General features: G+C 61.5%; 46 protein-coding genes and 1 pseudogene (1 of these 47 running past the window's edge). 22 read left to right on the top strand and 25 right to left on the bottom strand.

The genetic code is table 11. The features are described 5' to 3' along the window. The 7 genes from MOV75_RS01200 to phaC form a co-directional block, all read left to right on the top strand. A protein-coding gene (locus tag MOV75_RS01200) for an NADP-dependent malic enzyme (protein WP_246917126.1) crosses the window boundary here: on the top strand, positions 1-528 show its final stretch. 1,749 nt of this gene lie to the left of the window's left edge; the window shows 528 of its 2,277 coding nt (coding positions 1,750-2,277); the start codon falls outside the window, past its left edge; its stop codon occupies positions 526-528. Between the two features lie 50 nt (positions 529-578). Continuing rightward, the gene (locus tag MOV75_RS01195; protein WP_246917123.1) at positions 579-1,901 is read left to right on the top strand and encodes an NAD(P)/FAD-dependent oxidoreductase; all 1,323 of its coding nucleotides are present in this window, start codon (positions 579-581) and stop codon (positions 1,899-1,901) included. Between the two features lie 44 nt (positions 1,902-1,945). Beyond that, on the top strand, positions 1,946-3,337 hold the full coding sequence (locus MOV75_RS01190) for a cytochrome ubiquinol oxidase subunit I (protein ID WP_246917120.1): 1,392 nt from the start codon (positions 1,946-1,948) through the stop codon (positions 3,335-3,337). Continuing rightward, entirely contained in the window at positions 3,334-4,338 is a 1,005-nt protein-coding gene (locus MOV75_RS01185; protein ID WP_247004563.1) for a cytochrome d ubiquinol oxidase subunit II, read from the top strand. The genes MOV75_RS01190 and MOV75_RS01185 overlap by 4 nt, the downstream gene beginning before the upstream one ends. A gap of 187 nt (positions 4,339-4,525) precedes the next feature. Beyond that, positions 4,526-6,226, top strand: coding sequence for an ATP-binding protein (locus MOV75_RS01180; protein ID WP_309486768.1), 1,701 nt, complete (start codon positions 4,526-4,528; stop codon positions 6,224-6,226). After that, on the top strand, positions 6,216-7,586 hold the full coding sequence (locus tag MOV75_RS01175) for a sigma-54 dependent transcriptional regulator (protein ID WP_246917115.1): 1,371 nt from the start codon (positions 6,216-6,218) through the stop codon (positions 7,584-7,586). The genes MOV75_RS01180 and MOV75_RS01175 overlap by 11 nt, the downstream gene beginning before the upstream one ends. A gap of 153 nt (positions 7,587-7,739) precedes the next feature. After that, on the top strand, positions 7,740-9,458 hold the full coding sequence (gene phaC / locus MOV75_RS01170; protein ID WP_246917112.1) for a class I poly(R)-hydroxyalkanoic acid synthase: 1,719 nt from the start codon (positions 7,740-7,742) through the stop codon (positions 9,456-9,458). Between the two features lie 696 nt (positions 9,459-10,154). On the opposite strand, the gene MOV75_RS01165 is transcribed toward phaC, so the two are convergent. Both MOV75_RS01165 and MOV75_RS01160 read right to left on the bottom strand, forming a co-directional pair. Continuing rightward, positions 10,155-11,609, bottom strand: coding sequence for a short-chain fatty acid transporter (locus tag MOV75_RS01165; protein WP_246917109.1), 1,455 nt, complete (start codon positions 11,607-11,609; stop codon positions 10,155-10,157). Between the two features lie 49 nt (positions 11,610-11,658). After that, the gene (locus MOV75_RS01160) at positions 11,659-15,063 is read right to left on the bottom strand and encodes a molybdopterin-dependent oxidoreductase (protein WP_258719575.1); all 3,405 of its coding nucleotides are present in this window, start codon (positions 15,061-15,063) and stop codon (positions 11,659-11,661) included. Positions 15,064-15,233: 170 nt separating this feature from the next. Here MOV75_RS01160 and MOV75_RS01155 point away from each other — a divergent pair, with 170 nt between their 5' ends. Further along, positions 15,234-15,917, top strand: coding sequence for a GntR family transcriptional regulator (locus MOV75_RS01155; protein ID WP_246917103.1), 684 nt, complete (start codon positions 15,234-15,236; stop codon positions 15,915-15,917). 96 nt (positions 15,918-16,013) lie between these two features. Here the strand turns inward: MOV75_RS01155 and MOV75_RS01150 are convergent, their stop codons facing one another. The 3 genes from MOV75_RS01150 to MOV75_RS01140 are packed head-to-tail and all read right to left on the bottom strand — an operon-like array spanning position 16,014 to position 20,250. Further along, the gene (locus MOV75_RS01150; protein ID WP_247004570.1) at positions 16,014-17,237 is read right to left on the bottom strand and encodes a pyridoxal phosphate-dependent aminotransferase; all 1,224 of its coding nucleotides are present in this window, start codon (positions 17,235-17,237) and stop codon (positions 16,014-16,016) included. 17 nt (positions 17,238-17,254) lie between these two features. Next, complete coding sequence (locus tag MOV75_RS01145) at positions 17,255-18,817, bottom strand: aldehyde dehydrogenase family protein (protein WP_246917100.1); 1,563 nt, start codon at positions 18,815-18,817, stop codon at positions 17,255-17,257. Between the two features lie 35 nt (positions 18,818-18,852). Beyond that, a complete protein-coding gene (locus MOV75_RS01140) occupies positions 18,853-20,250 on the bottom strand; it encodes a VOC family protein (protein WP_246917097.1) in 1,398 nt (465 codons plus the stop codon). A gap of 148 nt (positions 20,251-20,398) precedes the next feature. On the opposite strand from MOV75_RS01140, the gene MOV75_RS01135 reads away from it, so the two are divergent. From MOV75_RS01135 to MOV75_RS01095, 9 genes are all read left to right on the top strand, one after another. Next, a complete protein-coding gene (locus MOV75_RS01135) occupies positions 20,399-21,301 on the top strand; it encodes a LysR family transcriptional regulator (protein ID WP_246917094.1) in 903 nt (300 codons plus the stop codon). An 81-nt stretch (positions 21,302-21,382) separates the two neighbouring features. After that, the gene (locus tag MOV75_RS01130) at positions 21,383-21,823 is read left to right on the top strand and encodes an Lrp/AsnC family transcriptional regulator (protein WP_246917091.1); all 441 of its coding nucleotides are present in this window, start codon (positions 21,383-21,385) and stop codon (positions 21,821-21,823) included. 188 nt (positions 21,824-22,011) lie between these two features. Continuing rightward, positions 22,012-23,793, top strand: coding sequence for a thiamine pyrophosphate-binding protein (locus MOV75_RS01125; RefSeq protein WP_247004559.1), 1,782 nt, complete (start codon positions 22,012-22,014; stop codon positions 23,791-23,793). 11 nt (positions 23,794-23,804) lie between these two features. After that, complete coding sequence (locus tag MOV75_RS01120; protein ID WP_246917086.1) at positions 23,805-24,965, top strand: saccharopine dehydrogenase family protein; 1,161 nt, start codon at positions 23,805-23,807, stop codon at positions 24,963-24,965. 78 nt (positions 24,966-25,043) lie between these two features. Further along, positions 25,044-25,898 carry a transporter substrate-binding domain-containing protein gene (locus MOV75_RS01115; protein ID WP_246917083.1) on the top strand — a complete coding sequence of 285 codons (855 nt, stop codon included), beginning with the start codon at positions 25,044-25,046 and terminating at the stop codon, positions 25,896-25,898. Positions 25,899-25,983: 85 nt separating this feature from the next. Further along, complete coding sequence (locus MOV75_RS01110; protein WP_258719480.1) at positions 25,984-26,697, top strand: aspartate/glutamate racemase family protein; 714 nt, start codon at positions 25,984-25,986, stop codon at positions 26,695-26,697. A 5-nt stretch (positions 26,698-26,702) separates the two neighbouring features. Further along, positions 26,703-27,362 carry an amino acid ABC transporter permease gene (locus MOV75_RS01105; protein WP_246917077.1) on the top strand — a complete coding sequence of 220 codons (660 nt, stop codon included), beginning with the start codon at positions 26,703-26,705 and terminating at the stop codon, positions 27,360-27,362. A 36-nt stretch (positions 27,363-27,398) separates the two neighbouring features. After that, positions 27,399-28,190, top strand: coding sequence for an amino acid ABC transporter ATP-binding protein (locus tag MOV75_RS01100; RefSeq protein WP_309486920.1), 792 nt, complete (start codon positions 27,399-27,401; stop codon positions 28,188-28,190). A 27-nt stretch (positions 28,191-28,217) separates the two neighbouring features. Then, entirely contained in the window at positions 28,218-29,513 is a 1,296-nt protein-coding gene (locus tag MOV75_RS01095) for an FAD-binding oxidoreductase (protein ID WP_246917074.1), read from the top strand. A gap of 119 nt (positions 29,514-29,632) precedes the next feature. On the opposite strand, the gene MOV75_RS01090 is transcribed toward MOV75_RS01095, so the two are convergent. The 7 genes from MOV75_RS01090 to MOV75_RS01060 form a co-directional block, all read right to left on the bottom strand. Further along, the gene (locus MOV75_RS01090; RefSeq protein WP_247004558.1) at positions 29,633-29,878 is read right to left on the bottom strand and encodes a hypothetical protein; all 246 of its coding nucleotides are present in this window, start codon (positions 29,876-29,878) and stop codon (positions 29,633-29,635) included. Between the two features lie 263 nt (positions 29,879-30,141). Next, entirely contained in the window at positions 30,142-31,356 is a 1,215-nt protein-coding gene (locus MOV75_RS01085; protein WP_247004556.1) for a M20 family metallopeptidase, read from the bottom strand. A 19-nt stretch (positions 31,357-31,375) separates the two neighbouring features. Further along, positions 31,376-32,950, bottom strand: coding sequence for an ABC transporter ATP-binding protein (locus MOV75_RS01080; RefSeq protein ID WP_247004554.1), 1,575 nt, complete (start codon positions 32,948-32,950; stop codon positions 31,376-31,378). Next, positions 32,947-33,777 (bottom strand): ABC transporter permease, encoded by an 831-nt coding sequence (locus MOV75_RS01075; protein WP_247004552.1) that lies wholly within the window; start codon positions 33,775-33,777, stop codon positions 32,947-32,949. The genes MOV75_RS01080 and MOV75_RS01075 overlap by 4 nt, the downstream gene beginning before the upstream one ends. Beyond that, complete coding sequence (locus tag MOV75_RS01070) at positions 33,770-34,717, bottom strand: ABC transporter permease (RefSeq protein WP_247004550.1); 948 nt, start codon at positions 34,715-34,717, stop codon at positions 33,770-33,772. The genes MOV75_RS01075 and MOV75_RS01070 overlap by 8 nt, the downstream gene beginning before the upstream one ends. A 14-nt stretch (positions 34,718-34,731) precedes the next feature. After that, complete coding sequence (locus tag MOV75_RS01065) at positions 34,732-36,279, bottom strand: ABC transporter substrate-binding protein (protein ID WP_247004547.1); 1,548 nt, start codon at positions 36,277-36,279, stop codon at positions 34,732-34,734. A gap of 17 nt (positions 36,280-36,296) precedes the next feature. After that, positions 36,297-37,601 (bottom strand): M20 family metallopeptidase, encoded by a 1,305-nt coding sequence (locus MOV75_RS01060; protein ID WP_247004545.1) that lies wholly within the window; start codon positions 37,599-37,601, stop codon positions 36,297-36,299. An 81-nt stretch (positions 37,602-37,682) separates the two neighbouring features. Between MOV75_RS01060 and MOV75_RS01055 the strand changes: the two genes are divergently transcribed. Next, positions 37,683-38,444 (top strand): GntR family transcriptional regulator, encoded by a 762-nt coding sequence (locus tag MOV75_RS01055; protein WP_246917048.1) that lies wholly within the window; start codon positions 37,683-37,685, stop codon positions 38,442-38,444. Positions 38,445-38,652: 208 nt separating this feature from the next. On the opposite strand, the gene MOV75_RS01050 is transcribed toward MOV75_RS01055, so the two are convergent. The 7 genes from MOV75_RS01050 to MOV75_RS01025 form a co-directional block, all read right to left on the bottom strand. After that, a complete protein-coding gene (locus MOV75_RS01050) occupies positions 38,653-39,582 on the bottom strand; it encodes an enoyl-CoA hydratase-related protein (protein ID WP_246917045.1) in 930 nt (309 codons plus the stop codon). 150 nt (positions 39,583-39,732) lie between these two features. Beyond that, entirely contained in the window at positions 39,733-40,755 is a 1,023-nt protein-coding gene (locus MOV75_RS01045; RefSeq protein WP_246917041.1) for a fumarylacetoacetate hydrolase family protein, read from the bottom strand. 327 nt (positions 40,756-41,082) lie between these two features. Next, a complete protein-coding gene (locus MOV75_RS01040; RefSeq protein WP_246917038.1) occupies positions 41,083-42,327 on the bottom strand; it encodes an alpha-hydroxy-acid oxidizing protein in 1,245 nt (414 codons plus the stop codon). Positions 42,328-42,329: 2 nt separating this feature from the next. Continuing rightward, positions 42,330-42,464, bottom strand: a complete 135-nt coding sequence (locus MOV75_RS42395) for a hypothetical protein (protein ID WP_258719479.1) — start codon at positions 42,462-42,464, stop codon at positions 42,330-42,332. An 813-nt stretch (positions 42,465-43,277) separates the two neighbouring features. Then, a complete protein-coding gene (locus MOV75_RS01035) occupies positions 43,278-44,837 on the bottom strand; it encodes an acyl-CoA carboxylase subunit beta (RefSeq protein WP_247004537.1) in 1,560 nt (519 codons plus the stop codon). Between the two features lie 14 nt (positions 44,838-44,851). Beyond that, complete coding sequence (locus MOV75_RS01030) at positions 44,852-45,151, bottom strand: acetyl-CoA carboxylase biotin carboxyl carrier protein subunit (RefSeq protein WP_246917032.1); 300 nt, start codon at positions 45,149-45,151, stop codon at positions 44,852-44,854. A gap of 52 nt (positions 45,152-45,203) precedes the next feature. Continuing rightward, a complete protein-coding gene (locus MOV75_RS01025; protein ID WP_246917029.1) occupies positions 45,204-46,529 on the bottom strand; it encodes a 4Fe-4S binding protein in 1,326 nt (441 codons plus the stop codon). A 569-nt stretch (positions 46,530-47,098) separates the two neighbouring features. Here MOV75_RS01025 and MOV75_RS01020 point away from each other — a divergent pair. Next, positions 47,099-47,374: pseudogene (locus tag MOV75_RS01020) on the top strand (acyl-CoA dehydrogenase family protein); the annotation flags it as partial. A gap of 327 nt (positions 47,375-47,701) precedes the next feature. Here the strand turns inward: MOV75_RS01020 and MOV75_RS01015 are convergent. Then, positions 47,702-48,685: a tripartite tricarboxylate transporter substrate binding protein gene (locus MOV75_RS01015; RefSeq protein ID WP_246917026.1), complete on the bottom strand. Its 984-nt coding sequence runs from the start codon at positions 48,683-48,685 to the stop codon at positions 47,702-47,704. A gap of 27 nt (positions 48,686-48,712) precedes the next feature. Continuing rightward, positions 48,713-49,810 (bottom strand): mandelate racemase/muconate lactonizing enzyme family protein, encoded by a 1,098-nt coding sequence (locus MOV75_RS01010; RefSeq protein ID WP_246917023.1) that lies wholly within the window; start codon positions 49,808-49,810, stop codon positions 48,713-48,715. Positions 49,811-49,951: 141 nt separating this feature from the next. On the opposite strand from MOV75_RS01010, the gene MOV75_RS01005 reads away from it, so the two are divergent. Then, entirely contained in the window at positions 49,952-50,899 is a 948-nt protein-coding gene (locus tag MOV75_RS01005) for a LysR substrate-binding domain-containing protein (protein WP_246917020.1), read from the top strand. Between the two features lie 505 nt (positions 50,900-51,404). Here MOV75_RS01005 and MOV75_RS01000 read toward each other — a convergent pair. Next, positions 51,405-52,310: a helix-turn-helix domain-containing protein gene (locus MOV75_RS01000; protein ID WP_246917016.1), complete on the bottom strand. Its 906-nt coding sequence runs from the start codon at positions 52,308-52,310 to the stop codon at positions 51,405-51,407. Between the two features lie 181 nt (positions 52,311-52,491). Between MOV75_RS01000 and MOV75_RS00995 the strand changes: the two genes are divergently transcribed. Then, entirely contained in the window at positions 52,492-52,998 is a 507-nt protein-coding gene (locus tag MOV75_RS00995; RefSeq protein ID WP_246917013.1) for a hypothetical protein, read from the top strand. A gap of 121 nt (positions 52,999-53,119) precedes the next feature. Here the strand turns inward: MOV75_RS00995 and MOV75_RS00990 are convergent, their stop codons facing one another. Further along, entirely contained in the window at positions 53,120-54,601 is a 1,482-nt protein-coding gene (locus tag MOV75_RS00990; protein WP_246917010.1) for an NCS1 family nucleobase:cation symporter-1, read from the bottom strand. A 353-nt stretch (positions 54,602-54,954) separates the two neighbouring features. Beyond that, complete coding sequence (locus MOV75_RS00985) at positions 54,955-55,668, bottom strand: TetR/AcrR family transcriptional regulator (protein WP_246917008.1); 714 nt, start codon at positions 55,666-55,668, stop codon at positions 54,955-54,957. 410 nt (positions 55,669-56,078) lie between these two features. Here MOV75_RS00985 and MOV75_RS00980 point away from each other — a divergent pair, with 410 nt between their 5' ends. Continuing rightward, positions 56,079-56,966: an RNA polymerase sigma factor gene (locus tag MOV75_RS00980; RefSeq protein ID WP_246917006.1), complete on the top strand. Its 888-nt coding sequence runs from the start codon at positions 56,079-56,081 to the stop codon at positions 56,964-56,966. Here the strand turns inward: MOV75_RS00980 and MOV75_RS00975 are convergent. After that, the coding region (locus tag MOV75_RS00975; protein ID WP_246917003.1) for an AMP-binding protein at positions 56,963-57,671 on the bottom strand (709 nt) is incomplete at its 5' end. The two genes, MOV75_RS00980 and MOV75_RS00975, sit on opposite strands and share 4 nt — an antisense overlap.

Genomic DNA, 57,671 nt, shown 5'->3' with positions numbered 1-57,671 from the left:
ATGCTCATCCTCCCGCAGCATCAGCTGTTCATTTGCGACACCCACTGCAATCTCAATCCGACCGCCGAACAGGTCGCCGACATCGCATTGATGGCGGCAGCGGAGGTCAGCAGATTTGGCATTACGCCGCGGGTGGCGTTGCTGTCGCATTCGAGCTTCGGGAGCTCCGCGGTCCCGGAAGCTCACAAGATGCGGGAGGCGCGGGCGATCATCCTCGAGCGATCCCCCGATCTGGCGGTCGAAGGCGAGATGCGCGGCGACGCCGCACTGTCGCCATCGGTGCTGCACCACGAGTTTCCCGATTCCGGATTCGAGGGGCCGGCGAATGTCCTGGTGATGCCGAATCTCGACGCCGCCAATATCTCCTACAATTTGTTGCGGATGGCGGCGGGGCAGGGACTGACGGTCGGCGGAATCCTGCTCGGCGCGGCGAAGCCGGCCCACATTCTCACGCCGTCGTCCACCGTGCGGCGAATTGTGAATATGGCGGCTGTCGCGGTCGCGGACGCCGTCTCCGAGAGGGCTTGATCGGCAGGATGCGTTTGCGCGGGTTGTGAACTCGATCGGTCGAGGCCATCATGAGTAAGCCGCAGTTGGGAAAATCCCGAATCGTGATTGTCGGAGGCGGAGCCGGCGGATTGGAGCTGGCGACCCGCCTTGGCGACAAATACGGCCGCAAGGGCAAGTTCGAGATCACGTTGATCGAGCGCAGCCGCACCCACGTGTGGAAGCCGAAGCTGCACGAGATTGCCGCCGGCAGCATGGATATTTCAGCGCACGAGGTCGACTATCTCGCGCAATCCTACTGGCACGGCTTCCGCTACCGGATCGGGGAGATGATCGGGATCGATCGGGATCGCCGCCAGGTGCTGGTGGCGCCCTATCTCGACACCGAAGGCCGCGAGGTCACCCCGAAGCGGACCTTCAATTATGACGTCCTTGTCGTTGCCGTCGGAAGCCAGAACAACGATTTTGGCACTGCCGGCGTCGTTGATCATGCCATTAAGCTGGAATCGCAGCTCGATGCGCGGCGGTTTCACGAGCGCATGGTCAATGCCTGCATCCGCGCCCATGCCCAGGCGTCGCCCTTGGGAATTCATCAGTTGAAGGTCGCCATCATCGGTGCCGGTGCGACCGGTGTCGAACTTGCCGCCGAACTGCACAGGACGACGCGGGAAGTGGTGGCGTACGGCCTCGACCAGGTCGATCCCCAAAAGGACATCAGGATCACTCTGATCGAGGCCGCTGATCGGGTGCTTCCTGCGCTGCCCGAACGGGTTTCGGAAGAGACCGAGAAGCTGCTTGCGAGGCTCGGGGTCAACGTGCTGGTCGGCGCCAAGGTCTCCGAAGTCCGTCCCGATCGCGTGAGCCTGACGGATGGCCGGACGATCCCCGCCGAGCTGATCGTCTGGGCGGCGGGCGTCAAGGCGCCAGATTTCCTGAAGGATATCGCCGGACTCGAGAGCAACCGGATCAATCAGCTCGTCGTCCGGCCGACGCTTCAAACAACACGCGACGACGCCATCTTCGCCATCGGCGACTGCTCGGCCTGCCCCTGGGGCGAGCGCGGCAACGTACCGCCGCGCGCGCAGGCGGCTCACCAGCAGGCCTCGCATCTCTATTCGCAAATTCCGCGCTTTCTGCGGGGCGAGCCGCTCAGGGAGTATCGTTACAGGGATTTCGGGTCCCTGGTGTCGCTCGGCGAATTCAGCACGGTCGGCTCGATGATGGGAGCACTGGTGGGCGGCAGCCTCGTGTTCGAAGGCATTTTCGCTAGGATGATGTACCTGTCGCTCTACAAGATGCACGAACATGCGCTGCATGGTGCGGTCAAGGTTGCACTCGACACACTCGCGCGGCTGATTACCCGGCGCACTGAACCGCATGTGAAGCTGCATTGATGGATACTTGATTTAGGCGAGGGCGTGAACCGGGAGGAATGTTGATGGACGCCGTGTTCCTTGCGCGCATACAGTTCGCCGCCAACATCACGTTCCATATCCTGTTTCCGTCGATCTCGATCGCTCTGGGCTGGGTGCTGCTGTTCTTCAGGTTCAAGTACCTGCGTGCGACCGATCCGCAAGAGAAGATCGACTGGCTTCTCGCCTACCGCCTGTGGACCAAGGTGTTCGCCCTGACATTCGCGCTCGGCGTCGTCAGCGGTGTCACCATGAGCTTCCAGTTCGGCACGAACTGGCCCGGCTACATGGAGCGCGTCGGGAATATTGCCGGGCCGCTGCTCGGCTATGAGGTGCTGACCGCATTCTTCCTGGAAGCGGGCTTTCTCGGTGTCATGCTGTTTGGCCACCGCCGGGTCGGCGAGATCGTGCACCTGGGGGCCACCGTCCTCGTCGCGTTCGGTACGTTGATGAGCGCATTCTGGATCCTTGCCCTCAATTCATGGATGCAGACGCCGGCGGGATACGAGATCGTCAATGGTCAGTTTCACGCGCGTAGCTGGCTGGAGATCATCTTCAATCCGTCTTTCCCGTATCGTTTGGTTCATATGGTGCTTGCGTCCGCGCTGACTTGTGCGTTCCTGCTGATCGGGATCAGCGCCTGGCAACTCCTCAAGGGCGTAGCTGTGGCCAGTGCGTCCCGTGTGCTGCGGACCGGGATCGTCCTCGCTGCCCTGGTCGCGCCGGCGCAGATGGTGGCGGGCGATTTTCACGGGCTCAATACGCTGAAGCATCAGCCGCAGAAGATCGCGGCCGTCGAAGGCATCTGGGAAACGACGCGCGGCGCGCCGCTGCTGCTGTTCGCGATCCCGGACGATGCGGCGAGAACGAACCGCTTCGAGGTGGCGGTGCCGAAGCTCGCAAGTCTGATCCTCCGGCACGATCCGGACGGAGAGCTCAAGGGACTGAATGAGTTTCGCTCGGCCCATCCGCCGGTCCTGCCGCTGTTCTGGTCATTTCGGATCATGGTCGGGACCGGAATCTTGATGCTCTTGGTCAGCTGGATCGGCCTTTGGCAACACTGGCGCGACGGCTGGGATTTCGTCCGGATGCCGCGGCCGATGCTCAGGATATTCGCCGGGATGACCTTTGCTGGCTGGGTTGCGACCATTGCCGGATGGTACGTCACCGAGATCGGGCGCCAACCCTTCATCGTTTCCGGCCTCATTCGAACTGCCGACGTCGCCTCGCGGGTGCCGTCATCGAGCATTGCCGTGACACTCGCCATCTATGCTGCGGTCTATCTGGCGTTGCTCGTCGCCTATGTCGGCGTGCTCAAATTCATGTCGGAAACAGCCGAAAAGAAGATGGACGGAATCATGCGGGTGAATCCGGCAGGTGAGCGGCAGCCATATCAGCGCCATGGAGAATTCGCATGACTTCGATGTCGTTCGACGAACTGCTCCCGCTGATCTTCATCGGGCTGATGGGATTGTCGCTGCTCATCTATGTCGTGAGCGACGGGTACGATCTCGGGGTCGGCATGCTGATGCACAGGGCGACACCCAAGGAGCGGGATACCATGGTCGCATCCATTGGCCCGTTCTGGGATGCCAACGAAACGTGGCTGGTCCTTGGCGTCGGCCTTCTCCTGGTTGCGTTCCCCAAGGCGCACGGGCTGGTCCTATCGGAATTGTACCTGCCGACCGCGCTCATGCTGGTCGGTCTGATTTTGCGCGGCGCGGCCTTTGATTTCAGGGTCAAGGCCAAGGCCGGTCGCAAGACGATGTGGGACCATCTGTTCATCGCAGGATCGATGCTTGCCTCCATCTGTCAGGGGTGGATGCTCGGCCGCTATATCAGCGGCTTCGGCGAGGGCTGGAACTATCCGATCTTTGCCGGCGCCATTGCGGTCGCGCTGCCGATGGCCTACGCGCTGCTCGGCGCTACATGGCTGGTGATGAAGACGGATGGTCCGCTGCAGGACAAGGCGATCGCGTGGAGCAAGATCGCCTGGCCGCCCATGGTCCTCGGCCTGATCCTGATTTCGATGGCAACGCCCTGGATCAGCGAGACCGTCCGCGTGCGATGGTTCACCTTGCCGGCGATCATTGCTGTGGCATCGATCCCGATCACTGCAGGGATCGCGCTCGTGGCGGTGCGCGTCCTGCTCGGTTCGCCCGCCGTGCGCGGCGGCCTGTGCTGGCTGCCATTCGCGCTGCTTGTGCTGGTCTTCCTCCTGAGCTTCCTTGGCCTGAGCTACAGCATCTACCCCTTCGTGGTAATCGACAGGCTTACGGTCTGGGAGGCCGCCAGCAGCCCCGACTCGCTCAAGGTCATCCTGATCGGGGTTTGCGTCACGCTCCCTGTCATCATCGCTTATACCGGATTTTCCTATCGCGTATTTCGGGGCAAGACCATAGAGTTAGACTATGCGTGAGGGGTCGTCAGCGGTGGCCGACGCGCCTCGGTTTGTGCTGGTTCACACGATGACGGAGCTTCCAACCCTGGTGAACTTCAAGAGGAGCCCCCAAATCAGGTCGATGGAATGGGGCTCCTTGCGTTGGCTTGTTCGCGGAACAGCTGCGCTGGCGCTGGTCGCTGCCGCTTCGTGGCTCGGATATGCCGTGGCCTTTCAGCGCGGACTGGACCATTTGCATGTTGCCGCTCAGCAGCGACTTGCGGTGGAGGCAGCCCGGCTCGACGGTCACCTCTCCAGGTTTGAATATTTGCCGTCGTTGCTTGAGACGTCCCCGAGCGTGTTTCGGTTGCTCGGCGATCCCGCTGATGCCGCGCTGCAGCAATCGGTCAGCCTGTATTTGAAGTCGATCAATCTGCTTGCCGGGGCTGACAACCTCTACGTCCTGAGCACCTCGGGCGAAGCGTTGGCCGCGGCCGATTTCGAGGACGCGGGCACACCGGTTGGCCGAAATCTGTCGTATCGCCCGTATGTGAGCGAGGCTCTCGCGAGCGGCCGAGGCGCGTTCTTCGGTGTCGGTATCACCAGCGCGCGCGCCGGTTACTATCTCTCCTATGCGTTGAAGGATGGCGGGGTCACGAAAGGTATCGCCGCCGCGAAGGTCAATCTGGATTCGTTCGAGCGCGGGTGGCGTGATATTGCAGGCGACATTCTTCTCGTCGACGAACGTGGGGTCACGATACTCGCCTCCCGCGACGAATGGCGCTATCGCCCGATGGCGGTGCTGTCGCCTGGAACGCGCGACGACATTGCTCGGTCGAGACCGTACGGGAATCACGACCTGACGCCGCTCGGGTGGACCGTGCTGGCTCAATCCGAGGGCGTTGCCTCACGCATCATCAGCGAGCGCGGAACCGCCTATACCGTCAGCGAGTTTCCGATCAATCGTGGCTTCTGGAAACTCGTCCTTCTGGATGACGAGGCGCCGACCCGACAGACCGCTCTGATCATCGGCGCGTTGTCGGGCCTCGCTTCCGTGGTTGCCTTGCTGGCGCTTGGCCTCGTGGTTCAGCGCCGGAGAGCGATCAGGCAGAGGCTAGCCAACCAGGCGGCGCTGCAGGCGGCGAACGACATGCTCGAGAGCAGGGTGCAGGAACGTACCTCCGAGCTGCGGGCCGCGCAGGATGAATTGGTTCATGCCGGCAAGCTGGCTGCCCTCGGCCAGATGTCCGCCGGGATCGTGCATGAATTGAATCAGCCCTTGGCGGCGCTGCAGACTGCGGCCGACAATGCGGTGTTGCTGGTCGATCGCGGGTCGATCGGCGATGCCCGCGGAAACCTCACACGGATTGGCGAACTGGTGCGGCGGCTCGGACGCCTGACCGGGCAGCTGCGGGTTTTCGCATACAAGTCGAGCAGCCCGCTTGACGCCGTCTCTGTCGAACATGCCGTGGCTGAATCGCTCAAGATACTCGCCGCGCGTGTCAAGGAGGGCGGTGTTGCAGTCGAAACGGATGTCGACGCTGACCTCAGCGTCGTTGCCGATCAGACGCGGCTTGAGCAGCTGTTCTGCAACGTTCTGGCCAATGCATTGGATGCTGTGGAGAGCGTCGAGCAGAAGTCGATCGTGATCCGGGCGACGCGCGATGAGGGGCAGGCCGCACGCTGCCGCATTGCCATCAGCAACACTGGTCCCGCGATCGCATCCGATGTTCTCCAACGGATGTTCGAACCTTTCGTGACGACCAAGCCCGCGGGCAAGGGCCTCGGCCTTGGCCTGATGCTGTCCAACCACATCGCGCGTTCCTTTGGCGGCGAATTGCGGGGACGAAATCTTCCGGGCGGTGCCGAATTTGTCGTGATCCTTCCGATGGCCGAGATTACAGAGGCGGTTTCGCATGGGCGATGAGCAATCGATTGGCGTAATCTACGTCGAGGACGACGAGGATGTCCGCATCGGCGGCATTCAGGCACTCGAACTTGCCGGGCTGTCGGTCTCGGGATTTGCTTCGGTTGAGGCCGCCAACGTATCAGTGCGATCCGACATGCCTTTTGTCGTGGTCTGCGACGTCCGTTTGCGCGGCAAGAGCGGCCTGGAATGGCAATCCGATCTGCGCAGGCTGGATCAGGATCTGCCGGTCATCCTGATCACCGGCCATGGCGATATTTCCATGGCCGTGCAGGCGATGCGGAACGGCGCCTACGACTTCATCGAGAAGCCCTGCTCCTCGGAGCAGCTGATCTCGGTGGTACGCCGGGCGGTGGAAAAGCGGCGCCTTACCTTGGAAGTGCGCTCATTGCGATCCGCGTTGGCGGACCGCCAGGGAATCGAGGCCAGCCTGCTCGGCCGATCCCCGCAGATCCAGGAAGTACGCCGGCTCGTATCCACATTGGCCGCGACCAATGTCGACGTCACCATCTATGGCGAGACCGGAACCGGCAAGGATGTCGTCGCGCGTTGCTTGCACAATCACAGCGGCCGCCGCGCCGGGAATTATGTCGCGGTAAATTGCGGAGGCCTGCCTGAGTCGCTGGTCGAGAGCGAGCTGTTCGGCCACGAAGTTGGGGCATTCACCGGCGCCACCCGCCAGCGTATTGGCAAGATCGAGTATGCAAATGGCGGAACGCTGTTTCTCGACGAAATCGAGAGCATGCCGCCGAGCGTGCAGGTGAAATTGCTTCGGTCACTGCAGGACCGGTCGATCGAGCGCGTCGGAACCAACAAGCCGATTTCAGTGGACTGTCGCGTGGTGGCGGCAAGCAAGACAAATTTGCTCGAGCTGAGCGAAAAGAAGCTGTTTCGCGCAGATCTCTATTATCGTCTCGGCGTGGCGTTCATCGAGCTGCCGCCGCTTCGGGAGCGGCGCGAAGATATCCCGCTGCTGTTCGAGCACTTCACTCTGGATGCCGCCCGACGGTTCGAGCGGGATGCGCCGATACTGGGCGAGCAGACGATGTCGGCGTTGCTTTCTTATTCGTGGCCGGGGAACGTGCGTGAGCTTCGCAACGTCGCTGACCGTTTTGTGCTTGGTGTGCTCGATGGCAAGGCCATCAACAAGTCCGGGTTCGGCACGTTGGACCTGTCGTTGCCTCGACAACTCGAAAATATCGAGCGATCGATCATCGAGGATGCGCTGCGGCGCAAGCAGGGCGACGTGCAGGCAACCGCTGCGCTATTGGGCATCCCGAAGCAAACCCTGTACGACAAGATCAAGCGTCTTGCCGTGAACGTTGACGGAATCCGCGAAGGCGCGATCGTTCGCCCCTGAATCTGACGAAGGCGAGTAACACCGTGACGCCGCTGGGCGGCGCCGTGCTGCCGGACATGGCATGCTCACGGCGTACGAGAATGAAGGGCTGAAAGAAGAAGCTGCAACAGGAAACGCAACACTGCACCCTATTTGCTGAGTGAGGGATAGCTGATGAATCGGCCATTCAATATGCCGGACGAGTTTGTCGACGGATTCATGAAGGCAGGAGCGAGCCTGTGGCGGTCGCTGGGGTTGGCGGAGAATGGCGAATGTGACGGCGCGGCGGCCAGCTCACCTCTGGGTTCGTCGAGGCGCATCGCCGAATTGCAGGCCGACTATCTGAAAGGTTTGTACCAACTTTCGGAACACATCATCAAATCGGCAGCAGGCGGGCAGAGTGAAGGGGGCGTCGAAACCCCGCGCGGCGACCGCCGGTTCAATGGCACCGAATGGCGGGAGAATTCGCTCTACAGCATATTAAAGCAATACTACCTGCTGAACGCGCGCTATTGCACCGACTTCGTCGAAGCGCTGGATATGGACGAGAAGGAAAAGCACCGCCTGCGCTTCTTCACCCGTCAGTTCGTCGAGGCGATGAGTCCGACGAATTTTATCGCCACCAATCCTGACGTGATCAAGCTCGCGACCGATACCGAGGGTCAAAGCCTCAAGGCGGGCCTTGACAATTTGATGGCGGATCTGGGCAAGGGCAACCTGACGATCACGGACGAGAGCGCGTTCGAGGTCGGCAAGGACGTCGCCACTTCGAAGGGCGCGGTCGTGTTCGAAAACGACCTGTTTCAGCTGATTCAATATGAGCCCGCGACGGCAGAGGTGGCCGCGCGACCTCTGCTGATCGTCCCGCCGTGTATCAACAAGTTTTATATCCTTGACCTTCAGCCGGCCAATTCCTTTGTCCGCTTTGCGATTGAGCATGGCCTGACGGTCTTCATGGTGTCGTGGCGCAATCCGGATGAGTCTTGCGGCCATATCCGATGGGATGACTACGTCGAGCAGGGTGCGATGCGCGGCATTGAGATTGCTCAATCGATCTCGGGTGCCGACAAGGTCAATGTCGTCGGCTGGTGCGTCGGGGGAACCATCCTGTCGTCGGCGCTTGCGATTTTGCGGGCGCGCGGCGATGAGTCGGTTGCCAGCGTCACATTGCTGACGACGATGCTCGATTTCCGCGAGCCGGGCGATCTCGGCGTGTTTGTGGACGAAGAGAGCGTGCGGCAGCGGGAACATGCGATCGGCAATGGCGGCATCTATCGCGGCGCCGAACTCGGCTTCGTCTTCCAGACCCTCCGTTCGAGAGAGCTGATATGGCCGAATGTGATCAACAATTATCTGAAAGGTAAGCCGCCCGAGCGCTTCGACCTTCTGTTCTGGAACGCCGACGTCACCAATCTGCCGGGGCCGATGTATTGCTGGTACATCAGGAACATGTACCTGGAAAATAACCTTCGGCAGCCGAACAAGTTGACAATGTGCGGTACGCCAGTGGATCTCGGGCGGGTCGACCTGCCTGCCTATGTTCTGGCGGCCGTCGAAGATCACATCGTGCCCTGGCGATCCGCCTATCGGACCACGGGCCTGTTCGGCGGCCGCACTCGCTTCGTCCTGGGAGCGAGCGGGCACATTGCCGGCGTGATTAATCCCGCCTCCAAGAACAAGAGAAGCTATTGGGTATCGGCCGATTCCTGGGATGAACCGGCAAAATGGCTAGCAGGCGCCGAAGAAAAGCCGGGCAGTTGGTGGAACGACTGGATCGGCTGGCTCAAGCCGCAGGCGGAAAAGAAGCTGCCGGCCCGCACGCAACTCGGCAGCAACCTTCATCCTCCGGGCGAGTCTGCACCCGGTCGATATGTGAAGGTGAGGGTGGGCTGAAGAGTGAGCCGCAAAACAAGGAAAATTGGAGCGCCCGACACGATTTGAGCGCGTGATCGTTGCCGTCGGAGTCAGCGCCAAGCGACTAACTCAAATAGCAATTTGAGACGGTTGCAGGTCCTACGATTTGGGCCCATTTGCCGCTTCTCAAGTCGTTCGAGCACAGGCTCGCTGCTTGATTTCCTTTGACGACGCTCCCCTGCACTAGCTCAAATTGGCCCATGGTGGATTGGAGCAAGAGTTCAATCGTTTCAATTGCTTGAGGGGCGGTGTGTGCACGACGTGTGCACCGGGAGATCAAAAGAGATCGCGACAGCCAGCGTAAGCAAGGTTCTCTGAAACGGTAGATCAGTCTTGGAAAGCGTCACTTCTTCGCTGCGCATTTGTGTACCTGCGCCCGCGACCTGGCGCATCCATACGCACCAACTAACTCTTCAGCGGGTCCCGGGTTCGAGGCCTGGTGCGCCTACCACTCCTTGCAAGGACTACCGCGGTTTCGCATCAGAACGGACCTTTTAGTTGGGAGGTGCTCTGAACTTGCCTGAGAACCAGACTTAGGATACCTGGGCGCGCAAACCGGACAATCCGGAACAAGATTCGTAACGATTTGAAGCTCAAGTCGTTTCGGACTTGAGCGCGATTCGGGATGTCGGCGGTGGGGTCCCGACATCCCGGATTTTCAGGTCCGATGTCCGGTCAAGGCAGAATTGGTGGATGGTAGGTGAAAGTCGCCATCAAGATCGCAGCCAGGATCATGACGATCGGAAAGTGCACGAAGAATTGCACGGACGTGTAGCCGATCAAGTCCTTTGACTTCAAACCAAGCACGCCAAGCAATGGCAACATCCAGAATGGGTTGATGAAGTTCGGCAGCGTCTCGGCGATGTTGTAGACCATAGTGGTCCAGCCCAGATGAGCCCCGACTTCGTTGGCCGCCTTCATGATGTAGGGCGCCTCGATCATCCATTTGCCGCCGGCCGACGGGATGAAGAAGCCAAGCGTCGCGGAATAGATCCCGATCAGGAACGAGAACACGGTCGAGTTGACCGAGACGTTGGCGAACCAGTGAGCGACGGTATCGGACAGCGTCAGCCCGCTGGCATTCGGCACCTTGGTCAGCATGTGGGCGATGCCGGCATAGAACGGAAACTGTAACAGCAGGCCGGAGATGCTCGGCGTTCCCTTGGAAAAAGCCTCGAGCAGGCTGCGGGGACGCCAGTGCAGGAGAATGCCAAGCACCAGAAACACGAAGTTATAGGTGTTCAGGCCTGACAGTGTGATCAGCGGATTGCCGGATTGGAAGGTCTGCCAGAGCCAGCCCGACGCCAGTGCGACGGTCAGAATGGTCAGAACGGGGCTGAACTCGAGAAAGTCACCCGGCCGGGTCGGCTTTTTTGGCTCGATCCGGTCGTCGTCGAGAGACACGCCGAGATCCTCTGCGGTTCTGGTCAGCGCCTCATTTGGTACCGTCAGGTAGCAGACCGCCGCGGACAGTGCGGTCACGACGATGATCGTCACCAGGTTTTGCCACGTCAGGATCGTCTCGGAGAAGCTGATGACGCCGGTGATCGGCATCAGCGAACTCGGAATGCTTGCCGCGTTGGCCTGAAGCTGGGCGACCGATGAGGTGATGCCGAGCGTGAAGCCACAGCCGAGGCCGAGATATCCGGCCGCACCGGCTGCGCGATAGTCGAGCTTGATGTCCTTGCGCCGTGCGATCTCGCGGACCAGCAGGCCCGAAAAAATCAGGCTCAGGCTCCAGTTCAGCAACGACGCGGCAATGCTGAGCACGCCCACGAAGACCACGGCGCCGCGCGCCGTCGAGGGTACGTTGGCCAGCCGTCGCATGAGGGCCGAGACAGGTGGCGACATCGCGACCACATAGCCGGCGACCGCGGCCAGCGCCAACTGCATCGTGAAGGGAATGAGATTCCAGAAGCCGTCGCCAAAGGCGCGGCTGACTGCGAGCGGCGAGCCGCCATGCGCGATGGTGCCGAGCGCGATCACCACCACGGCCACCAGAACGAACACATAAGCATCGGGGAACCAGCGCTCGGCGAAGCTGACCATGTGCTGCGAGAATCTTGCAAGCACGTTGTCCTGTGTCGGCGTCTCATCCAGGAAGATGGCTTTATCCGTCGTGTCGGTCATTGCGGCCCCCATAGTCGCGTTGGTGTTGCGTTCGTTTTGTCACTGCCGGTCAGAGTGCAAGCGTGAGTTCCGAGAGCGGAACGGATTGGCAAGTCAGGCACTGGTCGGGCGCGCTGTTGCCGCCGCCGACCTGTGCGACATCGCCATCGACGACGCGCATGAGGCAGCTCTCGCACTGGCCGACACGGCAGCCGCTGGGCAGGGACAGACCGGCTGCTTGGGCCGCATCGAGAAGGGTCCCGAGCTGCGGCGTCCAGGTGAAGCTCTTGCCGCTATCGGCGATGTGGACGGTTTGCGGCTTCAGTGTGCGCGGCACGACCGGCGGCGAGGTGAAAGCTTCCGAGAAGACGTCGAAGCGCGGGACGCCCCGTTCGATCAGTCGGGCTATCATCGACGTCGTGAAGTCCGGCGAACCGCAGAGATAGGCGAGGGGCCTTTGTGGCAGCAACGGATCAATCGCCGACAGGTCCAGCCGCCCCGTGTAGTCGTAATCCCCGGGACAACGATCTTTTGCGCGCGGCACCGAATACGCCGTGACGAGATCGAGCTCTGGTAGCAGGTCTGCGAGCTCTCGCAACCGACCGGCAAATGCATGTTCGTCGCCATTGCGGCAACCATAGAGCAGCAGCACTCGGGCGACGCGTTCGGCGGGCTGCAGTCTCGCCAGGGCTTCGAGATGACCGACAAACGGCGTGATGCCGATTCCGGCGGCAAGAAAAATTAGCGGCCGGCGTCCTTGCAGCGGCGGCGTGAAAATGCCCTTCGGCGCCTCGATCCGAACATCATCGCCGACCGCCAGACGATGAACGTGATCGGAAAGGTGAACCGTATCGTTGGCGAGTCCTGAAGCGCGGGCCCGGCGCTTGCTGACCGCGATCGACAGAACATCGCGGCCGTTATGGCCGGTCAGCGAATAGGCGCGGGCAACATCGAGTCCCGGCAGGCTCAGCAGGACGTGCTGTCCGGGGCGGAATGCGGGAATCGCGCCGCCGTCGCGCGGCAAAAGCTCGAGCGCGACAACGTCGTCGGTCTCGCGATGAACGGCCGAGACCGCGAAGTCGCGCTTGCCGGTCCAGTGGCCGCGGCTCGCGGTCTCATCCTTGCGAATGTCGCAACTCGTAGCGCGGAGTGGCACCGAGCCGCTCACGGGATCGCGGGTCGCGTCGCTGAGCGCATCATTCATATTGGAGGTCGGCAATCCTGCAGGCTGGATCGCGTCGCGTCCGAGCGGCGGACAATCCTCCCACCAGCCGAACTCGGCGACGGCTACGCGATCGTCGAGCGCCTCGTTCAGCCGCACGCGTAGCCGGACCTCTCCGGCCGAGGTTTTGACGATCGCCCAGTCACCGTCCCTGAGGCCGCGCGCGGCTGCGAGCGTTGGGTTGATCTCGATCGCCGGATCGGGCGTCTTCTTGCGAAGGGAGGCGACGTGACGATGCGAAGAGTGGACAAACCAGCCGCTCTTGGCCGTCGTGAGCACCAGTGGAAACCGGCTGTCGGCGTGGTCGGCGAGCGGACTTTCGGCAGGCTCGATGTGCCCCGGCAACGGCGCATAGCCATGTTCGAGCATCAGTTCCGAATAGATCTCGACGCGACGGGTGGCGGTGGTAAAGCCGGCAATTGTACCGTCCGGCTGCACCAGCGTGTATTTCTCATGCTCAAGGAGCTGAGGGAAACGCATGCCCAGGGGATGGCGGCGCAATTCGTCGACCGTCACGCCGAGCGGCGCGAGCTGATAATTCCAGCCCGCGCGGATGTCGCCGCCGAAGAATTGATCGGCAAGGCCCAGCCTGACCGCAAGCTCGATGGCAATTTCATAGTCCGCCTTGGAAGCGCCGAGCGGCGGCAACGCCTGCGCACGGAACTGGACCGTCTCGACGGCTTCCTGGGTGATTTCGAAGCCGATCTTCAGAGCGTCCCGTTCCCACGGCATGTTGGCCGGCAGCACGATGTCGGCATTCTCCGCCGTCGGATTCATGAACATGTCGACGTGGACGTGGAAGTCGAGCGCGCGCAGCGCCTCACGATTGCGCGACGAGTGCCCCTGCGAGACGATGAAATTGGTACCGAAGCTCATCAGCGCCCGTACCTGGTAGGGTTCGCCGGTCAGGACCGCGCGGCTGAAGTCCCGAGCCGTGATCCATCCCCGGCTCGGCGGGCCGAGCGGCAATTCGCCGAGACCGAGCGCCTTGGCCCTTTGCCCCGGCGGCAACAAGGAATAATCGTTGACAGTGCGTGTCGGAGGAGGCGCCGGCCAAACATTGCCGCCGGGCCGGTCACAAGCACCGGTGAGTGCATAGAGCGTTGCAATCGCCCGCTCGATCATCGTCGCATTGGTGTGCTGGCCCACGCCGGTCCAGGAATGATACGCGAGCCGCGGGCGGTTCTCGAACAGTTGGTAGAAGTTCGCGAGTTTGACCTCGTCGAGCCAAGTCAGTTCGGCGACGCGGGCGGGCGTGTAGGGAGCGGCTTCGGCAGTCAACAGACGGAAGGCGGTCGCGGCGGCAATCACACGTCCATCCCGCGCACTGAGTGTTGCACCGCCATCCAACTCGCAGGAGGCGGGGTCGAGCGCCGCGAGGCCTGGATTGAAGGCGCGTGCCGCTCCGGACCGATCCAGCACGACGAAGTTGTCGTCTGATTGATGGGCCCAGAGTTCACTCGCGCGAACGAAGCGGCCCGTGTCGGTGTCGATCAGCAGCGGCCCGTTGGTCCAGCGCGTTGCAAAGTCCGCGTCGTATGAGTTCGTGGTGATGAGGTGCCGGATTGCGCCCATCGCCAGCGCGCCGTCCGCACCCGGACGGATACGCATCCAGATATCGGCTTGCTGCCCGGAGCCGTTCGGTTTGGGATCGACCACCGCAACCCGCGCCCCGCGCCGCCGTGCGTCTGCGACGCGCGTTGCCTGGGCAAGCCAGGTGCGGGCCGGATTATGTCCCCACAGCACGATGGCGTCGGCCCGGTCATAGTCGGGAACGCCGATGCCGCGTCCGAAAGTCAGAGCATGGGCATAGTCCTTGTGCCAGCCGCAGACTTCGACCGCGTAGATCAGGTTGGGGCTGCCGAAGCACCGAATGAAGCGCTCGACCCATTCGAAGCTGTCGACCATTGGCGTGCCGCTCGGCGTGGTGACGGCAAAGGCCACCGCTTCGGCTCCAGATGTTTTGCGAATGTCGCCGAGCTTGTTGGCGATGTCTTCCAGCGCCTCATCCCAGGAAATTTCGATCCAGCCGGGATCGGCCGCATCCCTGGGCGCGGTCCGGCGAAGCGGTTTCGTCAGGCGGCGCGGACTGTGCACCATCTCGGGCGCGGCCCGACCCTTCGCGCACAATGCTCCGCCGGTCGGATGTCCGGGCAGGGTTTTGACTGCAATCAGCCGGCCATTTTCGACGACCATGGTCGACCCGCATCGGGATCGGCAAAGCGTGCAATAGCCGGGTACGCGCTGCGCCATAGGGGTGCCACACCGTCCGAAGGTTCGATAGTAGTGCGTTACAGTAAAGCGTTACATAGCATTGTCCCTGCCGTATTCTTCGTCAAGCCTATTTATTGTGCCGCGACCAAACCTGACTATTGTGCCGCGGACGGACCGGATGATTCCGGAGCCGACCAAGCGGGAACGGGATGGATCAGAATTTAAGGGAGCAGGTGCTGCAGCAGGTGCGCGCCGAGATTATCTCCGGGCAGAGCATGCCGGGATCGATGTATTCCGTGCCGACACTGGCGGCGAGCCTGGGTGTATCGACGACACCGGTCAGGGAAGCGCTGCTCGAATTGGCGCGCAGCGGGCTGATCGAGCCGATGCGCAATCGCGGCTTCAAGGTGGTCGAGCCGACCTTGACCGAACTGCGCAACCTGTTCGATCTCCGCGAGGTGCTGGAGCTCCATGCGGCGGCGATCGTTGCGCGTAAGCCCAAGAAAAATCTCAAGCAGCTTGTCCGTTTTGCCGATGAGGTTGCCCGCGCAGTCAAGATGGAGGACATCGGCCTCTATCTCGAAGCCGATCGAAGCTTTCACCAATTGCTGACGGCAGCGGCGGACAATGCGCGCCTGACCGAAATGGTGATGGGATTGCGCGACCAGATGCGGCTCTACGGTATCAAGTCGCGTGCAGGTCTTGCCCGCCAGAATGAATCCGCCGCGGAGCACTATCAGATCGTCGAGCTCGCAATGGCCGGCGAGGAAGAGGCCCTTGCCAATCTTCTCAGGCGCCACATCAGGGCGTGGGAGCCAATCTTCGTCGAGGCGCTATCGCGGATGACGAATCCGCGCGAGCCGATCGTCGCTAATCGCGATCATGGCCGGTAATTACCGGCCAAAATCGAAGCAGATCCAAGGTTTCCTGGGATGTTGGTGATCGCAATGAAGTGGCGCGGGTGAGGCCTTAGCGTCGTCTTCGCGCTTTTACGAAAGTCCCGCAGTTGCGTATGCGATGCGCTGGCACGCATCTTGGAGTTCGGTGGCGGAGGTCGCGTAGGAAATCCTGAAATAGGGTGAGAGGCCGAACGCCGAACCCGGAACGACTGCGACGCCCGCCGCGCGCAGGAGATACTCGGCGAAGTCTTTGTCGCTCCCCAGCGTTTGCCCCTCAGGAGTGATTTTGCCCATCACGCCGGCGCAGCTCGCAAACGTGTAGAAGGCGCCCTTGGGCACGCGACAGGTGATGCCTTGGATCCCGTTCAACGCGCCGACGACAAGATCGCGCCGTTCTTGAAACGACCGGCAGCAATCGCGGACGAAATCCTGCGGGCCATTCAGCGCCTCGATGGCGGCGGCCTGACTGACCGACGAGGGGCAGGAGGTCGACTGGCTCTGGACCACGGCCATGGCCCGGATCAGAGCGCTAGGTCCGCCGCCATAGCCGATGCGCCAGCCGGTCATGGCGTAGGCCTTCGAAACGCCGTTGACGGTCAGCGTCCGGTTGCGCAGGGCCGGCTCGATTGCCGCCGGCGTGGCGAAGCGAAAGCCGTCATAGACGATATGCTCGTAAATATCGTCCACCATCAGCCAGACGTGCGGATGCTCGAGGAGTACGTCGAGGATCGGTCGGTAAGCGGCCTCTGAATAGGCCGCGCCGGACGGATTTGACGGCGAGTTCAGCATGACCCATCGCGTGCGAGGCGTGATGGCGCGTTCAAGATCGTCAGTCGAAAGCCGAAAGCCATTGGCTTCGGAACATGGCACCAGCACCGGCGTGCCGCCGGCGATTGCGACGATGTCGGCATATGTCACCCAGAACGGCGTTGGGATGATGACCTCGTCGCCAGGGTTGATGGTGGCCATCATGGCGTTGAAAAGCACCTGCTTGGCGCCGGCTGACACGGTGATCTCGTCCTGCGCGAATTCGAGCCCGTTATCGCGCTTGAACTTTGCGCGAATAGCGGCCTTGAGTTCAGGCGCGCCGTCCAAAGCGGTGTATTTGGTCGCGCCGGCGCGCATCGCGCGCTCGGCTGCATCCTTGATGGAGTCCGGCGTATCGAAGTCAGGCTCGCCCGCACCGAGGATGATAACGTCCCGGCCCTGGCGCTTCATCTCCGCCGCGAGTCCGCTGATCTTCAGGATCTCCGACACGCCAATCGACGAAAGGCGGTCGGAGACGCGGAATTGCGTCGAGCTGTGGAAGGGCACGTTCATGCATCTTTTCTTTATGCCACGTCGAACTTGACGCCCTGGGCGAGCGGCAATGTGCGGCCAAAATTGATCGTATTGGTCGCGCGGCGCATGTAAGCCTTCCAGGCATCCGAGCCCGACTCGCGTCCACCGCCGGTTTCCTTCTCGCCTCCGAAAGCGCCGCCGATTTCGGCGCCGGATGGGCCGATGTTGACGTTGGCGATGCCGCAATCCGATCCACGCACGGACAGGAAAGCTTCGGCTTCGCGCAGGTCATTGGTGAAGATCGAGGACGAGAGTCCCTGCGGGACTGAATTGTGCAGGTCGAGCACCGCATCGAAATCGCGATATTTGATCACATAGAGAATGGGGGCAAAGGTCTCGTGCACAACGGGACCGACTTGTTCTGCGATCTCGACCAGCGCCGGGCGGACATAGTAGGCCTCATCGGCGCCGTCGCAGAGGATCCGCTCACCGCCGAACACCGTGCCGCCCTCAGCCCGCGCCTCGCTCAGCGCTTTCTGCATCGAGGTGAACGCTGCCGCGTCGATCAGCGGACCGACCAGGGTGCCGTCCTCGAGCGGGTTGCCGATGGTCACGGACTCATAGGCGCGCTTCAGACGCGGCAGAAACGTCTCGTAGACGCTTTCGTGAACGAAGAGCCGCCGCATTGTGGTGCAGCGCTGACCCGCCGTGCCCATGGCGGCGAACGCGACTCCGCGCAGCGTCAGGTCGAGGTCCGCCGTTGGCGCGACGATTGCGGCGTTGTTGCCGCCCAGCTCAAGGATCGCGCGCGCAAAACGCTTTGCGAGCCGCGGTCCGACGGTACGTCCCATCGCCGTCGAGCCGGTCGCCGACACCAGAGGGACCTTGACGTGATCCACGAGGACTTCACCGATGTCGCGGCTACCGAAGAGAACGGTTGAAAGCGCATCCGGCGCCGTGCCGCCTTCCGCCTTGAAGCGCTCCAGCGCGCGATCGAACAGCGCTTCCGTCGCAAGCGCCGTCAGCGGTGTTTTCTCGGACGGCTTCCAGACGATGCTGTTGCCGCAAATCAGCGCCAGCGCCGCGTTCCATGCCCATACTGCGACGGGAAAGTTGAACGCCGAGATGATCCCGGTAACGCCGAGCGGATGCCAGCTTTCCATCATCCGGTGCTCGCTGCGCTCGGTTGCGATGGTCAGGCCATAGAGCTGGCGCGACAGACCCACTGCGAAGTCGCAGATATCGATCATCTCCTGAACCTCGCCAAGGCCCTCGGAGGCAATCTTGCCGGCCTCGATCGATACGAGCCTGCCGAGCGCGTGCTTGTTGGTACGCAGCTCCTCGCCAAGGAGGCGGACGAGTTCACCGCGCTTCGGGGCGGGGACAAGCCGCCATTCGAGGAAGGCCGCATGTGCCTTGTCGATTGCTGCCTGCGCGTCAGCGGCACCGATCTCGTTGACGTGGCCCGTGATCTCGCCGGTGATCGGCGATCGTGCAATCAGCTTGCCGCCGGTGTAGAGGCCGCGCTTGACGCCGAGTGTGCTCAGGAGGGCGTCCGCCTCGCCCGCCAGGGATTTGATGGCGCGCGTTGAAATCTGGGTTGTGTTCGTCATGGCGGTTTCTCTTAAATGGTTGAAAGGCGGTTCGATCAGGCCATCGCCCGGCGTGCGAGGCGAGGTGACCCGAGCTGGACCAAAGCTTGCTCCAGGGAATCCCTTTCCGTCTCCGCGTACAGCTTCATTTCATCGTGAACCTCGGCACCGAGTGCGGTTTCGAACGCAACCTGGTTGGAACGCGCGGCGTAGTTCTGCCGCTGGTCGGTGCCGAGATTCGACTGGAAGATGCCAGCCGCGCTGACAGGGAGGAAATCCTCGTAGACGATCGGATCGTAGCGCAGAATACCTGCCGCCACCAAATCATCGACGCTGGATGGCGGAGCATGCCTCTTGCATGCCTCAATGCCTGCGGGCGTCGCCGAATAACGGAAGAAGGCAAGCCCTTGCGACCGAAGCTCCGACCAATCGTCCGGAAACACCTTGAAGCGCTCGGTCAGTTCTGTGTCGTAGTCGCGCGCGGTTGCGCCTGCCTGCCGCACGGAGACGAGCAATTGGTCGTAGAGCTTGCGGCCCTTGGGCGTGAGGGCGACACCGCGCTGCTCGATCTCGCCGAAGCGGGCCGTATGCGTCCCGTTTACCTCGGTGGCGGCTGCCTGCCTGAAGAGGATCGGCTCTTCGAGCGCCTTGAAGCTGGTTTGGCGCAGCAGGATCGGGCAGTCGCGGCGCGGCGGCCCTTCGATGACGGCCTTCGGAGCGATGCCGCGTCGTGGCATCCCGGCCTGGACGGCATCGATGTCCAGCGTGCGCGGTGTCAGATGGTTGATGTGAGGGCCCTTGAAGCTCACCACGTCGGCGATCAGCCGATGGGCGTCATGCAGCCTCTTGTAGACCTCCAGGCTGACCGTCGCTTCGCTATGCCAGCGGAAAGTCTCGAGAGCTTCGCGAACAAACTCCTCCGCCTGCGCGACGGACAGGTGACCCTCCGTCTCGAAAATACCCACCAGCTCGAGCGCCCGCGGCGTAAAGATGCGGCGCTCACCAAGGATTCGCTCCGCTTCGGTGCGAAGGGCGTTGTCCTCGATCAAGTCGAGGCGCAGCAGCGAGGTGAACACCCGGAACGGGTTGTGGCGGAGGGCGGCATCGTCGATCGGCCGGAAGGCCGTGGCATGGACGGGCACGCCGGCGAGCGACAGGTCATAGTAACCGATCGGGTGCATCCCCATCACCGCAAAGATGCGACGCATGTTGAACAATTCGTCCGCGCGCCCCAAACGAATGGCGCCGTGACGCTCGACGTTCAATCGCTCGAGTTCATCGCTTTGTTCGAGGCTTGCACGGAGCTGCTCGTGCCGCCGCAACGTTTCGCGATTGGTGTCGTTGACGAGGTCTATCAGAGTACCGTATTGGGGCACTTCGGCCCGGTACATGTCCGACATGGCGCGGGAAAACAGAGTGCGGATCTCGTCTGCGTTTGCCCGCAGCGCCGGCATCGGTATCTCCTTTGATGGGGATCGGCCGTCCTATCCGGACCGACCTTGCTCATGAATTATGGTCATGATCGCCGCGATTAAATCTTGCCTGGGCGGCCAATTCAAACGATGTTTGCTCAGAAGGTCATTCTAAAACGGAATGATGGGAATGGATCCGCAAACACCCCGTCGCTTTCTTCCATCCACCGCCGTCCTGTCGGCGTTTGAGGCCACCGCGCGGACCGGCAGCATGACGCTGGCGGCGCGCGAACTTCGGCTGACGCAAAGCGCCGTGAGCCGACAGATCAAGATGCTGGAGGAGCAGCTCGAGGTCGAACTCTTCATCCGCGAGCGCCAGACCGTTCGACTGACCGTCGTTGGCGAGGCCTATGCGCGCGAGGTCCGCGAAGCGCTTCACAAGATCAGCACCGCCTCCTTCAATCTCCATGCGAACCCGAGGGGCGGGACCCTCAATCTCGCCATCCTGCCGACGTTCGGTACCCGCTGGCTCGCGCCGCGCTTGCCCGGGTTCTTGGCTGCGAATCCCGGGATCACCATCAATCTCACGACCCGCTTGTCCTATTTCGATTTCCGGGCCGAGTCCCTGGACGCGGCGATTCACTTCGGTCAGCCGGAGTGGCCCGGGGCCGACATGGCTCTCTTGCGATCCGAACAAGTCGTCCCTGCGTGCAGTCCCGGCGTGAAGCGGCAATATCACTTCCGTGCTGCAGGCGATCTCCGAAAGGCTCCGCTGCTGAGCATCTCAACCCGCTTTCACGCGTGGGACCGGTGGTTCTCCGTTCACGATGTGGCCGGCAGAACCGCACAGGGGATGGTGTTCGACCAGTTCGCGACCGCAGCCCAAGCGGCGATCGCCGGCCTCGGCGTGGCACTGCTGCCGACCTTCCTCATCCAGGATGAGCTTGCGCGCCGCAAGCTGGTCCGCGCCATCAACCTGCCTATGGAAAGTCCCGAACGCTATTATCTCGTTTGGCCCGCCGAACGGGCGAAGTACCCGCCACTCGCGGCATTCCGGGAGTGGCTGGTCGCGGAGACCGCACCGGATCGCTGATGATGCGCTGGACCTTTCTCCGACAGAGCGCAATAATTTCCCTTCGTTTTGTTCAGAAACAGGCACTTTGGAGAGTTGTAAATGGCGCGCCCGGCGGATGCCAGGAAGGACCAGGATCTCCTCAACATCCTTATCGCAAATGCGCGGACGTCGATTTCCGATATCGCCAAGGCGCTGGGCGTATCTCGTGCGACAGCGCAGGGGCGCATGGCAAGGCTGGAGAAGGAGGGGACGATCGCCGGCTATACGGCGGTGCTGGGTAAGCAGGGTCATGTCACCGCGATCTCGGCGATCATCCTGATCGAACTGGAAGTCAAGCAGCAAGGCAACGTCATTGCGGCCCTGCGCAAGAAGGCCGAAGTGGTTCATTGCTACACATTGAGCGGTCCGTTTGATCTGTTCGTGAAGATCAATTGCGGGACGTCAACGCATCTTGACGAGATCATCGACTGGATCGCCGAGATGGAAGGTGTTCGCCGCACCACGTCGTCGATTCTTCTCGCCAGAAAATTCGAAAGGTGAACAGGGCACAGGCAAACACTGCCTCAAAGCAGTTGTCGCTGCTCTATTTCCCGGCAAAATTTCTCATTTCCCAGCGGAATGGAATTTAACCCAACGGTTTGTAACAATATTATTCCTATAGCCGACGGTTTGGATATTTATGTCGCGCCTATGCTCCTGAATAAAAGCAATACAAGGAGCATTTGAAAATGAATGGTGCGTCCGCTCTCGTGAGCATGCTGTCCGGATATGGCGTCGAAGTCATTTTTGGCGTCCCCGGCGATACGAACGTCGCCTTCTATGAGGCTTTGAGAACGACGAGGGATGCGCCGCGCCACATCCTGTGCCGCGATGAGCGCTCTGCGGTGTTCATGGCGGACTGCTATGCGCGCTTGTCCGGAAAGCCCGGTGTGGCGGAGGTGCCGAGTGGCGCCGGCGCGCTTTACGGTCTACCGGGCGTGGCCGAAGCAAACAAATCTTCGGTGCCGCTGATCCTCCTCGTAAACGATATTCCCCAGCCTGGCGTCGGCCGCGGCACTCTGACGGAGCTGCCCGTCGAGGAAGTGTTCAAACCAGTCAGCAAGCGCGCAGAGACGCTAGGTCATGTCGGAAAATTGCCCGAACTCGTGCGCCGTGCCTTCCGTGAGGCGACCGGCGGCCGTCCGGGTGCCGTCGTTCTCGCATTGCCGGAGGATGTTCTCTTTCAGGAGCTTCCCGATGCGGCCGTATCACTGCATGTCGAGCCGCAGTGTCGACAGGCGCCATCATACCGAAGCAGGCCGCCCGATAGTGATCTCGATTCCGCAATCGAGGCCATTCTCGCAGCTCAGCGTCCGCTGATCGTCGCCGGCGGTGGCGCCAATCGGTCAGGCGCGGCGGCTTCCATCACGGCGTTTGGCGAGCGGCTCGGCATCCCCGTCGTCACCACGATCACAGGGCAGGGCGTCATTCGCGACGACCACAAGCTCGGCATCGGTATCATCGGCGACAACGGCTTCCATCCGCATGCGGTGTGGGCGCTCGGGCGTGCCGACCTCGTCATCTATGTAGGCTGCCGCATGGGCTCGGTTGCCACCATGAACTGGCAATGGCCGGTGCCGAATGGCGAGACGCGCATCGTCCAGATTGATCTCGAGCCGGAAGTCATCGGCAATACCTACGCCATCGACCATCCGCTCGTGGGCGATGCACGTGCCGTGATCGATGCCCTGCTTGCCAAGATATCTGAGGATCATGTATCGACCACGGTGGGATGGGTCGGCGATATCAACCGCCGCCGTGCAGAGTTCTGGGACGTGATGGCGCCGCATCTCGAGAGCGACGCTGTCCCCTTGCGTCCCGAACGGATCATCGAGACGCTCAACCGTTGCATGCCTGCGCCCTGCAACGTGGTGTCGGATGCCGGCACGCCGACACCCTACGCAACGCGCTTCCTGCGGCTGCGCGATCCGCAGTCCAGGCTTGTGATTCCCCGCTTCTATGGCGGGCTTGGCTACGCCATCCCGGCGGTCATCGGGGCCTATTTCGCAGCGCCGCATCTGAGGCCTGTTGGCTTGTTCGGCGACGGCTCGCTCGGCATGTCGGCGGGTGAACTGGAGACGCTGTCGCGGCTGCAGATCCCGGCGGTGTTGGTTCATTTCAACAACGCATGCTTTGGCTGGATCAAGGCGCTCCAGAGGGTCGTCGACCGGGACCATGCCCGCAAGGCTTCCGGACGCGGCGAGCCAGCACCGGTCAACGACCCGACATTCAGCGTCGATTTCGGCCGTTACGACATGAGCAAGCTCGCCGCCGTCTACGGTATCAGAAGCTTCCGCGTCGAGACGCCAGAACAACTTGAGGTGGCCTTGCTTGAGGCTTTCGCGCTTAGCGAGACGGTTTTCGTCGACGTCGCGGTCGAATCCATCGCGGATCGCCTGCCGCCGGTGTTTTCGTGGCTGAAGAAGGTGGGCGCCGACCCGGCAGCGATTGGCGTCCAGGCTGCTCTCTAGGGAGGTTCGAGATGAACCATTCATTGCCAAAGATCGCACTGCCAGAGATCGCCCCGCAAAGGATCGCGGTCCTGGGGGCCGGGCAGATCGGCGCCGTGATCGCCGGGATGCTGGCGGAGCAGGGACACAAAGTTACGCTGGCTGACGCTTCGCAGGCGCAACTCGGCTTGAGCGCCGGGCAAACTTTCGCTACCAAGATCGTGGACGCTGGAGATCTCCATGCGCTGCGCGGTTTTCTGAAGGATCAGGACATCGTCGTCAGCGCCTGTCCGTATTTTCTCAATCAGGGTATCGCGCGAGTCGCTGTGGAGACCGGAACGCACTATTTCGACCTGACCGAGGACGTGGCGACAACGGCCTACATCAAGGAGATCGCGGCAGCCGCCGACGTGATCCTGGCACCGCAGTGCGGGCTTGCTCCGGGGTTCATCTGCGTGCTCGGGGCCGACATGGCGGCCCGTTTCGAAACGGTGAGGGCCATCAAGATGCGGGTCGGTGCGCTGCCGCTCTATCCGACCAATGCCTTGCGCTACAACGTCACTTGGTCCGTCGACGGCCTCATCAACGAATATTGCAATCCTTGCGAGATCGTATTCGATGGCAAGCCGATATCAGTGCCCGCGCTCGAGGGGATCGAGAGCGTGATGATCGACGGCGTCGCCTATGAAGCGTTCAACACCTCGGGCGGCCTCGGTACACTGACGGAGACGCTGGCCGGCAAGGTCCGCGACCTGAGCTACAAGACACTGCGCTATCCCGGTCATGCCGAGATCATGAAGCTCCTGCTGCAGGGATTGGGACTTGCCGACGATCGCGAAACCATGCGCCGCATCCTCAACCGCGCCGCGCCGTTTACGCGAAAGGACGTCGTCGTGATCTTCGTGACCGGCATCGGCGAGCGCAACGGGCGGATGGAGGAGGACAGCATCGTGCTGCGTTACGACGGACGGCCGGAGCTCGGCGCGATCCAGCTCACCACGGCCGCCGGCTGCGTGGCGATGGTCGAGCTGTTTCTTTCGGGCAAGCTTCCCGCAAGGGGATTCGTGCGGCAGGAGGATGCTAGCCTTGCCGACTTTCTCGCCACGCGCGAAGGCGGCCGGCTGGCCAGAGAGGCGCGCAGCTCCGAGACGAACGATTTTGCGGGAGCGTTCTCCACGAATAGAGCAGCTTAGGTGCGCGCAGAGACCGATAGACCGGATCTAGCGTCATCATGGGGTTTGACGAATTCAACCGAAGAGGGGAAGCTTGATATGGTCAATCGTCGTGAAATCGGATCACTCGTTGGGCTCGGCGCCGCCGCGGCGGCCATGGCGGCCGGCTCAGCCGTGTCCCAGGCCGTCGCCCAGACGCAGCCGGCCGAGAGCACGTTTGCTCAAATTCGCAGAACGAAAAAGCTCCGCATCGCCGGAATCGTCGGGACCGAGCCCTATTATCACAAGGACATTGCCACGGGGCAGTGGTCGGGCTTTTGCGTGAGCATGGCTACTGATCTCGCCAAGGCGCTGGAGGCCGAGGTCGAGATCATCGAATCGACCTGGGGCAACTCGGTCCTCGATCTTCAGAGCAACAAGATCGACATCATGTTCGGCCTCAGCCCGACGCCTTCGCGCGCCCTGATTGTCGAGTTCACGCGTCCGATCATGAACAACACCTTCACGGTCATCGCCAAGTCCGGTTTCGAACCGAAGACATGGGAAGATCTCAACAAGCCGGAAGTGCGGGTTGCCGTCGATATCGGCTCCACCCACGATCTCTACGCGCGCCGAACGCTGCCCAAAGCAACGCTTGTCGCACTCAAGACGCCTGATGAGGCCGTGCTGGCTGTGCAGGCCGGGCGGGCGGATTGCCTTATCCAGGTCGCGATGCTTTCGCTGGTGACGGTCAAGAAAAATGCGAAGGTGGGCAAGGTTATCATCCCGACTCCGGTCGCCTCGCAACCGACCTGCTGCGGCGTGCGGGTGGACGTCGATACTCGTTTCCGCACCTATGTCGATAACTGGCTGGAATACAGCCGCTCGCTCGGTGCGCTCCGCGAGTGGATTCTCTCGAGCCTGTCTCTGGTCAATATTCAGGAGCAGGACATTCCTCCCGGGCTTCAGTTTTGATCTCGTTCTGCCCGCGTCTTCAGCTGACGCGGGCAGTTTCGTTTTCGACCGACCGGCGTTCGACGAGACAGGGAACATCTGATCGATGCAACATGAGCGACATCCTCCGCTGGGCATCATCATGCTTGACGTCGCGATCGAGCGCCCGCCGGGAGACGTGGGGCATTCCGCAAGTTGGCCCTTCGACGTCGTCTTCAGGACGGTTCCGGGCGCGACCGCGCGAAAGATCGTGAACGGTGACGACGTCGACCTCATGGACGCATTCGTCGCGGCCGGCGACGAGTTGCGGGCAGACGGCGCGATCGGCCTGATCACGTCATGCGGCTTTCTGGCATCTCGTCAGAGCGGGCTTTCCGCGCGAATGAGCCTGCCGCTCGCGACGTCGAGCCTCTTGCAATTGCCCATGGTGGAGCGATGCCTTACGTCCGGGCGCCGCGCAGGGGTCGTCACCTACGACGCAGAGGCGTTGACGGACGGGCATTTTGCAGGCGCAGGCGCCGACCCACGGACGCCTCGCGTCGGCCTTCCGCCCGACGGTAGCTTGCGTGCACATATTGAGCACGGCCGCCCTTATGATCGAGACGGACTGCGGCGTGACGTGCACGGGGCCGTCAGCGCGCTGCTTTCTTGCAATCCGGGCATTGGCGCGATCGTCTTCGAATGCACTAATCTTCCGCCGTTCTCTCAGGAAGTGTCGCGCGAGTTCGGATTGCCGGTCTACGACATCATCACGCTCGGACGCTGGTTCTATTCGGGACTGATCCGGAGCGCCTATTCGCAATCGCCGAGCATGGGATAGCTGCGATGCATTATGACTGGAGTTTTGGCTTCCTTCTGCAATACAGCAGATTGATCGGTGTCGGCACCGCCTACACGATCGGCTTCACCATCCTCACCGCGGCGAGCGGATTCGTGATCGGATGCGTGGTTGCCATCACGAGCCTGTCCAAGGTGAGGTTCGTCTCGACGCCTCTCGTGATGCTGGTCGAGGTGTTTCGCTGCACGCCAGTGCTGGTTCAACTGGTGTGGATCTATTACGCGCTTCCGGTGCTGATTGGCGTCGAGCTATCCCCCGCCGTTGCGGCGTTCATCGCGCTGAGCTTCTACGGCGGCGCCTTCTATTCGGAGATCATACGCGGCGGCATCGTGTCGATCGATGTGGGGCAATGGGACGCCGGCCGCGCGCTGGGCATGCGCCGGTTCGATCTGATGAAGCGTATCGTCATGCCGCAGGCCCTGAAGCAGATGATTCCCCCGCTCGTCAACCAGGCCGTGCTGCAACTGAAGAACACCTCGCTGCTCTCAGTTCTGGCGGTTCCTGATCTGCTTTACCAGGGGCAGCTCATCACGTCCGCGACCTACCGGCCGTTGGAGACATACACCATGATCGCGGTCATCTACTTCCTCATCTTGTTCCCGATGACGCGCGCTGCGAGCGTGCTAGAAGCGCGCCTGGCGCGGTGAGGCACAACGATGTCCATCAAAGAGGGAAGCGGTCCCGTGTCTGATGTCCCGATGATCGAACTGGCTCATGTGAAGAAGGCGTTTGGTCCCGTCAGCGTCCTGAAGGACATATCCTTGCGGGTGCCTCGCGGCGGCGTCGTCGCACTGATCGGTCCGAGCGGATCGGGCAAGTCGACGTTGCTAAGGTGTCTCAATCTGCTGAGCATTCCGGAAAGCGGGTTCATCCGGGTCGGCGAAAGCACCATGGATTTCACCAATGGACACAAGCTGCCGGCAGACAGGGAGCTCGCGGCATTCCGAGCGCGGACGGGCATGGTGTTCCAGAATTTCAATTTGTTTCCGCATATGTCGACCATCCGGAACGTGATGGAGGGACCGGTCACGGTTCTTAAGGCCAATCCGGACGCGGCGCGCGAGACGGCGCTTGGGTTGCTGGAGAAGGTGGGGTTGAAGGACAAGGCGGACGTCACTCCCGACAAGCTGTCCGGCGGCCAGAAGCAGCGCGTGGCGATCGCGCGTGCCCTGGCGATGAAGCCGCAAGTGATGCTGTTCGACGAGGCGACGTCCGCGCTCGATCCTGAGCTGGTCGGAGAGGTCCTCGCGGTTGTCCGCCAACTCGCGGCGGAAGGAATGACCATGGTGCTCGTGACCCATGAGATGGCGTTTGCGCGCGAGGTCGCCGATAGCGTCGTCTTCATGCGCGATGGCGTCGTCGTGGAGGAGGGGCCGGCTCGGCAGGTGATCGACACGCCGAGACAGCCTGCAACGCGGGCCTTCCTTAGCCACTTCCACAGCAGCGGCTTGCAGCCAGTTGCGGCGAACGGATGACGTGACGGTCTGCGGTCGGATTGAAAGATGAAGCGGGATAGGGCGCCCTTGCGCATCGCTGTGATCGGCGCAGGCATCGTCGGTGCTGCGGCTGCATGGGAGCTAATCAAGGACGGACACGACGTTACTCTGATCGAGCCGGGAGAGCCGGGCGGGCCCCAGGCGGCAAGCTATGGCAACGGTGCCTGGATCAGCCCTGCCTCGATCATCCCGATGTCCATGCCCGGCCTGTGGCGCAAGCTGCCGGGTTATCTCTTCGATCCGAACGGGCCTCTGGTGCTGCGCTGGACGGCACTGCCTGCGCTGGCGCCTTGGCTCCTTCGTTTCCTTGCGGCCGGATGGACCATTGCGAAGGTTGAGCGTACCGCACGCCTACTCGCCTCGATCTTGCGCGACGGTCCGGCGCGGCACGGTGTGCTCGCACAGGAGATCGGGAAGCCGGATTACATACGCCAGACGGGTCTGCTCTATGCCTATCCCAATCGCCAGGCGTTCGACGACGAGGCCATCGCCTGGCGGCTTCGCAAGGACAATGGGCTCAATTGGAATGAGCTCGATGCCGACGAGCTGCGCCGCCGAGAGCCGGATTTGAGCTCCAACTATCAGTTCGGCGCCTTCGTCCACGAAGGAGCCTACTGCACCGATCCGGGCGGATATGTATGGGCCATCGTTGATGCCGCGCGTGCGCGCGGCGCACACCTGGTCAAGGCGCGCGCAAGCGGCTTTGTTGTCACCAACGGCCGTCTCGCGGCGGTCGTCACCGATCAGGGCCCGATCGAATGCGATCGTGCCGTGATCTGCGCCGGCATCTGGTCAAAGGCCCTTGCTGAGGCCGCAGGCGATCGCGTGCCGCTGGCGAGCGAGCGCGGCTATCACGGCGTGGTTGCATCGCCCGCCAGAGGCCCGAAGTTTCCGATTATGCCGAGCGATGGACGAATGGCCAACACGCCGACTCCGGCGGGCTTGCGCCTTTCGGGACAAGTGGAGCTCGCGCGAGTCGACGCCGAGCCGGACTGGGCGCGCGTCGAGATTCTCGTCACGCATGCTCTACGGACGTATCCTGGCCTTGGACCACGCGCCAGCCTGACGATCAATCGCTGGATGGGGCACCGGCCATCGACGCCGGACGGGCGTCCCGTCATCGGTCTGGCATCGGCTTCGCCCAATATTCTGCACGCGTTCGGACACGGGCACGTCGGCCTGGCTTCGGGCCCGATCACAGGCCGCGTCGTTGCCGATCTCATTGCAGGCAGGGAGGCTGGCATCGACCTCCGGCCATTCGCCGTATCGCGTTTTGCCATTGCCCCCTGGAGACGATCATGAAACTGCGAGGCGGCTACACCAACTATGGAGAGACGATCGGCATCCTGATGCTGGACACCAGGTTTCCGCGCCCCGCGCGGTGACATCGGAAATGCGTTCTCGTATGACTTTCCCGTGCGCTACAATACCGTGCGCTGCACGCGACCAAGATCATGGGCGATCATCCGGATGCGAGCCTTCGGGAGCCGTTCGTGGTGGCAGCGCAGGAGCTGGAAGCCGAAGGCGTCAAGGCGATCATGACAAGCTGCGGTTTCCTCGCTCCGTTCCAGGAAGCAGATCGCCGCGGCATTAAACGTTCCTGTTTTCACCTCGAGCTTGATCCAGGCGCCGCTGATCCACGCCATGCTGCCGCCGGGCAAGATCATCGACGTTTTCACGGAGAGCGGGGATAACATGAACGACGGTCACTTTCGCGGCGTCGGCAGGTCGCGGGACGACGCCCCCGTTCAGATCCGGGGCATGAAGTCTGATGCGCAGTTTCGGGCGACCTGCATTTTCGGCCGAGAAGAGCTCGATACCGACGTGCTGCGAGCTGAAATGACGCAAATCACGATTGCTCGGGCTCGATCTCCTTGGCTGGAGCTAGCTCAAACGTCCCCATGATGGATTGGAACGTCGGAGCGCGCGTCTATCCGCAGATCTCCAGAATGGCGAGCATGTAGATGCGGATCATGTCGACGAAATCGACGATATCGACCCGTTCGTCGGGCATGGTGTTGTAACGCCCGCCGGGACCGCAGACGATGCCTTCCATCTTGCCGGAATAGTGCAAATGTCCGGCATCGGTGCCGTAGAAGCAGCTCGGCGCAACGGGGCCGGTCGGCTGATCTTCGCCCCGCACCGTACGATAGGCGCGATTGATCGCTGCCACGATCGGGCTCGTGCGCGAGACCTCGAATGGCGGCATGGTCGGAACTCCAGAGCGGTCCTCCGACCTGATCTCGGCCTTGAGGCCCGGAAACCTTACTTCGAGCGCGTCGAGTTCGCGGCGCATGTCGGCCATCGCGCCGGCCTCGGTCTGCCCCGGCGCATAGCGGCCTGAGCCCTTGATCCGCACGAAGTCCGCGACCTGAGGCGTACGCCATTCGTGCAGCTCGCGTCCGAGCGCGCCGTGGACGACGCCGACATGGACTCGATTGATCCGTTCATGCTCCGGCGAGAGCGCGCCGGAAAACTTCATCGCATTCAGGCGCGGGATGAGGTCACAGGCCGCCGTGATCGCGTCGACCGCCTCTTCGCGCTTGGACAGATGGCGGGTGTTGCCGGTGAGCTCGATGATGAACATGAAGGCCGCGGCGTGCATGGTCATCGCTTTCAGATCGGTCGGCTCCGAATTGATGAAGTAATCGGCGCGCAGTCCCTGCTCGACCAGCGAGTAGGTACCGACCCCGCCTTGCAGCTCGCCCACGACGTAGGTGAGGATGACATCGCCCCGAAGTTTGACGCCGGCATCGATCAGCGTCTTGACGGCGCAGAAATAGGCGGCGTCGCCGGCCTTCATGTTGGAAACGCCGATGCCATAGATGAAGGAGTCGTCAACTTTGCCGGCCCAGGGATCGACAGTCCAACCTTCGGTCACCGGGTTGGTGTCGAGATGGCCGTTGAATATGAGGCTCTTGCCGCCGCCCGAGCCTTTCCAGCGGCCGACGGCGTTGACGCGGCCCTCGTCGCCGAATGGCGAGAGCTCGGTGTCGAGGCCGATCTCGCGCATGCGACCGGCCATGAACGCTGCAAGCTGCTTCTCGCCGTCCGACTTCGAGTAGCTCTTGTGCTGCACCATACGTGACAAAAGGTCGAGGGCGGCAGGCACATCGATCCGCGCGAGAAGTGTGTTGTGATCCATGGGGAAAAGATCCTTGTCGTCAGCCGACTGGCACGGGGGAGGCGGCCATCAGTTCGCGCGTGTAGGGATGAACGTGATCTGCGTCGAAATCCTCGGCCGGCAACAGGTCGACCAGTTCACCGCGGCGCATCACGGCGATGCGGTGGGCGATCTGACGGATGAGGTTGAGATCGTGGGTGATGAAGAGAAAGGCGGTTCCAGTCGCGGCGCGCAGCGCCAGCAGCAGTTCGATGATCTGTGCCTGCACCGAGACGTCCAGCGGCGCGGTGATCTCGTCGCAGATCACCAGCTTCGGTCGCGCGGCGAAAGCCCGCGCGATGGCGACGCGCTGCTTCTCGCCACCTGAGAGCTGGTGCGGCCACCGGCCGGCGTAGGAGGTCGGCAGGCGGACCTGCTCGAGCAGGCGGGGAATCTCGGCGACGTTTCCGCCATAGAGCTTCAGCGGGCGCGACAGAATCTCGCCGATCTTGTGGCGCGGGTTGAGCGAAGAGTCCGGATGCTGGAAGATGATCTGCACATCGCGGCGATAGGCCTCGCTCATGTCGCGGGCGCCCGTGATCACCTGATTGGCGAAGCAGACCTTGCCTGAGAAGCGAGCAAGACCGGTGAGTGCGCGCGCCACCGACGATTTGCCCGACCCGGATTCACCGACAAGACCAAGGATTTCTCCGGCCCGCACATCGAGCCCGATGCTCCTGGTCGCGGGCGCCGGCACATGGCTGAAAAGGCCGGCGCGGCCGTATTGGACTTCGATGTCCGAGGCCGAGAGAAGAATCTCGTCACTGGACTTGTCATGAACCAGGCGCCGCTCGGGTCTCGGCACCGCCTGCACGAGGACCTGCGTATCGGCATGGCGTGGGGCACGGAAGATGTCGGCGGCTGGGGCCTGCTCCACCAGACGGCCGCGTTTCAGCACTGCGACCCGGTCGGCGACCCGCGTCACCAGCGCGAGGTCGTGGGATATATAAAGTGCGGCAACGCCGGTTTCCTGCCGCAGCCGGGCGAACAGCTCGAGGATGCGCGCACCGGTGATGACGTCAAGCGCGGTGGTCGGCTCGTCGAAGAGGATGATGTCGGGGCGGCAGCCGAATGCCGTGGCAATGATGACGCGCTGTTTTTCGCCGCCGGAGATCTCGTGTGGATATCGGCGCATGATCGCGGCGGGATCGCGCAGTTCGACATGTCCGAGCAGGTCGACGGCCAGGGCGTCCGCTTCGCGGCGCCCCACGCCGCGATGCCTGATCAGCGTCTCCGTGACCTGCCGACCGATGGTGAGGGTCGGGTTGAGCGAGGTCGAGGGATCCTGGAACACCATGCCGAGCCGGCGTCCCCGGATCCTGGTCAGTTCCCGCGGGCTCAGGCCTTGGAGGTCGGTATCGCCGAGATGGAGGGAGCCCGCGATTTCGCGGGCATTGTCCGGCAAGTGGCGCATCAAGGCCCAGGCGAGCGAACTCTTGCCCGAGCCGGATTCGCCGACGAGGCCCAGCACCTCGCCCGGTGCGATCTCGAGCGAGATGTCGTGCAGTACGCGCACAGGCCCCGCAGCCGTCGCGTAGTCCAGCGTATAGTTCTTGACGGCAAGGGCCGGCATCACCGCTCGTCCTTCGGATTGAGGGCGTCGCGAAGGCCATCGCCCAGCAAGTTGAAGGCAATGGCGGTGAGCGCGATCGCCGCGGCAGGCACGATCAGGCCCCACGGCGCCTGGTACATGTACTGCCGGGCATCCGCCACCATGAGCCCCCATTCGGATGCGGGCGGCTGGGCGCCGACACCGAGGAAGCTGAGCGTTGCGAACAGCATTACGGCAAAGGACACGCGAATGGTGGATTCGATCACGATCGGCGCCATGACGTTGGGCAGCATCTCGCGGAAGATGATCCAGCCTGCGCCCTCGCCACGCGCGATGGCCGCCTTGACGTAGTCCTGATTGCGCACGTTGAGTGCAACCGAACGCGTGACGCGCGCCATGCCGGGTGCAAAAGCCACCGCAATGGCGATGACGGCGTTGCCGGCGCCATTGCCGAGCGTCGAGACCAGCAACAGGGCCAGCAGAAGGCCTGGGATCGCCATCACCGCGTCGTTCGTGCGCATGATGGCCTCGTCGGTTCGGCCGCCGAGATAGGCCGAGCCGACGCCGATGATGGCGCCGGCCGCGCTGCCGACAAAGGTGGCGATCAGAGCCATTGGCACGGTCGACCGGGCGCCGACCATCAGGCGGCTCAGGATGTCGCGGCCGAATTGGTCCGCGCCGAGCCAGTTCTGCCAGCCGGGTGGACGAAACCGGCCAAGAAAATCGATTTTCTCGGGCGCGTACGGGGCAAGCGACGGCCCGAACAGACATGCAATGGCGATGAGCGCCAGGAGGGTGACGCCGACGAGCCCCTGCGGTCTTCGGATCAGGCGGACGAACAGCTCAATCATAGCGGATCCGCGGGTCGAGAAGGGCATAGGCCATGTCGGCAAGCGTGTTGGTGACCGCATAGGTCGCCGCCATGATCAAAGCGCCGGCCTGGATCGACGGCAGGTCGCGCGTGGTGATTGCGACCATCAGGGCCCGTCCGATGCCGGGAATAGCGAAGATCTCCTCGATCACGATGATGCCGCCGAGCAGGTAGCCGACATCGAGCGCGATGATCGTCACCACCGGCAACAGCGCGTTGCGCAGCGCGTGACGAAACAGCACGCTGCGTTCCGGCAGGCCCTTCAAACGGGCAGCGCGAATATAGTCCGATTTCAGCACGTCCAGCGTCTCGGAGCGCATCATGCGCATCACATGCGCGATGAGGATCACCGAAATCGTCAGCACGGGCAGCGCCAGATGAGAAATGCCCTCGCCCAAATGTTCCTGCGGCGAGACGTAGCCCGTCGCGGGCAACCAATGCAACGTGTCGGCCAGCAGGAGCGCAAGCAGCGTTGCAGTAACGAATTCGGGCAACGAGACACCGAGATATGCGATCAGGCTGAGGCCTGTGTCGGCGAACCTGCCTTGCCGCAGCGCCGCCACCACGCCGAGCGGTACGGCGACGACCAGCGTGACCAGGATGGACGATGCCGCGAGCAGCAGCGAACGCGACAGTGCGCTCAGCATTTCCGGTCCGACGGGCTGGCTGGTCCGCATCGAGATGCCGAAATCGCCGGTGAAAACGTGGCCGGCCCAGCGCAGATATTGCTGCCAGGCCGGAGCGTCGAGCCCAAGCCTCGCCCTGAGCGCAGCCAGCATCTCCGGCGTCGCGTTCTCGCCAAGCAGCGACTGGGCCGCGTCGGCCGGCAGAATCTGCGTGATGGCGAACACCAGCATCGAGACCACGATGACGGTGTAAACCATCAGCAGCAGACGGCGGCCAAACCAGACGAGCGACACTCGAAGTCTCCGCGTCAGCCGCGCTTCGGCGCACCGGCGCCGAGCGACACGAGATCGAGACGGAATACCGAACCGCGCGGATGCAACGTGTAGCCCTCGACATAGGCTCGCTGCGCAGCAAGAAGATCAAAGAATGCCGAGATCACGGAGGGCACTTCCATATTCATCATCTCCTGCGCCTTCGCATAGAGCGCGGCACGCTTCGCCTCGTCGGTCTCGACACGGGCCGCATTGACGATTGTGTCGAAAGTGCTGTTGTTCCAGCGTGTCTCGTTCCAGGTCGCGTTGGAGGTAAAAAGCAGGTTGAAGATCGCATCCGCCGTCGGCTGCATGTTGTAGAAGCCGACGTAGAAGTTCCCCTTCTTCCAGACCTGATCGAGATAGGTCGCGTGCGGCATTGTCTGCAGGTTGATGCGGAAGCCGGCCGCAGCGGCCATCTCGCGAACCGCGACGCCGAGTTGGGTGCGGGTCGCCGGCTTGTCGGACGCGATCAGCGTCAGATCGATACCGTTGGGATAACCGGCCTCGGCCAGAAGCTGCTTCGCCTTGGCGATGTCGGGCTTCTTCATCGAAATGTTTTTGTAGAAGTGATAGGCGGAGTTCAGGGGGGTGTCGTTGCCCGGCGTGCCGTACCCGCCGGCGACGAAACCGACGGTCGCCTCGCGGTCGACTGCCAGGGCGAGCGCCTGGCGAACCCTGATGTCGTTGAAGGGCTTCTGATCGCATCCAAGGATGATATTGAGGAATTGGCCGGACGGGACGCGCAGCGCCTTGACGCCACCGGTCTTCGCAAGTCGCTCATATTCGCCAGGCGTCGTCGTCAGAAGCAGGTCGATCTCGCCTGAGATCATTGCCGAGGCTTCGGCCGTGCGATCGGGATAGACGAGCAGTTCCACGCCGTCGAGGTAAGGCCGCGTCGGGTCGTAGTAGGCGGCGTTGCGTTCGACCACGATCTTTCGATCGGGCTCATAGGATACCAGCTTGAAGGGCCCTGTGCCGTTCGCCCTGGTGGACAGGCTGGCGAGGTCGGACGCGATGACCTTCGCCGGGACGATCCGCGCGTTGAGGTAAGTGAGGGCCACCGGTAGGTCGGCGTAGGCACCGGAGAGCGTGAACTTGACGGCCAGCGGATCGATCGCCGCAACCTCCTTGATCGGCCCGACATTGGTCCGCCCGGGGGAGGCCGTTTTCGGATCGAGGATAGCTGTGATGCTGGCGACGACGTCTTCGGACGTCAGCGGCGAACCATCGTGGAACGTCACACCAGGGCGCAGCTTGAAGATCCACTCGGTGCGCGTCTCGTTTGGCTCCCAGGATAGCGCGAGGTCCGGCTCGACCGTCATGTCAGGCTTCAGCCGGGTCAGGTTGGAATAGAGCAATTCGGTGACGAGATATTCCGGATTGACCCGCGCCAGCATCGGGTGAATCACCGACGCGTCCTGGTCGAGCGACATCCGCAGCACGCCGCCGCGCTTGGGGGTATCGGCGCCGGCAGTCCTGGGGAGAGTGACGAGGCTGATGGCCGTGCCGGCAAGAAACACGCGACGGGTTACGGACAGCATGGGAGAGGCTCCTCGAGTTAGCGAATGGCGGTTGCTTCGGGCGAGAGATCGGGACGGAATTCGGCGGCCAGATAGGCGAGGACCGACTTCGCGAGCGCGACGATGTCGGTGAGCGTCGTGAATTCGCCGGGCGCGTGAATGCGGCTGTTCGTGCGACCAAGGCCCGTGAGAAGGATCTCCTGCATGCCGGTCGCCTGCACCCACCCGAAGTCGGAACAGCTCGTCGCGCCCCATTTGGCGAATTCGTCGGGTGCGTAGCCGAACCCGGCCGACAGTGCGTCCTGCCAGCGCGGCCAGTGAGGACCGGTCGGATCCGACGTCGGCATCAGGTGCCCCGTGAGGACAATCTCGATCGCAGCGTGGGGCGCGGCCGTGCGGATCGCGCTTTCGATTTCGCTGCGTGCTGCGAGGAAGTCCTCCTCCGGTGCGTAGCGGCGGCAGATGAGGATCTCGAACTGCGAGGGAATCTGGCCGCCGCATTGGCCGCCATGCGCGGCGGAAATGTCGAGCTGCGAGGCGAGCGGACCCGTCGCGCCTGGCGGGGCGGGCAGGGCGGAGATGCGCTTTGCGATCTCCGGCTTTAGTGCGGCGAGCGCATTGAGGATCGGCAATGCGGCCTCGATGGCATTGGCGCCGGCTCCGGCGCGCGCGGCCTCGCTCGCATGAACCGTCCGGCCATGGACCTTCACCAGCAGCGTGAAAAGACCGAAGCATCCGGCCCAGATTCGTGGTGCTGCGGCTCCGTTGAAGTTGAGGATGTGCCCTTCGAGCAGGCCCTGCTCGGCGAGATAACGTACTCCGGGATAGAGCCCGCCTTCCTCGTCGGTGCAGAGCAGCAGCATTGGATCGTAGCCCAGCTGCAGGCCCGTTCTGTCGGCGGCGCGCAGCGCCAGCAGCACGGCGGCGATGGTGCCCTTCATATCGGCGGCGCCAAGGCCGATCAGGCGATCGCCATCGCGCGTCAAACGCAGCGGATCGGTTGTCCAGCCGGGCGAAGCAGGCACGGTATCGATGTGAAAATACAACCCCAGGGCCGGTTTGCCGGAGCGGCGGCGTGCGATGAGATTGGTGCGCGTACCATGCGCTGGGCCGCCGGCGACGCGCCACAAATGATCGGGTACGTCGACGCGCCGACATTCCAGGCGGAGGGTTGCGAACACGCTCTCCATCAGAGCGGCAAATGCACCGTATCCCGCGCCGGGCGGAAAACTTGTGTCCACTGCGATCATCCGCGCGAGATCGTCGATCGCACTTTCAGCAGTGCGTTCGATTTCGGCGAAGCTGTCGGCCAGAGGCCCGGTGAGCGATGGAGGTGAAATCATTTGCGGTCGTCGATTTCTATATTCTATAAAGAAATAGACGATGGACTCCGACTGCTGTCAATTCCAAAGAATGAGGCACATGTGACCGGCAAACAGGCAAAGGCAGCGACCGGCGGCCCCTCGAGCCTGCCGGTTCCGCTGTACGAGCACGTAAAGCGGCAGATCGCCGAGGCGATCCTCATCGGGGAATTATCCCCAGGCACTGTCTTGCCGGGCGAGGTCGCGCTGGCCGCACGGTATGGAGTTGCGGTCGGCACCATGCGCCGCGCGCTGGCCGATCTGACGGCTGACGGCATGCTGGTGCGCCGTCGCAAGACCGGAACGGTCGTGACCGGCCGCGCGCCGCAGCACAGTCTTCGCTTCTTCTTTCAGTATTTTCGCCTGCATGGCGAGGACGGAACCTTGCGGCATTCCACGCCCAAGGTCCTGTCGGTGCAGATTGGACCTGCCGATCCTGAAGAGGCCGCGCTCTTTGCAGAGCCTGTTGGCGAGCCACTTATCCGTCTGCACCGCATCCGATTGGTTGGCAGAGCACCCGTGATGCATTCGCGGATTCGCCTGGTTGCGCGCCGTGTTACCGATTTCCCGGATGTGGCGGCCCGGGTACCCGCGCTTCTCTACCTCCATTTGCTCGATGCTTACGGTATTCGGATTGCGGCGGTGCGTGAGAAGCTCACGGCTGAACTTGCCGACAAACACGACCGTCGCCTGCTAGTGCTGCCCTCCCCAAATGCCGTCCTCGTGATCCGCGAGGAAGCTTACGACCAGGCGGGCGTGTTGACGCTGCTCAGCGAGCACCGCGCGACGACAAAGCATCATCACTACGTGAATGAGATCAGCTGAGACGCGCATGACCCGATCAGCTGGGATCGTCCAGTCATGAGCGCGCGCCCTGAGGCAATCCATCTTCGGCGATGCAATCCGGGCTGAGGTCAAGGCTAGAACGTGCGGACGATGTCGTGATCCGGTTCGGCGCAGGAAACCGGGTCGTGACAGCTGAAGTACCATCAGCGATTGCATAAAGCAGCCGGCCTAGGAGAGAGCGACGCAATCAGCGCCCTTCGTAAACCGGTCGACGCTTTTGAGCCTCGGCATCCCGGCCTTCCTGGAAATCTCGGGTCTTGAGCAGCGCGAAATATTGTTCGCCGAGCTTCGCCATGGCCGCACTCTCCGATTCTTCGAGTGCCATGCGGGAGCTGGCTAGAGAGGCTTTGGTGCCGAGCGGAGAGGACGCAGCGATCTTGTTCGCAATTTCGATCGCCTTCGTGAGAGCCGCCTCCCGGTTTGGGGCCAAAATCTGAACGGTCCCCATTCGGAAGGCCTCTTTGGCTCCCCAATGATCTCCCGTCAGAATGTATCGCATGGCGTTTCCCCAACCGGCTTCTCTGGGAAAGCGGATCGTGGCACCGCCTCCAGGAAATCGACCATGCGTATTTTCATCCTGGCCGAACTCCGTGTCTTCCGAAGCGACGCGTATGTCGGCAGCAAGGAAGATCTCATGGGCCAAGTTCCAGGTGTCGCCATGGACGGCAATGACGAGCGGCTTCGTGAGGCTTGGTTTGCCCCGACCCGTCGGGTCGATGAAGCCTGGTCCATCCAGAAGTTTCCGACCCGACTGGGTGAACGATTTGGTGGCATCAACATCGATGCCTTTGGAGAAGCGATCGCCATGGCCGAACAGCACCGCGGCACGAAGCGATGGGTCCTGATCATAGTCATAGTATGCTCTCGCCAGTCCTTCCAGCGCCTCTGGGTCGATGCGGTTGTCGATGTAGGGCCGGTTGATGCCGATCAATACGACCTGTCCCTGGCGTTCGACCGTGATCTTCGTCTGAGGGCTGTATGGAATTTCGGCCATGCGAGCCGTCCGATCATTTTGTGCTGACGTGGACGGCGCGCCTCCGGTCTGTTGCGCGTGCAAGGGCGACAGCCAAAGCAGGACGACCGCAAGCGAGACCGTCACTCTGTCGAAACGAAACATCTTGATCTCTCCCGGAGAAGCGAGGGTATCTGCTGGAATTGGAATGAGTGGCCAAGAGCTCTGACGCACCTGGCTGCAGGACCGATATCGGTGTCTGGCTCAATGGCTCAATGGACACTCATCCTATGATCGGCGAGCGCAAACACATCATCAGGCGAGTGTGAACGATAGCGTCCCAAGTCCCTGGATCGTGCTTTCGATCTTGTCGCCGGCTTTCAACCAAATTTGCTTCTCCTTGGGATATCCCGTGATCACGCCAGAAGGCGTTCCGGTGAAGATGATGTCCCCCGGTTCGAGAGCGAGCAGCCGGGAGGCGTACGCGATGATCTTCTGAGGATTGAAGATCAGTTTCGTCGTGTTCGACGATTGCCGCACTTCTCCGTTCACGCGAGTCTCGAGGTCCAGATTGTTGGGATCGATCTGATCGGCGGAAACGAAATATGGGCCGATGGGGGCGAAATCATCGAGCGTCTTGCCGACCATCCACTGGCCGCCGGGAACCTCCAGCTGCAGGTCTCGCGACGTAAAATCGTTGCCTACGGCGTATCCGGCGACGTATGACAGAGCATCCTCAGCGCGGACATTGCGCGCCTTGCGGCCAATCACGACGACCAGCTCGGTCTCATAGTCGAACTTGTAGCAGACGTCTCGCGGCGGAAGTTGCACCGTCACCATGTGCGGTGCAAGCGAGTTGTTGTACTTGTTGAAGAGGATAGGTAGAGGAGGCAGTTTCTGGCCCGTTTCCTCGACGTGTTCTCGGTAATTGAGGCCGAGGCAGACGATCTTTCCAGGCTTCGTGAATAGACGCCCGAACTTGATCTTCGATTCATCGAGGAATGCAGCTTTTGCGTTGGGCGCCTTGAGAGCAGTATCTACGAGGGTTTTCAGCTCGGCATTGCCGCCGTTAACGAGGAGCGCCTCCAAAGTGAGCGGTGCCGATAATCCGAGGAGCTTGGTCGCGGCGGCCACGTCGAGTACGCCGGCGGCGGTCTTCACTCCCATGGTTTCGCGCCCGTCGTCCTGGCGTATCGACAATATAGTGAGCTTGCGAGGCAGTTCATCGCTCCCGTTGCTCCGCGACGCCGTTTCACCCGCAGCTTGCGCACTGACCTTAGTAGTGGCAAGGGCGGCCGCGGCAAGGCCTGCTTTCATCAGCTTTCGGCGTGAGTGCATGATAGTCTCCTTGGATGTATTGTTGGTGAGGCGACTGAAGTTGTTTTCGCTGTGGCTGCTCAGCGGTAGGTTACGTCACGGGGTAGATCGAAGGGACTTGTGGGCCGGGCAGTTCCTCGCGGCTCCAACGAGTTTGTCATGAGAACAATAGGATGGACGTATCGCACGCGCTCCGGCTAATTCGGCTAGGCGCTATTCATCGGAGAATGGTTCCGCTTACAGATCCATATGTCTGCCGAAGGTCATGCCGCGGGTGTAAATAGCGGCAGAAGATGAGCTGGGATCGTCCAGTCATCTGGGATCGTCCAGTCATCTGGGATCGTCCAGTCATGAGCGCGCGCCCAGAGGCAATCCATCTTCAGCGATGCAATCCGTGCTGAGGTCCGCAATCGAGGGGCAACCAATTTGTGCCATGGTGTTGTCGATCTCTGCGAACATCATGTTGAGGACCTCCGTTACGCCAATTTCGCCCCGAGCCGCCAACCCGTAGAGTGTCGCGCGACCAAGTTGAACCGCGTTTGCTCCAAGAGCGAGCGCCTTCACGATATCTGCGCCGCGGCGGAAACCGCTGTCGATGAGGATCGGTTGTGTGATCTTGCTTCTTGTTTCGGCCAAGACTTGAAGCGGGGAGATCGCGTCCCCCAGCTGCCGACCTCCGTGATTTGACAGGATTACGCCGTCCGCGCCCTCAGCGACGCATCGCACGGCATCGTCCGGCCGCAACACTCCCTTGACCAATAGCTGATGAGGCCAGATGGAACGCAACCACTTCAGATCTTTCCAGCTGAAGGTCGTGTTCAGGCCTCGTCTCATTTGCCCAGCCTGGCTTGCCGTATCCGAAGCGTCACTTCTGGTAAAGTTCGCCACCTTCGGCATGCCGTGCTTTGCGAAGTCGAGTGCCCAGCTTGGATGCGTCAGGCCATCGACGAGCAAGCTCGATGAGTAATTCAACGGCAACTTGAAGCCATTGCGATTGTCGCGCTCTCTGAGCCCGTCCACCCCGAGATCGACCGTGAGAATGAGCTTTGAGTAGCCTGCTGCCTTGGCCCGCTCTACCAATTGTTGCGACAACGTCTTGTTCAACACATAGAGCTGGAACCACTTGTCTCCGCCGGCATTTTGCGCCACGTCCTCAATGGACACTGTTGAAGCGGTCGACAAGGCAAATGGAATGTTGGCCTTCTCAGCGGCTCGCGCCAACGCGATGTCCCCGTTAGGCCAGAACGCGCCATTCAAGCCGGTCGGGGCAATAATGATCGGTGCATCATACTTCTTTCCAAACAAGACAGTCGAAATGTCTCGTTTGCTGATGTCGAGCAGCCGTTTGGGACGGAAAACAAGGCGTTCGAATATTTCCCTGTTGTGCAACAAGGACCATTCGCCTCCCGCACCACCCTCAAGGTAGTCAAAAACAATTTTTGGCAAACGGGCCCTCGCCAGCTCGCGATAGTCAAGAGCGTTTACTGGAGCGTCTCCATAGTTGAAAAACGTCGTCCCTCCTGGCGAGTTGGCAAGTGCCCCTCCCACTGCCGCTCCGCCAATGCCAAAAAGCACATTCCGACGAGAAATCATGTTCAATCCTTCACCGCCGCCAATCGCTTGTTGGCGATGAGCGAAATCAGAAGAGGAAAGGGCGCCAAGAAGACGCCTAGGCCGGCCATCTGAATGGCGAACAGCAGGCTGTCACACGCAAGGCGCGCTTCCAGCAAATTTCACTCCGTGACCTGCTTTGGCAAACCAAAGGTCCCATAGACCTGGCCCGCTCTTCAGTTTGATCAACGTCATTTCTGCCAAATCTCTAGCTCTACGTATCGGGCCGAACCCTTCGCGAAGGCTTCGATCAGCCACTGGTCGAAATGAAGATTCGAACAGACGGTGGGATGGCAGCTCGCTCGATGTTGCTTCCTCCAATGGCGTCGCTCGGGTCCGCTCGGTATGGCTCCCAAGAAGTTGTGATGTTAATTATTGACTAGTAAGTAAGTTAATTGAAGTGACTCGCGGTTGTCAACCGAGTTGCTCCGCCGCGCGATGATCGACGCGGGAGCATCCGTTGTGTCACTGTATCCGGAAGGGAAACCAAGGCTGGGCCAACAGACGGGAAAAGCGCATCAATACGGCGCGCCGACTTGTCAAGTTCGCCCCCGACGTCCTCACTTCTAAACACGGCGGCCAGCGGCCGTTCGGCTGTTTCACATCGATGGAATGCTGGAGGGGATTTGACCGCTCCGGGAGCTGGCGCCGGACGAGAGCCGTTCCCCCGGGGCCCGATACCCTGGTCATCAACTATCCGGCCCGGAGCTGCGAACTCGAAGGAAAAAGTGGTGCGGCACGACGTATCGCCATCCGTCGCCGCGCGCTCGCCGACTACTCTCCGCACTAGAATCGAGATGAGGGGCGGATCGTCATTGCGAGCGAAGCGACGAAATCCAACGCGCCAGGCGGAGAAATTGGATTGCTTCGTCGCTTTCGCTCCTCCCAAGACGGCCTTGTGATCAACGTGCCTTCACCCGCTTCAGCAAGTCTCAAGGACGGAAGCCGAAGCGGGGAGGTCCCAATTCGCCCGCGAGTTTCGGTCCGGCCATGTCGATCCACTCGGCGAGGCGCGCCCTTGTTTCGACTGGATGGATGATGTCGTGAAAGGCAAAGGCTTCAGCCTGACGAAATGGCGATTGCAGTGTGGCGAACTGCTCCTCCAACTCGGCCCGTTTCGCACCCGGGTCCGGAGCGGCGTCAATCTCGCGCTTGAAAGCGATGGCGACGCCCCCTTCCACCGGGATGGCGCCGCTCTCTGCCGAGGGCCAAGCGAGAACGAACGTGCCCGTCGGTTTGTGGGCGTAAGCGCCAAGACCCATCGACTTGCGGATGATGACCGACGCCCACGGCACAGTTGAAAGCGCGACCGCAGCGAGTGCCGCAGCGCCGTGCCGGATGGTCGCGGCAGCTTCCGCCTCCGGGCCGATCATGAATCCGGGCTCGTCGACCAAGGTGACGATCGGCACATGAAATAGTTGGCACAAGTCTACAAAGCGCCTGACCTTTTGCGCCCCTTCGGCGGTCAACGATCCCGCATAATGACGCGGGTCACTCGCGAAGACGCCGACCGAATGACCGCACAACCGGGCGAATGCGGTGATCTGGCCTGGACCGAAACGTCGGCCCATTTCGAAGACCGAGAACTGATCGAAGATGCCGTCCATGACCTTGCGCACGTCGTATGTTCGTCGCCGGTTTGACGGCACGATGGTCTCGAGCGCCCCAGCTGCCTCCGCCAGTGGATCCCGCGGCGGTGCTTTCGGCGGCAGTTCCCAGACGTTATGCGGCAGGTAGGACAGAAATTGTCGGATCCGCTCGAACGCGGCCTTTTCATCCTCGACCACGTCGTCGACGAGCCCACTGCGCGCGTGAATATCGGGCCCGCCCAATTCCTCCTTGGTCACCTTGACGCCCAGGGCTCGCTCGACCAGCGCCGGGCCACCTGCAAGGATTTGCGCCGACCGCGTCATCACGGTGTAGTGCGAGGCCGCCAGGCGCCCGGCTGGAAGGCCGGCCACCGCCCCTAGAGCCGCGCTGACGACGGGGACGGCGTTTAGGCATCTTGCCATCGACTCGAAACGATTGGGAGCATAGACCGGCTCCGGCAAGGTAGGAGCATTCTTGCCGCCGCTGCCCGTGATGCTTGCTCCCGATCCTTCATGCAGGCGCACCAGCGGAAGTCGGTATCTCAAAGCAACTTCCTCGGTATAGATGCTCTTCCGCAGCCCCGCCGGATTGGGCGAGCCGGCATTCATCGTGAAATCTTCGCCCGCAGCGATGCAGCGACGGCCGCCGATGCGGCCGAATCCCAGCACGAAATTGGCCGGTGTGAAGATGAGTTCCCCGGCGTCGCTTCTTTCGCTTGATCCCGCCAGGGGGCCGATCTCGCTGAAAGATTCGGCGTCAAGCACGCCCAGGATCCGCTCCCGAATCGTGAGCTTGCCTCTCGCATGCTGCTTGCGAACGGCTTCGTCGCCGCCCTGGAGCTTGCCGAGCCGCCGCCGTTCGTTGATCTCGGCTGCTCGGTCCTGCGGCTGCTCATCGGCCATGATTGCCCTCTGGTTCATGCTGACACGATCACCATGACCGGATCGCCCTCTGCCAGCGTATCGTCGGGCTGCCGCAATAGCCTTGCAACCGTACCACGGGCAGGGCTGGTCAGCGGTATCTCCATCTTCATGGCTTCGAGCAGTGCGAAGTCCTGACCAGCCTCCAGCAGATCGCCCTCGCTCACGCTGAAGCTCAAGAGCCGTCCCGCCAATTCCGCCCGTATCGTTGTTTCGCTCATTTGCAGCCTTTCATTCCAATCTTCAGCGCGCACTAATCGGCGGACGGGATGACACTGCCAGCTGACCGGCTTCATTCGGGGCCGAACCTCGGCTCAGTGAAAGCCGACCTCTGCTTGGCGACCGGATTCAGATCGGGAAGCAGCGAATGAAGGCGGCAAACAGCTTTTCATCGCTCGGGCTCACCAGTTTGGATCCGATCGCTTCGGCAAGGTCGAGATCATGGTTGGTAACGCTCAACCATGCCTTGGAATCCGCCGTGACCTTCAATCCCGCGTCACCGACATGGCGGTCGGGAACGACCTCCAGCTTCCGGTCCTTGATGACGACCGTCGCATCGAGCGTGGTCGTCCCCGTGAAGCTCAGATGTGTCACAAGGTCCAACCCTTTGGCCCTGCCGCGCTGGAAACCAAGCGACAGGGAGAAGAGGTAGCCCTGAATGTTGGCGCTATAGCGGCCCGAGGTGACATACTGGACCTTCTTGTGAGGGAAGCGCCGTGTGACCGTGTCCTCGGCATCGGTGTCCCGGATCACGTAGACGAACTCGTCTTTATCGATCAGCGGCTTGACCACCTCCGCAAAGTGGGCGTCGCGGTTCTCCAGGAAGGGGCCGATGACATCTTCGCCGGCCGGACAGGCCGCGATGCAATAGGCGGCCTTGTAGCCCGGTTTGAATGAGAGCGACTGCCAGATGTTCAGTGTTTCCGTGCGGGGCACGCGTGAGCGATAGTCCTTGGCATCTTTCGAATCGGCAACGTTCTCGACCCACTGCGCAAAGTTGCCGAGAAAGTCGTGATAGTTGTGGGTCTGGCAGGACAGGAAATCGAAGCCGCCGTCCGGTTTGATCGCCCCGACCGGGCAGGCGGCGACGCACAATTTGCATTCCAGGCAGGGATTGTAGTCGATCGGCTGATCATAGGCGTCGACCTCCCGTCCAAGCAGAATCGTGCCGAGCACCATGAAGCTTCCGAACTTCGGATGGATGATGCTGCGATGGATTCCCATGCGACCGAGCCCGGCCTCCACCGCGATCGGCTTGTGCTGGACCATCATGACCCGTGGCAGATCCATCTCCATCGGAAAGGCGGCCACCGAATTGCAGGCCGGGATGCCGTGCTCTTCGAGCGCGCGGACGATCGCGCGCGCAGTTTCGTTCGCATGATCATAGGTGCCGTGGAATTCCTCGTTGGCGACCGAACGGGCTGGGGAACGGACCGGCTCACGGTTCATGCTGCAAGCGATCGCGAGCAAGGACCGCGTGCGGCCGTAGACCTTCCGGATGACTTTTACCTGAGGTGCGATCGCGGCGCGATTGATCTCGATGATGCCTGCATCATCAGCGCCGCAGTCGCGCGCGATCTGCTTGATCAGACTCGCAGAAACGGGGATGTCGGCAACTTGCTGACGGCTGCGGGAGCGGACGCTCTTCACCGTGGGGTGATCTTCAAGGCTCAAGGCGATCCCCTATCTCGATAGAATGGCTCGTCATCGCTTCCCTCCGTGCCTTGTGTGAGGGTTATAACGAGAAATGGCCACTTCACCAACAGCAATTCAAAAAACGAACTGACAGATAGTTGCTGGACCCGCGTCGTTCGCTTGGTCGATCGCTTGTAAGTATGAGAAAAATAAGGGAATTTCAGGTATAATTCGACTGCCTTTGTTGGATGTAGAAAATCTAGATGGGGGCAGGAATAGTTGGGTGCTTGTCGGGTCTAAAAAAGGAACTATATATTTGCTCCCGCGTCGCCTTGGGTGTCTACATCCATGTGCAAACAAAAAAGCGCCATTCGGCAGTGGGGCTGACCGGGAAAAGCCAAGCCCCTGACTTGCCGCGCATGCAATAGCCTTCCGCTCCTTCAATCCGAGATCCAGGTGCCCTCGAACGAAGTTGCTCGACCCCGTTCGGTGATGCGTGCGTGTCCATGTAGATCGAGCTACGCGGAGCCTGTCCGACGACGGTGGTCCAGTGCAGCGCGATGCGGCGTTCCTGGCAGCGGCGACCTATGGCTGCTCGATCAGCGAGGGCGCGCTGCAGATCCATGATCCTCGAGACCGCGCGGAAGCGCGACAGGGGCGAGGACGTCGCGCTCGAAGCGTCGATGTGCAAGTATTTCGCGACCGAGATGTGCGGCCGCGTGGCCGATCGTTGCGTGCAGATGTTCGGCGGTGCCGGCTACATCGCCGATCACTCCTCGATCGAGCGCTGGTGCAGAGACGTGCGGCTGTTCCGCCTCTACGAGGGGACCAGCCAGATTCACCAGCTCAACATCGCGCGCCTCATACTGCGGGATGCGGTGTGAGCCGCCTACTGACGCAAGGACGGCGAAGACTCCCCAGAAGCGCCCCTCCCTCAAGAAGGGGGAGATTGAAGGGTAAGGCCGGAATAGCGCCGGAGGGGGCACCTAGTGTCCCCTGTACCTGAAGCGAATAGAGCGCCGTGAGATAGTCAGCGAAAAACGACACGCCAACCTCGGGCCCGATGCCATCCGGTCTCACCAAAAAAGGTCTCCAGCGGGCACGCAAATTTACTCCGCGAGACCGCCCGATCGCGCCATTCCGATCACCGGCACACCGGATTCGAAGTCTCTAACGTCGGCTGCTAGTCCAGGATCTTCAGTCCTTCTGCGCTACTCCGGCTTGATGTTGCCGGCGGTCACGATGTGACGCCATTTCTCGATCGATGCATCGATATGAGCAACATATTCCTGTGTCGTGGAGCCGACGGATTGGTAACCGATTTCATCGAACCGCCGGCGCAGATCGTCAGATTGGAGCGCGCCCTGCGCGGCGGCGGCGAGTTGGGAGAGGATCGCCGGCGGCAGATTGGCGGGCCCCACGATTCCAAAGTCCGGCGCGGCATCTACCTTTGGCAGACCGGCCTCTGCCATGCTGGGCACGTCAGGTAGGTGCGCGCTACGTCCCGTCGTAATTCCCAGCGCCTTCAGCTTGTTGCCGCGAACATGCTCGAGAACGGCGGGGATGGTGCTGAACGTAAAATCGACCTTGCCGCCGAGCAGGTCGACGATCGATGGCCCGCCGCCGCGATAAGGCACCGCGACAACGTCGATGCCGGCCTCCTGCCGGAACTGTTCGCAGCCGAGGTGGACCGCCGTACCGAGGCCGGCGGTCGCCATGCTGAGCGCGCCGGGCTTGGATTTGGCGAGCGTGATCAGTTCCTTGACGTTGTTGACGGGAAGAGCTTCCGGGACGACCAGCACCAGCGAGGTCCGCGCCAGCAGCGACACTGGCGTGAAATCCTTTTTGGTATCATACGGCAATTTGGCGCCGAACAGGCTGGGATTGATGGTGAACGCGCTGTCGACAACGCCGATAGTGTAGCCGTCGGGCGCGGCCGTGGCGATCGCCTGGGTGCCGATCATGCTTGCCCCGCCACCGCGGTTATCGACGAACAGAGACTGGCCGAGCTGCTCCGCCATGGCGGCGGCGACGAGACGAGCCACGATATCAGACGCGCCGCCGGCCGCATAGGGAACGACAACGCGGACGGGACGCTGCGGATAGGCTTGCTGCTGCGCGTGCGCGCCAGAGAGCGACATTGACGCGGCGGACGTCAGTCCGATCAGCAGCGAACGCCGGTTGATGCTTTCCATGAATTTCCCTCCCTGTTTTTGGGACCGTCAGAGCCGGTATCGTTCGATCAATGCCATGTTCGGATCGCCTCCGAGCCCCGGGGTATCGGGCACGGCGAGGAAGCCTGCTTCGATCGGAACGAAGGCGCCGCAGGGGTCGAAGGCTAGGTCGCAGTAAAATCGCTCCAGGGCGCTCACCTTCGCCTTGGCCGCCAGCACGTGAATGGTGGCGAGATAGCCCGGTCCGAAATAAGGCGAGTGGGGCACGCAGGTTGCTCCGGCCACTTCCGATTCGGTGCAGATTTGCCAAAGCGCGGTCAGACCGCCGATCTTGATCGCGCTGGGCTGGACATAATCGACGCACGCCGCGGCGAGCATCTTCTTGAAATCCAGTGCATTGCCGGCATTCTCTCCGATGGCGGTCGGAACGCGCGTCGATTGCCTGAGAGCCGCAAGCGAGGCGAAATCCTCCGGCGGCCAGATCGGTTCTTCGACCCATCGCAGATCAAATGGCGCCATTTCCGTAACGGCGGCGGTCGCCTCCGCCGGCAGCCAGGCGCAATTGGTATCCACCATCAACGGCACGTTCGGACCCGCCGCGACGCGGGCAGCGGCGACGGCTTTCGCCGTGCGCTCGTGCAGCTTGATCTGGCGAAAGCCCTCGCCGAGCGCACGATCCACAACGCGGCTGATCTCATCGGTATTGCCGTTGTATTGCAGCAGCGATGCGTAGACCTCGATGCGGTCGCGCCGCCGCCCGCCCAGCAGGGTTGAGACCGGCACCCCCGCGATCTTGCCCCTGATGTCCCACAGCGCGATGTCGAGGCCGCTGATAGCGTGGATCGTGGCACCCGCACGGCCGAGATTGTGCAATGTCCGTTCAATCCGCGCCGGCAGTCCAACGTCGTTGACGCTTTGCCCGATCGCCAGCGGTGCAATCCATTGCTCGATGGCCGCAGCGACGGCGGACGAAAAGCTGCCATAAGCTTCGCCCCATCCTACCGTCTCCTGATCGGTCGTTACTCTCACCAGGACGGTATCGAGGCTGGTGCGCGGCCGGCCGGCGAACATCGGCGGTGCGGCCCAATGGTCGAACGGAATCCCAAGTGGAAATGCCGTAATCGTGGCAATTCGCGGTGAGTTCATCGATGGGTTCCTTGGACGAAGCTGGCTTAGTTGAACGGTGTGGCTCCGAGACCGACCGCCGCTCCCATTGTGGCCTCGGGATACATGTGTTCAAAATGCCAAAAGCTGTACCAATCATGTTCTGGGGTTATGATGTTAAGTGTGCGCGAACTCGAGGTGTTTCGGCGCGTCATGGAATTGGGCACCATCACTGCCGCTGCCGAAATGCTTCATATTTCGCAGCCGGCCGTCAGCCGAACACTTCAGCAGGCCGAGCGGCGGCTGGGATTTGCGCTATTTCTGCGGCGAAAGAAGCGGCTGTTGGCGACACCCGAAGCGCAATCGCTGTTTCCCGAAACCGTCAACGCGTTCGCAGCCTTCGACGTCGTCCAGAAGCGCGCCGTCGACCTGCGGTCGGGGCGAGCGGGCGTGCTCAACATCGCGGCGATTTCAGCTTTCGCAAATGCATTGCTGCCGGACACGGTGGCACAATTCCGCCGCTCACGCCCTGATGTCACAATCACGCTCCAGTCGATGAGTGCGCACCAAGTCACCGCCCATGTCGCCAACCACCAGGCGGACCTCGGATTAGTCATCGACTCCATTGCTGCGCCCGGTGTGTCGGTGAGCGATCTCTGGGCGACCGAGTTCGGATGCGCCATGCCGCACACGCATCCATTGGCATCGAAGGATCACGTCGTGCCCGCGGATATCGAGCACGAACCGCTGATATGTCTGAGCCGGCATCTTCCCCTGGGAATCCAAGCCGTCCGCATCTTTGCCGACGCCGACGTTCCGCTGAAGGTTGCAATCGAGGTGTCGCAATCCACCGTTGCTTGCGCGTTGGTACGTGCCGGCGCAGGGCTCGCGCTGTTGGACGGGTTGGCGATGATGGGAACGCCTTCAACGGATCTGGTGATGCGGCCGTTTCATCCTTCGATCAAGATCGCTGGGAAGCTCGTACGGTCTCGTCATTTGTTGCCGTCTCGTCTGGCGCACGAATTCATCGAAACCCTGAATGACGTGATAGCGACCCAAGACAGCGCCTTCCGCCGGCCAACGGCAACTCTCGTCACCATGCCATCGTCCCACAGTGAGAGAAATTCATAGGCAGCGGCGGCGGCGATCGATCAGCACCTGATCACGATCCATCATCGATTTTCCTGTTTACTTTCAATTTCAAGTATTCACGCCCCGGTAAATACTTGCCACGTTAGGTAGTACGATTCCGCCGCATCCCGCAGCCCGAATCCCGGCACGTCCGAGCGACGGGACCGACCGGCATTGCCAACTGCGGAAAAGAAAAGCAAAACGCGGCCAATCTCTAGCCCTGGTACAGATTTCGCCCGCGCGGTACAGAAAATCTGTACCGGTGGCGGCAAACGGTTTCCGCCCCAAATAAAAGCGTGACGGATCAGGGTCTTACGACTTTAGGAATACCTTGATTGAACGAGCTAAGTACGCGTAATTACTGGTGTTTTTCCGTGGCGCCCATGATGGATTGGAGCGAGAGCTCAGGTTTTTCAATCGCTTAGAAGGCGGCTTGTGCACGGTGTGTGCACTGGAAGATCAAGAAAATTTCAGCATGGCAGACCTGATGAGTCTGGACCGTAGCTTAGTCCTTCCGGATCAACCGCCATCGACCCGGTGTGGTACCCACCGCCGCCGAGAATACTCTCGTGAAGTGACTTTGGTCGGAGAAGCCGCATTTGATCGCAATTTCCGTGAGTGACGATGTTGAGTTTATCAGCAGAGCTTTGCTTTGCTCGATCCGTTGATTCATCAGCCAGCGATGCGGCGGTGTACCAGTGCTTACTCTGAAAGCGCGACTGAAGTGGGCGGTTGACACGCCACATTCGCTGGCAATCCGTGCCAACGCGATTTCGCCATTGAGATTCTCGCGCATTAATGACTTTGCCGTCCGAAGTTGCCATGGCGCCAATCCGCTGCGGTAGGAGCGATTGCGGGGTTGGCTGACGGCGTATTTCCTAAGGAAATGAATATTTAGCGCCATGGCGACATGACCTACGAACAGCTCGTTGGCCTCATGTGGTCTTTCGAGCATCGGCAGAAGACAACCGCCCAGATGAGCCAGGATGGGATCGAGGGAGTTCGTACCTCCGACGACGTCATATTCAACGCGACCAACGTCAAGCTCGTTTGCCAGCTCGCTTAGTGCGTTATGAGGCAGGTGCAGATAAAGAAAATCGAACGGGTCGTAGAAGTGAACGATCGTTTCGCATCGCAGATCGTAGATGCTCGTCTCGTCCTTTAAGGCGCCCTTCGGCACGTGACGCCCATCGAGCCATGTGTCGGCCCTCTGAGTCTGCAGCCGAAGGCAAAGCGCAAAAGCCTCGTCGGGCGGTGACGGCAACGTCGGATCTCCGACCGGTCCGGAGTAAGCCAATCGCACTGCGGCGAACGTTCCTTTCTGTAGCGACTTGACGAGGCCCGAGCTCGGCTCCCGGATCATTGGAAATAGCTTCACAAGCCGATCGCCGAAAAGATGGTCATTGGTCATGTTTCGCTCCCAATGAGCGGTCGAATCCGATCGGTTCGATTTGCACTCGGGTTTGATGCCTTGCCTGATTTCCTTGGCTCGTTTTGATCAATTGTGGCTCGGGACGTTCAAGCGCCACGGTTTGCCTGACCCTAGATTTTAGCGACGCTTCAACTTTCACGTCGGTTACTCGGAGCATTTGATGCATTTCACGACGATAAAACCACAGGTCATGTCGGGGTCGGCGCAGGCCAATCTGGCGCTACTGGAAGATCTCGTCCGCGCTGCCCGCTCTCGGTTCGCCGCGCTCGTGGAAAGACTCTCTGAATTACAAGCCAGCCCGTCACCCAAGACGTCGAGCGAGCGGCATTCCCACGAAGACGGCGCTGGCAGCCGTGTATGCGGTCTAGGAGGCGCGACCGGGGATCTAATTGCGATCGCCACAGTGATGGATCGCATGGCCGGGGAGCTCTTGTTCGAATCGAAGCAATTGTGGGCATCGGTCGGATTTGTCTCCGGTAATGTCCACAAGATCACTTTTGGCCGATGGCGATTGCTCGGTAGCCGGAAGCGGAACGATTTGTTCGCCGTCGTGGCCGACGAGAGGCTCAGGCGGATGCCGCGCCTGGTGATCTCACTGCTGGAGGTTGCCACCATACTGGAAGAGGCGATCGTAGACCTGCACCCAGAAGGGGGAGCTTGCCCGTAGCGGCATCTCCAACGATCGCTGTGACGTTGCACCGGGCTTGCATGCGCGTTCGACCGAACGCGCATGCCCAGAATGTTGCGGGAGCGCTGCCAATATGGCGGTAGACCCGCAACTGCGGACGTCATTCGCCCGCTCCGACAATGACGGAGACTGGCCTTTGCTCTTTCGAGAGGGCTCGGTAGATCAATCCGCCAACGCTGGCACCGATGAGCCATCCCCAGTCGCCGACATTGAAGATCAGTCCATAGGCACCGAACAGGGACAATCCGATGGACAGCGTGCCGGATAGGGCGAGCGCGATCAGCGCCCTGTGATTCCAGCCCCCTTCGTAGTTGAACGCCCCGCTCGGCGACATCGTGTAGAGGTCCTCGACCGTCACGATCTGCTTTTTCACGAGATAGTAGTCGGCGATCATGATGCCGAACATCGGTCCGAGCGTTGAGCCGAAGACGCTGACGAACAGCGTGATGGCCGAGGGGCTCGCGACGAACAGCCAGGGGCAGACCAGTACCGACAGAATTGACGTGATAAGGCCGCCCATCCTGAAATTGATACGCTCGGGATTGAGGTTGGAGATATCGTAGGCCGGCGATACGAAGTTGGCGACGATGTTAATGCCCATGGTTGCGACGATGAACGTAATCGAGCCGACGACGACCACAATCGGATTGCCGATTTTCTCGACGATCAGGACCGGATCCATGATCGCTTCTCCGAAAACCTTCAGCGTACCAGCTGTCACGATCACCGTGATGATCGAAAACACCAGGAAATTGACCGGCAGGCCGAGCAGATTTCCCTTCCTCATGGTGTCCTCGTCCTTCGCGAAGCGGGCGAAGTCACCGAAGTTGAGCAGGAGAGCCGAGAAATAGGCGACGATCAGCATCGCGGCATTCGCCATCACTCCAACCGTTGCCGCGTTCGAAGCCGCGGGAGGACTGAGCTGAAGTGACAGGCTCGAAAGACCGCTCTGCCACAGCATCCAGATCGCAAGGGCAAACATGATGACGTAAACCACCGGCCCGCAGAAATCGATGAAGCTGCGGATGCGCTCCATTCCGCTCAGGAAGATGATGAGTTGGAACAGCCACATGAAGAGAAAGCTGAACCAGGCGAGGGTAGACAGGCCAACGATGCTGTTATGTGTCAGATCGGCGGCGGAGGGAAACATGGTGACGACGAGGATCTGAACCGCCTTCGAGGCGAAGTAGGTCTGCACCCCGTACCAGACGATGCCGACGATGCCCCGCACCGTGGCGGCAAGATTGGCTCCCATCACCCCGAACGACACGCGCGCCATGACCGGGAAGGGTATGCCGTAGCGTTGGGATGGGCGGCCGATGAGGTTCATCAGGAAATAGACCGCTGTGATGCCCACCGTCATCGAGACGAGGACCTGCCATCCGGTCAAGCCGAGAAAAAACAGGCTTGCGGCGAACGTATAGCCGCCGACTGAGTGGACGTCCGACATCCACATCGCAAACAGGCTGAATACACCCCAGGTTCGTCCCTCGGGCGCGGTCGGAGCAAGGTCGTGGTTATAGAGCTTCGGATGGGCGCCGGTAATGATCAGCGTGGGAACGCCGCCGCTCTTGGATGACATGTCCTCTACCTCGAATGTTGCTGGCGCAGGAACAACCGCGCGCGTTGGAAACCGCGGCCCCTGCCGTTGATGTCCCGCACCGCGCGAGACGATCGGATCGAAGCAAGCGACATGCCATTGTTATAACGATCGATAAAATAATTTTACGATCGATAAAATACTTTTACAAACACGAATTTGCGATTTGACGCGAGGCGATGTTGGTGCGAGAGTTTGTGGCACAATTAGGGGTTGATAACAGAATCGGCGGCCATCATTCCCGCGCCAGCTGTGAAAGCAGGCTGGGTCCGATGAAAGCCTTTTCGCGCCCAAAAGCGCGACCAAACAAGGGGCTAGGTGCCGCGCCTGGTATTCTACCGCTTTGCGGGGCGCGCCCGGTGCTCTGATCTGTCGTAATCCTGAAGGCCAAGTCCGCCGAGAACGAGCTGGACGATCGTCGCCTTGGCCGCGGCGTAGTCAGCCTCTTCGAGCTGTCTCTTGCCCTTCATGATGATCATCTGGCTGGAATAATCGGCATAGGCCTGCGTCATCGCCCAGATGCAGAAGAAAAGATCGACAGCGCTGATCGGCCGAATTGCACCGCTCGCGGCCCATTGGTCGAGTGTCTTGACCTTGTCGAGCAGCAACGGGGTCGAGACTTTTTCAATAAAGCTGCTGATGAATTGCGCGCCGCTGATGATTTCGTTGGCATAGATGCGCGACAGATGCGGGTGATCTCGCGAGAAATCGATCTTCTTGTTGATGTAGCGGACGAGGATGGTCTCGACGTCGGCCGTCATGTCGAGACTGTCCATGTCTCGTGCCCACATGTTCATCGCGCGTTCGAGCACCGCGCGATACAGATCTTCCTTGTCCTCGAAGTAGTAATAGATGTGCGGTTTTGCAATCGAGGCCTTTTTGGCGATCAGCGCCGTCGTCGCTCCCCGGAAGCCGAAATGCCCAAAAACGAACTCCGCCGCGTCGAGGATTTTTCCTTCGATGTCGGGACCCGGCGCGGCCTTGCGGCCGCCTTTTGGCGCGCGGCGGATGCGAAAAAGTTTCAGCTTGTCGGCCGACGTGGCTGCCATAGAGCCTCAATGGGAAGCTTTGCCTTCGCGCGAAGGCTGAGCGGGATGGTTCGCCGGATTGATCTCGGCGATTCCCGCTGGAAATTGCCCTGCCTGTCCAGCTTTATCAAGCAATTTGGACGAGCAGGGGCTCCTCAATGCGTTAGGAGGCGCCGTGTGCATGACCTGCGCACAGGAAGGTCAGGAAAAATCTGTCGACAGCAAACCCGAAGATGGACGAACTACAATCAGAAGCGTCCGCGTCACGCTCGTTGATCTCCAGTGCATGCGATTATCGCGGACCTATGCGGACCATAGGCCGCAACTTGGACGTCCTCTAACATATTGATGTTGAGCAGATAATCATCATCCCTGTAAGACATCCCCGTCCGCGCGCCGGTTGTGTGGACGCCGTATGCCTCGGGTTCGCAATGTCCGACGTAGTGATTGCTCCGATCCCAGCGCTCATCGAGGCGTATTACGGAGAGCTGCGTTCTTACGCCTCCCGCAAGCTCCGCAATCCGGTTGTTGCCGAAGATGTGGTGCAGGAAGCCTGGTTGCGGTTTGCCAGTTTGGGCGACGATAGGATCGGCAACCCGCGGGCCTACCTCTATCGCCTCGTGCGCAATCTCGTCATCGACCAACAGCGCCGCGAACGGACAAGGCTCGGCGCGTCCGCCCAGCCTTCCGATCATATCGATGTCGTCGACGAGACGGCCGACACGGAGCGGCAGCTGATGGCGCGACAGCGGCTGGCGCTATTGACCAAGGCAGTGTCCGAGCTGCCGCCGCGGTGCCGCGATTGCTTCGTGCTGCGGCGATTCGACGACCTGGATCCTGACGAGATCGCCAAGCGTATGAATATCAGCCGGAATATGGTTGAAAAACACCTTCGTCAGGCGCTCGTGCACTGTGCCAAGCGCCTGCGCGAAAGCGAATGTTTTTTTCTCGCAGTCGATCTCTTCTTGGTGAGCTCAAGCAGAACGATGCGTTGTGGAGCGGCTTCCGGATCTAGCCGGATGCGAACAGTGACGGCATCTCCAATCCCAACTCGCCAGGACGCTCGATCAGTTTGGGATAACACCATTGATCTCAATCCGGCGTCGGCCGTCTCGACGGCTGGGCCTTGGGAACCGGGAGGTCGGCGACTTCGCAGGCACCTGCCGCTCCGTCGGCGGCAGAGTTGCACTGGTCGGCGGCGTCAACGGCGTCCACCGCTGCAACGGCGTGACGACCGTCCTGCAAGGCCCGAAGGCGGGACTGGAGCTTCGCAAAGGCTGAGCAGGATGGTCCGCCGGATCGAGGCGGGATCAATTTAGGCCGAGATCGCTTTGGTCGAGCCCACTTCATTGCGCAGCAGAAACTTCTGGATCTTGCCCGTGGACGTCTTCGGAATCGGTCCGAACACGATCGCCTTGGGCGTCTTGAAGCCCGACATGTGGCTGCGGCAGAACGCGATGATGTCGGCTTCGCTGGCGCTGGCGCCGTCCTTCAGCTCGACGAAGGCGCAGGGCACTTCGCCCCATTTCGAATCGGGCTTTGCGACCACGGCGGCGAACAGCACGGCCGGGTGCTTGTAGAGGATGTCCTCGACCTCGACGGAGGAGATGTTCTCGCCCCCGGAAATGATGATGTCCTTGGATCGATCCTTGATGATGACGTAGCCGTGCTCGTCGAGCACGCCGAGATCGCCGGTGTGAAACCAGCCGCCTTCGAACGCTTCCTTGGTGGCCTTCTCGTTCTTGAGGTAGCCCTTCATCACGATGTTGCCGCGGAACATGACCTCGCCGATGGTTTTGCCGTCGCGCGGGACCTCCTGCATGGTCTGCGGATTGATGACGGTGACGCCCTCCTCGAGCGGGTAGGGCACGCCCTGCCGGCGCTTCATGCGCGCCCGTTCGGGAGCGGGAAGCTCGTCCCAGCCGGGCTGCTCGGCACAGACCGAAGCGGGGCCATAGACCTCGGTCAGGCCGTAGACATGCGTCAGCTTGATGCCGATGCTTTCGGCGCCTTCGAGCACCGCG

This window comes from Bradyrhizobium sp. PRIMUS42 (assembly GCF_023006515.1).
GTDB lineage: Bacteria > Pseudomonadota > Alphaproteobacteria > Rhizobiales > Xanthobacteraceae > Bradyrhizobium.
Note: the sequence above shows the minus strand (reverse complement) of the source record. Positions and strands in the feature narration are given on the sequence as shown.

Bases quoted from the DNA above. Each gene is read 5' to 3' on its own strand.
- MOV75_RS01145 (WP_246917100.1), bottom strand. From the start codon at position 18,817: ATGACGAACACAACCCAGATTTCAACGCGCGCCATCAAATCCCTGGCG.
- MOV75_RS01085 (WP_247004556.1), bottom strand. From the start codon at position 31,356: ATGGATCACAACACACTTCTCGCGCGGATCGATGTGCCTGCCGCCCTC.
- MOV75_RS01190 (WP_246917120.1), top strand. From the start codon at position 1,946: ATGGACGCCGTGTTCCTTGCGCGCATACAGTTCGCCGCCAACATCACG.
- MOV75_RS01185 (WP_247004563.1), top strand. From the start codon at position 3,334: ATGACTTCGATGTCGTTCGACGAACTGCTCCCGCTGATCTTCATCGGG.
- MOV75_RS01160 (WP_258719575.1), bottom strand. From the start codon at position 15,063: ATGGCGCAGCGCGTACCCGGCTATTGCACGCTTTGCCGATCCCGATGC.
- MOV75_RS01120 (WP_246917086.1), top strand. From the start codon at position 23,805: ATGAACCATTCATTGCCAAAGATCGCACTGCCAGAGATCGCCCCGCAA.
- MOV75_RS01105 (WP_246917077.1), top strand. From the start codon at position 26,703: ATGCATTATGACTGGAGTTTTGGCTTCCTTCTGCAATACAGCAGATTG.
- MOV75_RS01035 (WP_247004537.1), bottom strand. From the start codon at position 44,837: ATGGCCGATGAGCAGCCGCAGGACCGAGCAGCCGAGATCAACGAACGG.
- MOV75_RS01115 (WP_246917083.1), top strand. From the start codon at position 25,044: ATGGTCAATCGTCGTGAAATCGGATCACTCGTTGGGCTCGGCGCCGCC.
- MOV75_RS01095 (WP_246917074.1), top strand. From the start codon at position 28,218: ATGAAGCGGGATAGGGCGCCCTTGCGCATCGCTGTGATCGGCGCAGGC.
- MOV75_RS01045 (WP_246917041.1), bottom strand. From the start codon at position 40,755: ATGCACTCACGCCGAAAGCTGATGAAAGCAGGCCTTGCCGCGGCCGCC.
- MOV75_RS01000 (WP_246917016.1), bottom strand. From the start codon at position 52,310: ATGACCAATGACCATCTTTTCGGCGATCGGCTTGTGAAGCTATTTCCA.
- MOV75_RS01040 (WP_246917038.1), bottom strand. From the start codon at position 42,327: ATGATTTCTCGTCGGAATGTGCTTTTTGGCATTGGCGGAGCGGCAGTG.
- MOV75_RS01125 (WP_247004559.1), top strand. From the start codon at position 22,012: ATGAATGGTGCGTCCGCTCTCGTGAGCATGCTGTCCGGATATGGCGTC.
- MOV75_RS01060 (WP_247004545.1), bottom strand. From the start codon at position 37,601: ATGATTTCACCTCCATCGCTCACCGGGCCTCTGGCCGACAGCTTCGCC.
- MOV75_RS01065 (WP_247004547.1), bottom strand. From the start codon at position 36,279: ATGCTGTCCGTAACCCGTCGCGTGTTTCTTGCCGGCACGGCCATCAGC.
- MOV75_RS01050 (WP_246917045.1), bottom strand. From the start codon at position 39,582: ATGTTTCGTTTCGACAGAGTGACGGTCTCGCTTGCGGTCGTCCTGCTT.
- MOV75_RS00980 (WP_246917006.1), top strand. From the start codon at position 56,079: ATGTCCGACGTAGTGATTGCTCCGATCCCAGCGCTCATCGAGGCGTAT.
- MOV75_RS01175 (WP_246917115.1), top strand. From the start codon at position 6,216: ATGGGCGATGAGCAATCGATTGGCGTAATCTACGTCGAGGACGACGAG.
- MOV75_RS00995 (WP_246917013.1), top strand. From the start codon at position 52,492: ATGCATTTCACGACGATAAAACCACAGGTCATGTCGGGGTCGGCGCAG.
- MOV75_RS01140 (WP_246917097.1), bottom strand. From the start codon at position 20,250: ATGCCGGCGCTGCGGGCAAACGCAGACGAGATCCGCACTCTGTTTTCC.
- MOV75_RS00990 (WP_246917010.1), bottom strand. From the start codon at position 54,601: ATGTCATCCAAGAGCGGCGGCGTTCCCACGCTGATCATTACCGGCGCC.
- MOV75_RS01155 (WP_246917103.1), top strand. From the start codon at position 15,234: ATGGATCAGAATTTAAGGGAGCAGGTGCTGCAGCAGGTGCGCGCCGAG.
- phaC (WP_246917112.1), top strand. From the start codon at position 7,740: ATGAATCGGCCATTCAATATGCCGGACGAGTTTGTCGACGGATTCATG.
- MOV75_RS01165 (WP_246917109.1), bottom strand. From the start codon at position 11,609: ATGACCGACACGACGGATAAAGCCATCTTCCTGGATGAGACGCCGACA.
- MOV75_RS01010 (WP_246917023.1), bottom strand. From the start codon at position 49,810: ATGAACTCACCGCGAATTGCCACGATTACGGCATTTCCACTTGGGATT.
- MOV75_RS01195 (WP_246917123.1), top strand. From the start codon at position 579: ATGAGTAAGCCGCAGTTGGGAAAATCCCGAATCGTGATTGTCGGAGGC.
- MOV75_RS01075 (WP_247004552.1), bottom strand. From the start codon at position 33,777: ATGATTGAGCTGTTCGTCCGCCTGATCCGAAGACCGCAGGGGCTCGTC.
- MOV75_RS00985 (WP_246917008.1), bottom strand. From the start codon at position 55,668: ATGGCAGCCACGTCGGCCGACAAGCTGAAACTTTTTCGCATCCGCCGC.
- MOV75_RS01130 (WP_246917091.1), top strand. From the start codon at position 21,383: ATGGCGCGCCCGGCGGATGCCAGGAAGGACCAGGATCTCCTCAACATC.
- MOV75_RS01015 (WP_246917026.1), bottom strand. From the start codon at position 48,685: ATGGAAAGCATCAACCGGCGTTCGCTGCTGATCGGACTGACGTCCGCC.
- MOV75_RS01135 (WP_246917094.1), top strand. From the start codon at position 20,399: ATGGATCCGCAAACACCCCGTCGCTTTCTTCCATCCACCGCCGTCCTG.
- MOV75_RS01110 (WP_258719480.1), top strand. From the start codon at position 25,984: ATGCAACATGAGCGACATCCTCCGCTGGGCATCATCATGCTTGACGTC.
- MOV75_RS01090 (WP_247004558.1), bottom strand. From the start codon at position 29,878: ATGATCTTGCCCGGCGGCAGCATGGCGTGGATCAGCGGCGCCTGGATC.
- MOV75_RS01030 (WP_246917032.1), bottom strand. From the start codon at position 45,151: ATGAAGCCGGTCAGCTGGCAGTGTCATCCCGTCCGCCGATTAGTGCGC.